Origin of the sequence: Streptomyces sp. SID1328, from assembly GCF_009865595.1 — a bacterium.
Classification (GTDB): Bacteria; Actinomycetota; Actinomycetes; order Streptomycetales; family Streptomycetaceae; genus Streptomyces; species Streptomyces griseoluteus.
Window position 1 is genome coordinate 1 of sequence record NZ_WWKH01000850.1, and the last position, 51,669, is coordinate 51,669.

Annotated in this window: 36 protein-coding genes and 3 pseudogenes; 19 read left to right on the top strand and 20 right to left on the bottom strand. The window is 70.0% G+C overall.

Annotation, left to right across the window (positions count from 1 at the left end):
- Positions 1-157 precede the first annotated feature (157 nt).
- Positions 158-1,240, top strand: coding sequence for an LCP family protein (locus GT030_RS26830; RefSeq protein ID WP_161203315.1), 1,083 nt, complete (start codon positions 158-160; stop codon positions 1,238-1,240).
- Positions 1,241-1,268: 28 nt separating this feature from the next.
- Here the strand turns inward: GT030_RS26830 and GT030_RS26835 are convergent, their stop codons facing one another.
- On the bottom strand, positions 1,269-2,288 hold the full coding sequence (locus tag GT030_RS26835; RefSeq protein WP_161203316.1) for a hypothetical protein: 1,020 nt from the start codon (positions 2,286-2,288) through the stop codon (positions 1,269-1,271).
- Between the two features lie 72 nt (positions 2,289-2,360).
- On the opposite strand from GT030_RS26835, the gene GT030_RS26840 reads away from it, so the two are divergent.
- Positions 2,361-2,753 (top strand): NTP pyrophosphohydrolase, encoded by a 393-nt coding sequence (locus tag GT030_RS26840; protein WP_161203317.1) that lies wholly within the window; start codon positions 2,361-2,363, stop codon positions 2,751-2,753.
- Positions 2,754-2,782: 29 nt separating this feature from the next.
- Here GT030_RS26840 and GT030_RS26845 read toward each other — a convergent pair whose 3' ends face one another.
- The 9 genes from GT030_RS26845 to ngcE form a co-directional block, all read right to left on the bottom strand.
- Positions 2,783-4,282, bottom strand: coding sequence for an amino acid permease (locus GT030_RS26845; RefSeq protein WP_346009755.1), 1,500 nt, complete (start codon positions 4,280-4,282; stop codon positions 2,783-2,785).
- A 147-nt stretch (positions 4,283-4,429) separates the two neighbouring features.
- Positions 4,430-6,358 (bottom strand): 1-deoxy-D-xylulose-5-phosphate synthase, encoded by a 1,929-nt coding sequence (gene dxs, locus GT030_RS26850; RefSeq protein ID WP_161203319.1) that lies wholly within the window; start codon positions 6,356-6,358, stop codon positions 4,430-4,432.
- Positions 6,359-6,567: 209 nt separating this feature from the next.
- Positions 6,568-7,860, bottom strand: a complete 1,293-nt coding sequence (locus tag GT030_RS26855; RefSeq protein WP_161203320.1) for a sugar ABC transporter permease — start codon at positions 7,858-7,860, stop codon at positions 6,568-6,570.
- A complete protein-coding gene (locus tag GT030_RS26860) occupies positions 7,857-8,648 on the bottom strand; it encodes an ATP-binding cassette domain-containing protein (protein WP_161203321.1) in 792 nt (263 codons plus the stop codon). The genes GT030_RS26855 and GT030_RS26860 overlap by 4 nt, the downstream gene beginning before the upstream one ends.
- Before the next feature lie 178 nt (positions 8,649-8,826).
- Positions 8,827-9,930 (bottom strand): substrate-binding domain-containing protein, encoded by a 1,104-nt coding sequence (locus tag GT030_RS26865; RefSeq protein ID WP_161203345.1) that lies wholly within the window; start codon positions 9,928-9,930, stop codon positions 8,827-8,829.
- Between the two features lie 133 nt (positions 9,931-10,063).
- Entirely contained in the window at positions 10,064-11,275 is a 1,212-nt protein-coding gene (locus tag GT030_RS26870; protein ID WP_030802751.1) for an ROK family transcriptional regulator, read from the bottom strand.
- A 348-nt stretch (positions 11,276-11,623) separates the two neighbouring features.
- Complete coding sequence (locus GT030_RS26875) at positions 11,624-12,538, bottom strand: carbohydrate ABC transporter permease (protein ID WP_161203322.1); 915 nt, start codon at positions 12,536-12,538, stop codon at positions 11,624-11,626.
- Between the two features lie 5 nt (positions 12,539-12,543).
- Positions 12,544-13,470, bottom strand: coding sequence for a sugar ABC transporter permease (locus tag GT030_RS26880; protein WP_161203323.1), 927 nt, complete (start codon positions 13,468-13,470; stop codon positions 12,544-12,546).
- Between the two features lie 61 nt (positions 13,471-13,531).
- Entirely contained in the window at positions 13,532-14,977 is a 1,446-nt protein-coding gene (ngcE, locus tag GT030_RS26885) for an N-acetylglucosamine/diacetylchitobiose ABC transporter substrate-binding protein (protein ID WP_161203324.1), read from the bottom strand.
- Positions 14,978-15,318: 341 nt separating this feature from the next.
- On the opposite strand from ngcE, the gene GT030_RS26890 reads away from it, so the two are divergent.
- From GT030_RS26890 to GT030_RS26905, 4 genes are all read left to right on the top strand, one after another.
- On the top strand, positions 15,319-19,122 hold the full coding sequence (locus GT030_RS26890; protein ID WP_202460605.1) for a GH92 family glycosyl hydrolase: 3,804 nt from the start codon (positions 15,319-15,321) through the stop codon (positions 19,120-19,122).
- Between the two features lie 260 nt (positions 19,123-19,382).
- Entirely contained in the window at positions 19,383-20,996 is a 1,614-nt protein-coding gene (locus GT030_RS26895) for a diacylglycerol kinase family protein (RefSeq protein ID WP_237522846.1), read from the top strand.
- Position 20,997: 1 nt separating this feature from the next.
- Complete coding sequence (locus GT030_RS26900) at positions 20,998-21,951, top strand: YihY/virulence factor BrkB family protein (RefSeq protein WP_161203327.1); 954 nt, start codon at positions 20,998-21,000, stop codon at positions 21,949-21,951.
- On the top strand, positions 21,951-22,715 hold the full coding sequence (locus tag GT030_RS26905; RefSeq protein WP_161203328.1) for a phosphatase PAP2 family protein: 765 nt from the start codon (positions 21,951-21,953) through the stop codon (positions 22,713-22,715). Before GT030_RS26900 ends, GT030_RS26905 begins: the two co-directional genes overlap by 1 nt.
- 6 nt (positions 22,716-22,721) lie before the next feature.
- Here GT030_RS26905 and GT030_RS26910 read toward each other — a convergent pair whose 3' ends face one another.
- The 3 genes from GT030_RS26910 to GT030_RS26920 all read right to left on the bottom strand — a co-directional run bounded on the left by GT030_RS26910 (position 22,722) and on the right by GT030_RS26920 (position 29,649).
- A complete protein-coding gene (locus tag GT030_RS26910; protein ID WP_161203329.1) occupies positions 22,722-23,147 on the bottom strand; it encodes a DUF6003 family protein in 426 nt (141 codons plus the stop codon).
- Between the two features lie 90 nt (positions 23,148-23,237).
- Entirely contained in the window at positions 23,238-26,504 is a 3,267-nt protein-coding gene (locus GT030_RS26915) for a GH92 family glycosyl hydrolase (RefSeq protein WP_161203330.1), read from the bottom strand.
- Between the two features lie 349 nt (positions 26,505-26,853).
- On the bottom strand, positions 26,854-29,649 hold the full coding sequence (locus GT030_RS26920; protein WP_161203331.1) for an aconitate hydratase: 2,796 nt from the start codon (positions 29,647-29,649) through the stop codon (positions 26,854-26,856).
- Between the two features lie 390 nt (positions 29,650-30,039).
- Between GT030_RS26920 and GT030_RS26925 the strand changes: the two genes are divergently transcribed.
- The 4 genes and pseudogenes from GT030_RS26925 to GT030_RS37435 all read left to right on the top strand — a co-directional run.
- Positions 30,040-30,381, top strand: coding sequence for a hypothetical protein (locus GT030_RS26925; RefSeq protein WP_161203332.1), 342 nt, complete (start codon positions 30,040-30,042; stop codon positions 30,379-30,381).
- A 79-nt stretch (positions 30,382-30,460) separates the two neighbouring features.
- Entirely contained in the window at positions 30,461-30,658 is a 198-nt protein-coding gene (locus GT030_RS26930) for a DUF4236 domain-containing protein (protein ID WP_031181605.1), read from the top strand.
- 86 nt (positions 30,659-30,744) lie between these two features.
- Complete coding sequence (locus tag GT030_RS26935) at positions 30,745-32,274, top strand: UDP-N-acetylglucosamine 1-carboxyvinyltransferase (protein WP_161203333.1); 1,530 nt, start codon at positions 30,745-30,747, stop codon at positions 32,272-32,274.
- Positions 32,275-32,570: 296 nt separating this feature from the next.
- Positions 32,571-32,712 (top strand): annotated as a pseudogene (locus tag GT030_RS37435) (restriction endonuclease); the annotation flags it as partial.
- Positions 32,713-32,761: 49 nt separating this feature from the next.
- On the opposite strand, the gene GT030_RS26945 reads toward GT030_RS37435, so the two are convergent.
- Positions 32,762-34,345 (bottom strand): MFS transporter, encoded by a 1,584-nt coding sequence (locus GT030_RS26945; protein ID WP_346009756.1) that lies wholly within the window; start codon positions 34,343-34,345, stop codon positions 32,762-32,764.
- 12 nt (positions 34,346-34,357) lie between these two features.
- The gene (locus GT030_RS26950; RefSeq protein WP_161203334.1) at positions 34,358-35,056 is read right to left on the bottom strand and encodes an SDR family oxidoreductase; all 699 of its coding nucleotides are present in this window, start codon (positions 35,054-35,056) and stop codon (positions 34,358-34,360) included.
- Positions 35,057-35,163: 107 nt separating this feature from the next.
- On the opposite strand from GT030_RS26950, the gene GT030_RS26955 reads away from it, so the two are divergent.
- The 4 genes from GT030_RS26955 to GT030_RS37440 all read left to right on the top strand — a co-directional run bounded on the left by GT030_RS26955 (position 35,164) and on the right by GT030_RS37440 (position 39,962).
- A complete protein-coding gene (locus GT030_RS26955) occupies positions 35,164-35,670 on the top strand; it encodes a helix-turn-helix domain-containing protein (RefSeq protein WP_161203335.1) in 507 nt (168 codons plus the stop codon).
- 157 nt (positions 35,671-35,827) lie between these two features.
- Positions 35,828-36,322 (top strand): PaaI family thioesterase, encoded by a 495-nt coding sequence (locus tag GT030_RS26960; RefSeq protein ID WP_161203347.1) that lies wholly within the window; start codon positions 35,828-35,830, stop codon positions 36,320-36,322.
- A gap of 733 nt (positions 36,323-37,055) precedes the next feature.
- Positions 37,056-37,220: a hypothetical protein gene (locus tag GT030_RS26965; RefSeq protein ID WP_202460608.1), complete on the top strand. Its 165-nt coding sequence runs from the start codon at positions 37,056-37,058 to the stop codon at positions 37,218-37,220.
- 297 nt (positions 37,221-37,517) lie between these two features.
- On the top strand, positions 37,518-39,962 hold the full coding sequence (locus GT030_RS37440; RefSeq protein ID WP_161203336.1) for an FUSC family protein: 2,445 nt from the start codon (positions 37,518-37,520) through the stop codon (positions 39,960-39,962).
- Here GT030_RS37440 and GT030_RS26975 read toward each other — a convergent pair.
- The 3 genes and pseudogenes from GT030_RS26975 to GT030_RS26985 all read right to left on the bottom strand — a co-directional run bounded on the left by GT030_RS26975 (position 39,898) and on the right by GT030_RS26985 (position 42,657).
- The gene (locus GT030_RS26975) at positions 39,898-40,812 is read right to left on the bottom strand and encodes a DMT family transporter (protein WP_161203337.1); all 915 of its coding nucleotides are present in this window, start codon (positions 40,810-40,812) and stop codon (positions 39,898-39,900) included. The two genes, GT030_RS37440 and GT030_RS26975, sit on opposite strands and share 65 nt — an antisense overlap.
- A 31-nt stretch (positions 40,813-40,843) precedes the next feature.
- The gene (locus GT030_RS26980; protein ID WP_161203338.1) at positions 40,844-41,854 is read right to left on the bottom strand and encodes an aldo/keto reductase; all 1,011 of its coding nucleotides are present in this window, start codon (positions 41,852-41,854) and stop codon (positions 40,844-40,846) included.
- A 108-nt stretch (positions 41,855-41,962) separates the two neighbouring features.
- Positions 41,963-42,657 (bottom strand): annotated as a pseudogene (locus GT030_RS26985) (type 1 glutamine amidotransferase domain-containing protein).
- A 335-nt stretch (positions 42,658-42,992) separates the two neighbouring features.
- Here GT030_RS26985 and GT030_RS26990 point away from each other — a divergent pair.
- From GT030_RS26990 to GT030_RS27000, 3 genes are all read left to right on the top strand, one after another.
- Positions 42,993-43,364 (top strand): hypothetical protein, encoded by a 372-nt coding sequence (locus GT030_RS26990; protein WP_161203339.1) that lies wholly within the window; start codon positions 42,993-42,995, stop codon positions 43,362-43,364.
- Between the two features lie 238 nt (positions 43,365-43,602).
- Positions 43,603-44,370 carry an SDR family oxidoreductase gene (locus GT030_RS26995; RefSeq protein WP_237522845.1) on the top strand — a complete coding sequence of 256 codons (768 nt, stop codon included), beginning with the start codon at positions 43,603-43,605 and terminating at the stop codon, positions 44,368-44,370.
- 137 nt (positions 44,371-44,507) lie between these two features.
- Positions 44,508-44,933 carry an SRPBCC family protein gene (locus tag GT030_RS27000; protein ID WP_161203341.1) on the top strand — a complete coding sequence of 142 codons (426 nt, stop codon included), beginning with the start codon at positions 44,508-44,510 and terminating at the stop codon, positions 44,931-44,933.
- Between the two features lie 122 nt (positions 44,934-45,055).
- On the opposite strand, the gene GT030_RS27005 is transcribed toward GT030_RS27000, so the two are convergent.
- A complete protein-coding gene (locus GT030_RS27005; protein ID WP_161203342.1) occupies positions 45,056-45,946 on the bottom strand; it encodes a LysR substrate-binding domain-containing protein in 891 nt (296 codons plus the stop codon).
- A 168-nt stretch (positions 45,947-46,114) separates the two neighbouring features.
- Entirely contained in the window at positions 46,115-46,975 is an 861-nt protein-coding gene (locus tag GT030_RS27010; RefSeq protein ID WP_161203343.1) for an NAD-dependent epimerase/dehydratase family protein, read from the bottom strand.
- 452 nt (positions 46,976-47,427) lie between these two features.
- Here GT030_RS27010 and GT030_RS27015 point away from each other — a divergent pair.
- Positions 47,428-49,483, top strand: a pseudogene (locus tag GT030_RS27015) (phospholipase C, phosphocholine-specific).
- A gap of 235 nt (positions 49,484-49,718) precedes the next feature.
- Positions 49,719-51,669, top strand: a 1,951-nt coding sequence (locus GT030_RS27020; RefSeq protein ID WP_161203344.1) for a catalase, incomplete at its 3' end; no start/stop codon positions are given.

Genomic DNA, 51,669 nt, shown 5'->3' on the forward strand with positions numbered 1-51,669 from the left:
GCTGGACAGGGGACGCACACCGTATGTGATCTGACATTCGGTCTATAGTTCGGCGGACCACGGCGCGCAGCGCCGTACGGGCCCGAACCTCTCCCCCCACTCGCGCCCGAGCCACTCATGGAACAAGGCTCCGAGCCGACGAGCGAGAGGACCGAGCATGTCGCACACCCCGGTGGGTCCGGGCCACCACGGAACGGACGCGCGGCCGGCCAAGCGGCGCCCCCGTCGGCGGCTGCGCTGGATCGGCGGCGGCGTCCTGGTGCTCGCGGTCGCCGCGGCCGGTGTCTCCTACGCGCTGTACAGCCAACTCGACGGCAACATAACGGGCGTCGACCTCGACAAGTCCCTCGGTGACGACCGCCCCGCCAAGCTGCCCACCTCCGGGCAGAACGTACTGGTGCTCGGCTCCGACTCGCGCGCCGGGGCCAACGCCGGGCTGGGCACCGGGCATGTCGCCGGAGCCCGCTCCGACACGGCGCTGGTGATCCACATACCCGAGGGCCGCAAGCAGGCCGTCGCCGTCAGCATCCCGCGCGACACCCTCGTCACCCGCCCCGAGTGCGTCAAGGACGACGGGACGAAGCTGCCGCCGGCGAACCGCGTCATGTTCAACTCGGTCTACTCCTCCGCCGGTCCGGCCTGTGTGGTCAAGACGGTCGAGAAGATGTCGGGCGTACGGCTCGACCACTTCGTGGAGATCGACTTCGCCGGGTTCAAGGGCCTGGTCGACGCGATAGGCGGCGTGCCCGTCACCGTCGACCGCGACATCCACGACTCCTCCAGCGGGCTGGACCTCGCCGCCGGCACCCACCGCCTCAACGGCACCCAGGCACTCCAGTTCGTCCGCACCCGGCACGGCATCGGCGACGGCAGCGACCTGGGCCGGATCGGGATGCAGCAGAAGTTCCTGATGGCCCTGCTCGCCGAGATCAAGAAGCAGGACCTGATGGGCAGCCCCACCAAGGCGTACGCCGTGGCCGACGACCTCACCACCGCGCTCACCACCGACTCCGGGCTCGCCTCCCTCACCAAGCTGGCCGAGTTCAGCCGCAGCATGAACGGCGTCGACACCTCCACCATGGAGACGATCATGCTGCCGGTCCAGTACGACACCCAGGACCCCAACCGGGTCGTGGCCGCTGAGCCTCAGGCCAAGCAGCTCTGGACGGCCCTGCGCTCCGACGGGACCATCCCCGAGTCGGCCAAGAAGTCGCCCGCGCGCGGCGGCGCCACCCCGTAAGGGCGGCGCCGTCACGAGAAGGCGGGGGTCATACCTCCCGCCAGGGCTCCAGCGCGAGACCCGGCTCGTCCTTGCGCCGAGTGAGGACGAGCCGTCCGGTCGACGGGGACAGCGCGGCCGCGGTCAGCATGCCGAGGTCCGCGTCGCCCGCGAGGAAGACCCGCGCGTCCGCCGGCAGCACCGGGCCCGACTCGGCCCACCAGGCGCCCGCCGACTCCGCCTCCGTGGGATACCCGGCGATGGCCACCCGGCCGGTCGCCGCGCGCTGCGCCAGCACGGTGCAGTCGTGGCCGTCGAGCCGGCAGCGCACCGCACTCACCGGGCCGGGACCGGCCGCGGGCAGCAGCGCCACGGGGGCCCAGCCGGGGCGCCAGGCGCAGATCATGCCCTCGATGTCCGTGTAGAACACGGTCGTGTGGTGCTCGGAGGTGGCGAGCGCGGCCAGGGTGCCGGGCCTGACCCGCGCCTCCAGCGACTCGGTGATGGTGATCTGCTTGCCCGGCTTCTCCTGGGTCCAGTGCACGATGCCGCCGGGCACCGCCCCGTAGACCGCGACCAGGCCGGTCTCCCCCGTCACCGCGGCCAGGCCGTTCTGGACCCGTGAGCCGTTCAGGTCGCGCCAGGGGGCCCAGCCGCCCTTCTCCCGCTGGGCGACCATGCTCAGGCCCTGGCCGCCGTTGACCACGAAGACATGGGCCCGGCCCTGGTGGTCCACCGCGACCGCCGGGTCCGATGTGACGGGTCCCTTGCGGTTGGGGTGGCCGAGCGGGGTCCAGTCCATGGCGGTGAGGTCGGGCCGGTAGTGCGTGGAGTGCGTCAGGACCGCCTCGCCGCCGGCCGCCGGCTGCCATGAGACGAGGTGGGCATAACCGTCGGCGCCCTGGCCCACTCCGAGGCCGGGGCGCAGTTTCTGTTCGCCGCCCACCCTGCGCGGGGCGGTCCAGCCGCCGCCCGGCCGGTGTTCCGCCCGCGACAGGACGCCGTCGTCCGTGGGGTGGTAGACACCGAGCCGGCCGTCACGGCCGCGTATGAGCCAGTCGCCGTTCACCGCATCACCATAAGCTGCCTGATCCGGGCTCCGGGCCGCGCCCCTGGGCGGCTCCCGTGGGACCCTGGCCCCATGGACGACGTACAGGGTGTTCCTGGCCAGGACGATCCCCTGCTGGCGATCGTGGACGGTGCCAATGTGATGGGCTCGCGGCCGGACGGCTGGTGGAAGGACCGCAAGGGGGCCGCCGAACGCCTGCGGGACCGGCTGGCCAGTGACGGGCTGCCGGGGCGGACCGACCCGGCGGAGATCGTGCTGGTGGTGGAGGGCGCGGCGCGCGGGGTCGAGTCGGTGCCGGGGGTGCGGGTGGAGTCCGCGCCGGGCAGCGGGGACGACTGGATCGTGGAGCTGGTCGCCGGGTCCGCCGGCCGGGACCGCCTGGTGGTGACCGCCGACCGCGAGCTGCGGCGCCGGGTGGGCGCGCTGGGCGCCGACGTCGCCGGTCCGCGTACGGCCCTCGGCTGAGGGTCTCCGGAGCGCGGACCGGCTCCGGCTCAGGTCGCCTTCGGGGTCTTTGTGGGCCGCTCCTCGCGGGCCAGGCGGCTGTGCGTGCGGCCGTAGAGGAAGTAGACGACGAAGCCGATCGCCATCCAGATGGCGAACCGCAGCCAGGTCTCGGCGGGCAGGTTCAGCATCAGCCACAGCGAGGCGCACACCGAGACGATCGGCAGCACCGGGACCAGCGGGGTGCGGAAGGCGCGGGGCAGGTCGGGGCGGGTCTTGCGCAGGATGATCACGCTGATCGCCACCACGATGAACGCGAACAGGGTGCCGATGTTGACCAGTTCGGCCAGTTCGCTCAGGCTGGTGAAGCCCGCGATGATCGCGATGAGCACGCCCAGCAGGATGGTCGGCCGGTGCGGGGTGCGGAAGCGCGGGTGGACGCGGGAGAAGAAGCGGGGCAGCAGGCCGTCGCGGCTCATGGCGAAGAAGACCCGCGTCTGACCGAGCAGCAGGATCATGCACACCGTGGTCAGGCCGACGGCGGCGCCGAAGCTGATGATGCCCGCGAACCAGGGATGCCCGAGCGCCTTGAAGGCGTCCGCGAGCGGCGCCTCCACCGACAGCTCGGTGTACTTCTGCATGCCGGTGACGACCAGGGACACCGCCACGTACAGCACCGTGCAGATCAACAGCGAGCCGAGGATGCCGCGCGGCATGTCCCGCTGCGGGTTGCGGGTCTCCTCGGCGGCGGTGGCGACGATGTCGAAGCCGATGAACGCGAAGAACACCACCGAGGCGGCGGTGAAGATGCCCAACACGCCGTAGTTGGCCGGGGCCCAGCCGAACATGAGCTGGATCAGCGGTGCCTTGAGGCTGGCGCCCGCCTCCTGCGGCTGGGCCGGCGGGATGAACGGCTTGTAGTTGTCGCCGCTCACGAAGAAGGCGCCCGCCACGATCACGATGAGGACGACGACCACCTTGATGGCGACGACGGCCGAGGTGATCCGCGCGGACAGCTTCATGCCGACCACGAGCACGCAGGTGAGCAGCAGCACCAGGGCCGCCGCCAGGATGTCGAAGCCGAACCCGCTCGCGCCGTCCCGCCCGGAGAGGTACGCCGGCAGGTGCCAGCCCCAGCTGTCGAACAGCGACCGGATGTACCCGGACCAGCCGACCGCCACCACCGCCGTGCCGAGCGCGAACTCCAGCACCAGGTCCCATCCGATGGTCCAGGCGGGCAGTTCACCGAGCGAGGCGTACGAGAAGGTGTACGCCGACCCGGCCACCGGGACCGTCGAGGCGAACTCGGCGTAGCAGAGGGCGGCCAGGCCGCAGACCACACCGGCGACGGCGAAGGAGATGGCCACCGCCGGACCCGCGTTGTTCTTCGCCACCTGGCCGGTCAGCACGAAGATGCCGGTGCCGATGATGACACCGACACCGAACACGGTCAGGTCGAGGGCGGAGAGGGACTTCTTGAGCGAGTGCTCCGGTTCCTCGGTGTCCCGGATGGACTGCTCGACGTTCTTCGTACGGAAGAGCGTGCTCACGTACCTACCTCCCACGCTTGTCGTCCTCGACATGATCGAGAGGGACGGGGTGCGGGTGCCCCGGCAATGGCAGGTTCACGCAACCGGGCCGGTTCCGCCACCTGAGGAGGCAGCAGAACCGGCCCGGTTACCGTGGCGTTCGGGTGGCTAGTCGCGCGCGGACTCGACGGAATCCATGGCGTCCGTGTCCTGGCCGAAGCGGCCGTCGATCTTGGCGACCAGACCGGTGACCTGGCGGGCGATGTCCGGGGCGGTCAGTCCGATCTCGGCCATGACCTCGGCGCGCGAGGCGTGGTCGAGGAAGCGGGGCGGGATGCCGAAGTCGCGCAGCGGCACGTCCACGCCCGCGTCGCGCAGCGCCTGGGCGATCGCGGAGCCGACACCGCCGACGCGGCTGTTGTCCTCGACGGTGACGACGACCCGGTGCCGCTCGGCGAGCGGGGCCATCGCCTCGTCGACCGGCTTGACCCAGCGGGGGTCGACGACGGTGGTGGAGATGCCCTGCTTGTCGAGCAGCGTGGCGATCTCCAGGCACATCGGGGCGAGCGCGCCCACCGACACCAGCAGCACGTCCGGGCGCTCGGTGCCCGGCTCGCGCAGCACGTCCATGCCGCCCGTCCGGCGCACGGCCGGTACGGCGGGGCCGACGGCGCCCTTGGAGAAGCGGACCACGGTCGGCGCGTCCTCGACGGCGACGGCCTCGCGCAGCTGGGCGCGGACCTGGTCGGCGTCACGCGGGGCGGCGAGCCTGAGGCCGGGCACGACCTGAAGGATCGACATGTCCCACATGCCGTTGTGGGAGGCGCCGTCGGTGCCGGTGACACCGGCCCGGTCCAGGACGAAGGTCACGCCGCACTTGTGCAGGGCGACGTCCATCAGAACCTGGTCGAAGGCGCGGTTGAGGAAGGTGGCGTACACCGCGAAGACCGGGTGCACCCCGCCGTGCGCGAGGCCGGCCGCGGAGACGGCGCCGTGCTGCTCGGCGATGCCGACGTCGTAGACCCGCTCCGGGAAGCGCTTGGCGAACTTGTCCAGGCCGACCGGCTGGAGCATGGCCGCGGTGATCGCGACGATGTCCTCGCGCTCCTCGCCGAGCTTCACCATCTCCTCGCCGAAGACGGAGGTCCAGTCGGCGCCGGAGGAGGCGATGGGCAGGCCGGTGTCGGGGTGGATCTTGCCCACCGCGTGGAAGCGGTCGGCCTCGTCCTGGAGGGCGGGCTGGTAGCCGCGGCCCTTCTCGGTGAGGCAGTGCACGATGACCGGGCCGCCGAACCGCTTGGCGCGCGCCAGCGCCGACTCCAGCGCCTCGATGTCGTGGCCGTCGATCGGGCCGACGTACTTCAGGCCGAGGTCCTCGAACATGCCCTGCGGGGCGATGAAGTCCTTCAGGCCCTTCTTCGCGCCGTGCAGGGTGTCGTAGAGCGGGCGGCCGACGACCGGGGTACGGTCCAGCAGGTCCTTGGTGCGGGCGAGGAAGCGCTCGTAGCCGTCGCTGGTGCGCAGGGTGGCCAGGTGGTTGGCCATGCCGCCGATGGTGGGCGCGTAGGAGCGCTCGTTGTCGTTGACGACGATGACGAGCGGGCGGTCCTTGGCCTCGGCGATGTTGTTCAGCGCCTCCCAGGCCATGCCGCCGGTCAGCGCGCCGTCACCGATGACCGCGACCACGCGGTTGTCGGACTTCTTCAGCTCGTTGGCCTTGGCGATGCCGTCGGCCCAGCCCAGAACCGTGGAGGCGTGGCTGTTCTCGATGACGTCGTGCTCGGACTCGCTCTGCGCCGGGTAGCCGGAGAGGCCGCCCTTCATCTTCAGGCGGGAGAAGTCCTGACGCCCGGTGAGGAGCTTGTGGACGTAGGACTGGTGGCCGGTGTCCCACAGCACCTTGTCGGCGGGCGAGTGGAAGACCCGGTGCAGGGCGATGGTCAGCTCCACCACACCGAGGTTGGGGCCGAGGTGACCGCCGGTCTTGGACACGGCCTCCACGAGGAAGGTCCGGATCTCCTCAGCAAGCTGGTTCAGCTCCTCCAGGCTGAGCCGGTCCAGATCGCGCGGTCCCGTGATGCGGGTCAGCAGCGGCACCCGTGCCTCCTTGCAAGTATGAGCTGATCGAGCTGTTGCCGGGCTTGATGAGTCTAATGTTCCGCCCCGGCGGCCGATGGCCGGGCGGTGCCCCCTGGGTCCCCCCACGGGTCATACGAACGGTCGCACCCCGTGAGCGGGGATGCGACCAGGAAAAACGCGGGAGCCCGGCGCTCCATCGCGCCGGGCTCCTGCCAAGCCTGCCGAGCTTACGCGCGGCCGGCCGACTTCTGGGTCTTGCGGGTCACCGCGTCGATGACGACGGTCGCCAGCAGGACACCACCGGTGATCATGTACTGCACCGGGGAGGGGATGCCCTGGAGGGCCAGGCCGTACTGGATCGAGACGATGACCAGCACACCGAGGAGCGCGTTCCAGGTGCGGCCGCGGCCGCCGAAGAGGGAGGTGCCGCCGATGACGGCCGCCGCGATGGCGTTCATCAGCAGGTCACCGCCGCCCGCGCCCTGGTTGGCGGAGGCGATCTTGGAGGCGATGAACAGACCGCCCAGCGCCGCGAAGGTGCCGGAGATGGCGAACACCGAGATGCGGACCAGGTCCACGTTGATACCGGCGCGGCGGGACGCCTCGACGCTGCCGCCGAGCGCGAACACCTTGCGGCCGTAGGCCGTGCGGCGCAGCACGAAGTCGGTGACGAAGAGGACCGCGACGAAGATCACGACCGCCAGCGGCAGACCCTTGTACTGGTTGAAGACGATCGCCACGGCGAAGGAGACCAGGCCCAGCAGCACGGTGCGCAGGATGATCTCGCTCAGCGGCTTCGACGGCACCCCGGCGGCGTCACGGCGCTTGTTGCCGAGGAAGGAGCTGACGAAGAACAGCACCGTCACCACGGCGGCCAGACCGTAGGCGGCGGCCACGTCGGAGAAGTAGTAGCTGGTCAGGTTGGCGACCAGGCCGTCGCTGTTCAGGTTGATCGTGCCGTTGTCGCCCAGGATCTTGAGCATCAGGCCGTTCCAGAACAGCAGACCCGCCAGGGTGACGGCGAAGGCCGGCACACCGATCTTGGCGAAGAAGAAGCCCTGGATGGCGCCGGCGACGGTGCCCGTGAGGATCGCCAGCACGAAGGCCAGCACCTCGTTCATGCCGTTGGTGATGTTCAGGACCGCGAAGGTCGCGCCCGCGACACCGGAGAGGGAGCCGACCGAGAGGTCGATCTCACCGAGCAGCAGGACGAACACGATACCGACGGCGATCATGCCCGTGCCGACCATGGCGACGGAGATGTCGGAGAGGTTGCCCGCGGTGAGGAAGTTGGAGTTCAGGCTCTGGAAGATGATCCAGATGACGATGAGTCCGACCACGACGGGCATCGAGCCCAGGTCGCCGGCCTTCATCTTGCGCTTGAACTCGCCCACGTAGCCCGCGAGTCCCTGCTCGCGCACCAGCAGCCGGGGGTCGACGGCGACACCGGCGCCGGGGGCGGCCTCCGGGTTCACCGCGGCGGCGTCACCCGCAGGGGTGGAGGTCTTCTCGATGCTCACTTCTTGATCTCCCCATTGGTGCGCGCCGCACGACGGGTGACGGCATTGTCCGAGGCGCCGGTGATGGCGGAGATGATCTCTTCCTGCGAGGTCGACTTGACCTCGAAGACGCCGTTGTTGCGGCCCAGGCGCAGCACGGCCACCTTGTCGGCGACCGCCTTGACGTCGGCCATGTTGTGGCTGATGAGGATCACGGCGTGGCCGCGCTCCCGCAGCCGCTCGACCAGGTCGAGGACCTGGGCGGTCTGCTCGACACCGAGCGCGGCGGTCGGCTCGTCGAGGATCACCAGCTTGGGCTCGCCGAGCATGGACCGGGCGATGGCCACGACCTGGCGCTGACCGCCGGAGAGCGAGGCGATCGGGATACGGACGCTGGGGATGCGGATCGAGAGCTGGTCCAGCAGCTCACGCGAGCGCCGCTCCATCTCGACCTCGTCCAGGATGCCCGCGCGGCGGATCTCCCGGCCCAGGTAGAGGTTGCCGACGACGTCGATGTTGTCGCACAGCGCGAGGTCCTGGTACACCGTCGCGATGCCCAGGTTCTGGGCGTCGTGCGGCTTGTTGACCTGGACGGTCTTGCCGTCCCATTCGATGACACCCTCATCGATGGGGTGCACGCCGGCGATCGTCTTGACCAGCGTGGACTTTCCGGCACCGTTGTCGCCCACCAGGGCGACCACCTCACCGGCGTGGACCTCCAGCGTGACATCGGTGAGCGCCTGGACGGCACCGAATCGCTTGGAGACTCCGCGCAACGCCAGCACGGGCGTAGCGGACACGTGAACCATCTCCTTCGCCGCCTGACCCGGCGGGAGGTTGTGCAGAAGTTTGGGGGAATTCCGTCCGGCGCCCCGCGCCGAGCTTGCGGGGCTGTGTGTATGCGCGGGGCGCCGGAGGAGCCTTGAGCGGGCCTCACCGTCCCGCCGGCGGGAATCCGGCCGGCGGGGGGAAGAAGGGGCCCGTCGGTTACTTCAGGCCGGCCTTGGCGCAGGCGGCCTTGTACTGGGCGGTGCAGATGTCGGCCACCGTGTAGACGCCGTCCTTGATGACGGTGTCCTTGATGTTGTCCTTGGTCAGCGAGGTGACGGCGACCAGGATCGACGGGACGGCCTTGGTGGTGGGGCTGTCGACCTTGTCCTTGGCGACGGAGTCCAGCGACTTGCCCTGCGCCAGGTTGACGGCCATCTCCGCGGCGGCGTCGGCCTCCGGGGCGTACGGCTTGTAGACGCTCATGTACTGGGCACCAGAGACGATGCGCTGCACACCGGCGAGCTCGGCGTCCTGGCCGGTGACCGGGACGTTGGAGATGCCCGCGGACTTGAGGGCGGTGATGATACCGCCGGCCATGCCGTCGTTGGCGGAGTAGACGCCGACGATGTTCTTCTTGCCCAGGGCCGAGATGGCGCCCTCCATGTTGGAGTTGGCGTTCTCCGGCTTCCACTCCTTGGTGTCGTACTCCTTGCCGACGTTCACCTTGCCGTCGAGGACGTCGTGCGCGCCCTTCTTGAACTGGGCGGCGTTCGGGTCCGTGGAGGAGCCGTTCATCATGACGATCTTGCCGGACTTGGCCTTGGAGCCCAGGGCCTTCAGGAGGGCCTCGCCCTGCGTCTTGCCGACGGTCTCGTTGTCGAACGAGGTGTAGGCGTCGATCGGGCCCTGCGCCAGGCGGTCGTAGGCGACGACGGGGATACCGGCGTCCTTGGCCTTCTGCACCGAGTTCTTGATCGCAGCGGCGTCCACCGCGTCGATGATCAGGACGTCCACCTTGTTGGTGATCATGGTGTCGACCTGCTGGTTCTGCTGGGTCGCGTCCTGCTTGGCGTTGGCGTAGACGACCTTGCCCTTGCCGTTCGTCAGCTCCGAGACCTTCTTCTCGATGAGCGGACGGTCGAACTTCTCGTAACGCGCGGTCTGGTTCTCCGGAAGGAGCAGGCCGACCGTGATCGCGTCGCCCTTCTTCTTGCTGTCCGTGGACTTGCTGGCACCGCCACTGGACTCCTTGGCACTGCCGCAGGCGGCCAGCGAGACGGCCATGGCACCAGCAGCAACGGCGAAGGCCGCACGACGCATACGCGTGTTCACTTCAGAAACCTCCCTGACGAGGCCGCGTCGTTGCGGCCGAGGTGGCTGGAAGTCAACTCGGCCACGCGTTCGGCGTCAAGAAGTAAATCCTTAACGAGATGGCAACGGTGCCATCCGTTATCTAAGTGAAGGCAGGAGCGACCACGGGCAGCGAGGCCGTGGCGGAGCCGTCGAGCAGGGTCGAATCACCCATTTCGCTCAGCGCCAGGGCGAGTGCCCCGAGCACCTCGGCGCGACCCCCAAGTGCCCCTGGAAGCACGGACAGTTGACGTCCCGCGCTGGGGATCGCATAGCGTCCCACGGACTCCCGGATGGGGGCCAGCACCAGCTCCCCGGCCTCGGCGAGATCGCCGCCCAGGACCACCCGGCTGGGGTTCAGCAGGTTGCACAGGTTGGCCACGCCGCTGCCGATGTGCCGGCCCACGTCGGCGATGACACGACGGCAGCCGGGGTCCCCGTCCCGGGCCAGCCGGACCACGCCCTCCATGGTCAGGGCGCTGCCGTGGCTCGGCTGGAGCAGCGGCAGGACGTAGCGCGCGGCGGTGAAGGTCTCCAGGCAGCCGCGGTTGCCGCAGCGGCACACCGGGCCCCCCTCGTCGAGGGTGATGTGCCCGATCTCCCCGGCCGTCCCGCCGGGCCCCCGGTAGATCTGCCCGTTGATCACCAGGCCGGCCCCGACCCCGCTGGCCACCTTGATGTAGGCGAGGTCGCGCACGCCCTTGCCGCTGCCCCAGACCAGCTCGCCGAGGGCGCCCAGGTTGGCGTCGTTGTCCACGTGCACGGGCACGCCGAGCCGTTCGCGCAGCTCCTCGGCGGGCCGGGTGCCGCCCCAGCCGGGGAGGATCGAGGTGGAGCCCAGGGTGCCCGACTCCACGTCGATGGGCCCCGGCACGCCGAGGCCGACCCCGGCCACCTTGCCCCGGTCCACGCCGGTGGCGGCGATCAGCCGGTCGATCAGCTCCTCGGCGCGGTCGAAGCCCTGCGTGGAGGAGGCGTCCACGTCCAGCGGCTCGGACTCCTCGGCGAGCACCTGGTGGGCCAGGTTGCCGATGGCCACCCGCAGGTGGGTGTGGCCGAAGTCGACGCCGACCACTATCCCGGCGTCCCCGCTGAGCGAGACGCTGCGGGCCCGGCGGCCGCCCGCCGAGGTGGGCGTGACCTCGACGGTCCCGCCGTCCTTCAGCTCGCGCACGATGTTGGAGACCGTCGCGGCGGACAGGCCGGTCGTACGGGCGATCTCCGCCTGCGTGAGCGACCCGGCCAGCCGCACCGCCCGTACGACTCGTTCCAGGTTGGCTCGGTGCAGCGACGACTGCGACCCCGGAGTCTCCATCGACCCATCCACTCCCGACATCGGCGGGCGGCCCCATCGCCGCCCGTGGCCCAGGTCACATCTGCGGAACCGGGCCACTTACAAGTTATGAACTCCAAGCTCTGCTGTAGGGGCAACCGCAGTCAAGTCCTTGACGGAAATCGCTGACTCCCGCCGTGATCCGCCGTCCCTCCTCCGAGTGAGTTTCAGCGCGTGACAAGGCCGTGACCAGGAGTGGCTTCATGCGCTGACGGCGGGGTTCGCCCGGGGTGACCGGTAACGATCGCAAAGTGACCGCCGATGTCCGGACGTGCGCCGGCCCCGGTGGGGCGCACCGGGGCCGGTCGGAGCCGTGCGGGAGGGGTGCGGTTACTTCAGCGCTCCCGACGTCAGCCCCGCGACCACCTGCCGCTGGAAAATGATGTACGCCGCCAGCACCGGCAGCATCGCCATCACCAGCCCCGCGAAGAGGCCGGACCAGTCGCCCTTGTAGCCCTGGCTGACGGCGAGTTCGACGAGCCCCTGGGTGAGCACCTTCGTGTCCGGGTCGGTGTTCAGCACCGTCGGCAGCATGTACTGGTTCCACTGGCCGAGGAAGTTGAAGATGCCCACGCTGATCAGGCCGGGCCTGGCCATGGGCAGCATGATCTGGAAGAAGGTCCGGGTGTGCGAGGCACCGTCCACGAAGGCCGCTTCGGCCACCGAAGTGGGCAAGGTGCGGAAGAAAGCGGTCAGGAAGAAGACCGTGAACGGCAGTGAGTAGGCGATGTAGACCAGGATCAGTCCATGGATCGTGTTCAGCAGCCCCATGTTGTTCACGACGTAGAACAACGGGACCAGCGCGAGCATGATCGGGAAGCTCATGCCGCCGACGAACAGGTAGTAGATGAACCGGTTGCCCGGGAAGTCGAAGCGGGCCAGCACATAGGCCGCCATCGAACCGAGCACCAGGGTGCCGATCAGCGAACCCCCCACCACCAGAACGGTGTTGAGGAAGTAGTCGCTCATGTTGGCCTCGGTCCAGGCGCGGGACCAGTTGTCGAAGTGCAGCTTGTCCGGCAGCGCCCAGGGCGAGCCGAAGATGGAGCTGTCGTCCTTGAACGAGGTCATCACCGCCCACAGCAGCGGCAGGACGACCATGACCGCCCAGATGACCAGCACGCCGTGCGAGAAGACGTTCAGGGCGGAGCCCTCGGAGCGCCGGCGGGCGCCGGGGCGGGGCGGGACCGCGTCGGTCTTCACGACGGGAGCCGGGGGCGGGACGGGAGCGTCGGTGGTTGTCATGGGGCTCAGTACTCCAGCCGCTCGCGGCGGCCCAGCCGCATCACGATCGCGGCGAACGCGAGGGTGACGACCAGCAGGGCGACGCCGATGGTGGTGGCGTAGGCGGCCTGACCGTCCCGGAACGCCTTCTGGTACACGTACAGGACCAGCACCGTGGTCGAGTAGTCGGGGCCGCCCGGACCGGTCGTCATGATCTGCACGACCGCGAACGACTCGGCGCCGAGCGCGAGGATGCCCATGTAGACCCAGCCGGACTGCACGGTGTCCCACAGCAGCGGCAGGGTGACCCGGAAGAACGTGGTCGCGCGGCCGGCCCCGTCCAGCAGCGCCGCCTCGTACAGCTCGGCCGGGATGGAGGCCATGCCGGCGCTGAACAGCACCACGAAGAAGCCGGTGGTGGACCAGACGAGCACCGCCATCACGCACCACAGCGCGAGGTCCGGATCACCGAGCCAGAGCGGCTGGAGGAAGTCCAGCCCGATGCCGCGCAGGAACGAGTTGATCGCGCCGCTGTCCGGGTTGTAGGCAAAGGCGAACAGCAGGGCCACGATGGCGATCGAGAGCACCTGCGGAAAGAAATAGACGATCTTGTAGAAGCCGGAACCGCGCACTCCGGTGACCACCGGACCGCCCGTTCGGTGCCGGCCGCCCACATTGATCATGAAAGCGAAGAACAGGGCCATGCCGAGCGTCACCAGCGGCAGCAGCAGGGCGAAGAGCAGGCTGTGCGTCAACGACTTCCAGAAGATGTCGTCGTGCAGCATCCGGGTGTAGTTGTCGACACCGACGATGCTGAATTCGGGGCTCAGGCCGGTCCAGTCCGTGAACGAGTAGTAGATGGACTGGATGAACGGCCAGATCACAAAGAGTGCGTAGAGCCCGAGCGGGGCCGCGAGGAACCCCGTGATGAACCCGTACTTGCCGTGCTGCATTGCCGGACGACCCCGTTCCTGGGACACGTGCTGCCGCTGGTGACGAACCCGTGAGGGGGTGTTACTTGTGCTTGTAGTGCTTGATGGAGGTGTCCTTGGCGGCCTCGTCGGCGAAGCCCTGGATCTTCTTGACCGTCTCGGCCGGGGTGAGCCGGCCGGCCATCATCTCGCCCAGGCCGCCGACCCCGATCTTCTCCTTCTCCAACTGGACGTACCAGTCGGGAATGCGCGGGTTCACCACGTTGTCCCCGGCCTTGTCCAGCGCCGCCACGCCCGCCTTCAGACCGGGGGTCAGCTCGATGCCGTCGATGCCGCCGTTGAGCGCGGAGAGCGACTTCACCTTGGAGGTGAAGTTCCGCGAGGACGCCTCGGAGAGCATGACGCGCAGTTGCTCCATGCCCCCCTCGGGGTTGGCCGCCTTGGCCGGGACGACGAAGGGCTCGCCGCCGGAGGCCCAGATGGTGCCGAAGGGCAGCTTGTCGGAGCCGTCCAGCCCGGACGGCGCCGAGACGGCCAGGTCGAAGTCGGCCGGGATGACGTTGGCCGACTCGTTCTCCACCCAGGAGCCGTTCGGTATGAACAGCGCCTTGCCCTTGGCCCAGGCGGTCTGCGACTGGATGTGGTCCAGCCCCGGCGTGCCGCGCAGGATGTAGCCCTTCTGGAACAGCTCGTAGTACGCCTCGAAACACGCCTTGACGGCCGGGTGCTTCCAGGCGTTGGGCTCCAGGTTGTCGATCGCGTCCAGCACCTCGCGGCCGCCGACCTTGGCGATCATCGGGTAGAGCGAGAAGGGCAGGTAGTACGGGTACTTGCCCGCGTAGGTCCAGCCCGCGATGCCCTTCTTCTTGGCCTTGGCGCAGACCTTGAGCATGTCGTCCCAGGTCTCGGGGTACTTCTCGTCCAGCCCGTCCAGCGCCTTCTGCGAGTACCAGACGCCGTACACGGTGTAGGCGTAGTTCAGGATCCACACCGGGTCGCCGTCGAACTGGCCCATCTCCACGATGCCCGGGCGCAGGGTGTCGCGGACCTTCTTGGACGGGTCGTCGTAGGACGGCGCGTCCAGCAGCGGGGTGAGGTCGGCGAGCTGCTTCTTGCCGACCAGGACGCCCATGTCCATCTGCTCGGCGCCGGAGTTGTCGATGAGGTCCGGCGGGTTGCCCTGGTTGAAGCGGGGCTGGAGGGTGGACTGGATCTTCTGGGTGGCGGAGAACTTCACCTGGGCCTTGGGGAAGGCCTTCTCGTACAGCTTCACCGCGTCCTCGGCGTACTCCTTGCCGAAGCCGCCGTCGAAGAGGACGAAGTCCAGCTTGGCGGTGTCGTTGACGCCCAGCGGGTTCTTCTCGGTCTTCTTGCCCGCCTTCGCCTTGTCCTGCCCGTCGCCGCCACTGCTCGCGCAGGCCGACAGCAGCCCCATTCCGGGGGCGGCCACCAGGCCGAGCGCCGCGGTGCGCTTGATCAGATCACGACGGCCGACGCCCTCGCTGCCATGCTGTCCGGTGGAACCCATGCTCAAGTCCTCGCCTTCTCCAGGACTCAGGCGGTGAACCGGATCTCCCCCCGGCACCGCGGTCGGGTTGTGCTGGCTCGTGCAGGAAACGCCGACAGGTATAGTCCACTTCCCGCCAAGGGGGCAAGATCGAATGCAAGGTCGGCCGCCGGTCTTTTCCGAGTTGAGACCTGGTGGAAATATCGCCGGGCTCCGCACACCCTGCCGGATGAATTACCGATATAGCCCCCTGAATGCCGCAGCCAACACCCTTGACATCACCGGCCACTTGACCACCTACTGGTTCCTGCGCAGCAAGCTGACAACGTTGTCCGAAGTAAGCGCGGGAGGGGAATCCGTAGATGCAGCGGAGATCTAGGCACAGATGGACTCCGGCGGTCGTCCTCACGACCGCCTTTGTCATGGGCGTCGGCGTGCAGGGGGCGGCGGTCGCCGTGCCGGCCAGGGCCCCGGCCGCCGCCACGGAGTTCGCGTCCTCGTTCGAGTCCGGGGACCCGGCGCCGGACTGGCTGAACACCGTCGAGACCGGACCGGGTGGCGCCAAGCGCTCCTCGGGCGTGGACGGCGGTTACACCACCGGCATTCCGGGCAATGTCACCGACCACGTCACCGATCTGCGGGCGAGCGGGGAGAACACCGGCGCGGGCGAGGTGAAGGAGAACCTCACCGATGTCGATCCCGGTAGCAAATGGCTGACGTTCGCACCCACCGGCTGGGTGGAGTTCGACCTGGACCAGCCGGTTGAGCTCGCCGCCTACGCGCTCACCTCGGCCAACGACCACGACGAGCGCGACCCGAAGGACTGGCGGCTGCAGGGCTCGGCGGACGGCAAGGACTGGAAGACCCTCGACACCCGTACCGGCGAGACCTTCCCGGACCGGTTCGGGACCAAGTCGTACCAGCTCACCACACCGGCCGAGTACCAGCACTTCCGGCTGGAGGTGACGAAGAACAACGGCGCCTCGGACGCACTCCAGTTGGCGGACGTGCAGTTCTCCACCGGCGGCGGTGACGGTCCCGCGCCGCAGGACATGCTGAGCCTCGTAGACAAGGGCCCGAGCGGCTCCCCCACCGCCAAGTCGCGGGCGGGCTTCACCGGCACCCACGCCCTGCGCTACGCGGGACGGCACACCGCCGACGGCCGGGGCTACTCGTACAACAAGGTCTTCGACGTCGATGTGAAGGTGGCCCGCGACACCCGGCTGTCGTACCGCCTCTTCCCGTCGATGGCCGACGGCGACCGGGACTACGACGCCACCAACGTCAGCGTGGACCTGGCCTTCACCGACGGCACCTACCTCAGCCAGCTCGGCGCGCGGGACCAGCACGGGTTCCCGCTGACTCCGCGCGGCCAGGGCGATGCCAAGGTGCTGTACGTCAACCAGTGGAACGACGTGGCGTCCCGGATCGGCGCGGTGGCCGCGGGCAAGACCGTCGACCGCGTCCTGGTGGCGTACGACTCCCCCAAGGGCCCGGCGAAGTTCCGGGGCTGGGTCGACGACGTGGCGCTGAGGCGGGTGGCCCCCGAGCGGCCCAAGGCGCACCTGTCGGACTACGCGCTGACCACGCGCGGCACCAACTCCAGCGGCAGCTTCTCGCGGGGCAACAACTTCCCGGCCGCCGCGATGCCGCACGGGTTCAACTTCTGGACCCCGGTGACCAACGCGTCCTCGCTGAGCTGGCTGTACGAGTACGCGCGGGCCAACAACGAGGACAACCTGCCGACCGTGCAGGCGTTCAGCGCCAGCCATGAGCCGAGTCCGTGGATGGGCGACCGGCAGACCTTCCAGTTGATGCCGTCCGCCGCGAAGGGCACCCCGGACACCGGCCGCGAGGCCCGTGAGCTGGCCTTCCGGCACGAGAACGAGACGGCCCGGCCGTACTACTACGGGGTCAGGTTCGAGAACGGCCTCAAGGCCGAGATGACCCCGACCGACCACGCGGCCGTGCTGCGCTTCAGCTACCCCGGCGACGACGCGAGCGTGCTGTTCGACAACGTCACCGAGCAGGCGGGGCTGACGCTGGACAAGGAGCACGGGATCGTCACCGGCTACTCCGACGTGAAGTCGGGGCTGTCCACGGGCGCGACCCGGCTGTTCGTCTACGGCACCTTCGACAAGCCGGTCACCGAGGGCTCGTCCAGTGGGGTGAAGGGCTATCTGCGGTTCGCCGCGGGCGCCGACCGTACGGTGACCCTGCGCCTGGCGACCTCGCTGATCAGCCTGGACCAGGCGAAGGACAACCTGCGCCAGGAGATCCCGGACGGCACCTCCTTCGACACCGTCAAGGCGCGCGCCCAGCGGGCCTGGGACAAGATCCTCGGCAAGGTCGAGGTGGAGGGCGCCACCCCGGAGCAGCTCACCACGCTGTACTCCAGCATGTACCGGCTCTACCTCTACCCGAACTCGGGCTTCGAGAAGGTCGGGGAGAAGGACCAGTACGCCTCGCCGTTCTCCGCCATGCCCGGCCCGGACACCCCGACGCACACCGGCGCCAAGATCGTCGACGGCAAGGTGTACGTCAACAACGGCTTCTGGGACACGTACCGCACCACCTGGCCCGCCTACTCGTTCCTGACGCCCTCCCAGGCGGGCGAGATGGTCGACGGGTTCGTGCAGCAGTACAAGGACGGCGGCTGGACCTCCCGCTGGTCCTCCCCCGGCTACGCCGACCTGATGACCGGCACCTCCTCGGACGTGGCGTTCGCGGACGCCTACGTCAAGGGCGTGAAGTTCGACGCGAAGGCGGCGTACGACGCGGCGGTGAAGAACGCGACCGTGGTGCCGCCGAGTTCGGGCGTCGGCCGCAAGGGCATGGCCACCTCGCCCTTCCTCGGGTACACCAGCACCGACACCAACGAGGGCTTCTCCTGGGCCATGGAGGGCTATGTCAACGACTACGGCATCGCCAAGATGGGCGAGGCCCTCTACGAGAAGACCGGCGAGAAGCGGTACAAGGAGGAGTCGGCGTACTTCCTCAACCGGGCCCGCGACTATGTGAACCTCTTCGACGCGAAGGCCGGTTTCTTCCAGGGCCGGACCGCCAAGGGCGACTGGCGCGTGGACTCCGCCAAGTACGACCCGCGCGTGTGGGGTTACGACTACACGGAGACCGACGGCTGGGGTTACGCCTTCACCGCTCCGCAGGACAGCCGCGGCCTGGCGAACCTCTACGGCGGCCGCAAGGCCCTCGGCGACAAGCTGGACGAATACTTCGCCACCCCGGAGACCGCCTCCCCGGAGTTCACCGGCTCCTACGGCGGTGTCATCCACGAGATGACCGAGGCGCGGGACGTCCGGATGGGCCAGTACGGCCACTCCAACCAGGTCGCCCACCACGTCAACTACATGTACGACGCGGCCGGCGAGCCCTGGAAGGCGCAGAAGAACGTCCGCGAGGTGCTGTCCCGCCTGTACACGGGCAGCGAGATCGGGCAGGGCTACCACGGCGACGAGGACAACGGCGAGCAGTCGGCCTGGTACCTCTTCTCCTCGCTCGGCTTCTACCCGCTGGTCATGGGCAGCGGGGAGTACGCCATCGGCTCACCGCAGTTCAAGAAGGCCACCGTCCATCTGGAGAACGGCCGGGACCTGGTGATCAAGGCCCCGGACAACAGCGACCGCAATGTGTACATCCAGGGTGTCCGCTTCAACGGCCGCTCCTGGAACTCCACTTCGCTCCCCCACTCGCTGCTGTCCAAGGGCGGGGTGCTGGACTTCTCGATGGGGCCGCGGCCCTCGTCGTGGGGTTCGGGCAAGGACGCCGCCCCGGTGTCGGTCACCGAGGACGACAAGGTGCCGACCCCGCGCGCGGACGTGCTGAAGGGCGACGGCGCGCTGTTCGACAACACCTCGGCGACGAGCGCGGCGGTCACCTCGGTGGACCTGCCGACGGGTGACGCGACCAAGGCGGTGCAATACACGCTGACCTCGTCGGCGGACCGTACGAAGGCGCCCACCGGCTGGACCCTGCAGGGCTCCACGGACGGCACCACCTGGCGGACGCTGGACAAGCGCTCCGGTGAATCCTTCGCCTGGGACCGCCAGACACGGGCGTTCAGCGTGAGTGCGCCGGGCTCGTACACCAAGTACCGGCTGGTGCTGGACGGGGAGTCGACGCTGGCGGAGGTGGAACTGCTGGCCTGACGGCTCCGGATCGAGGGGGGGGGAGGGGCGGTCCCGCGCGGGGGCCGCCCCTTCCTCGTGGCTCGTGCCGTCTGCTCGGCCGTTGAGGGGGCATTAGCCCGTTGGTCGGGCCCGCGCCGTCCGGCCCGACCATCCGACCGAGCCGAGGAGTTGTACCGATGCCGACCGCCGTACCGGAGAGATCAGCAGGCCTGCCCGAGGACGGCACCCGCCCCGTCAGGACGACTTCCACCGGCCGCCCTCGCGAACTGCCGCGCGGTATGGCGCGGGCGGCGGCCTCCATCGGGGCGCTGGCGGTGTGCCAGGCCGTCCTGATGATCGGCATCGGCTTCCTGATCACCGGCCCCGCCCGGCACGTGTGGCCGGTGACGGCCGAGGACGGCGTCAACCGGGGCCTGGAGCGGCTGCGTACCTCCACCCTGACCACGCTCTCCTCGATCGGGTCCGAGCTGGGCAACACGGGCACCGTGATCGGGGTGACGCTGGCGGCCTGCCTGGCGATGATCTTCATACCCAGGCTGCCGATGTGGCGTCAGGTGTCGTTCCTGGCGCTCGGGGTCGCGCTCCAGTCGCTGGTGTTCCTGGTCATCACCATCGCGGTGGACCGCCAGCGCCCCCATGTGCACCGGCTCGACGGCTCCCTGCCGACCTCCAGCTACACCTCCGGCCACACCGGTGCGGCCACCGCGATCTACGGCGGTCTCGCGGTCCTCGTACTGTCCCGCGTGCGGAGCCCCTGGCGCCGGGTGCTGGCCGCGCTGCTGTTCCTGCTCCCGGTCGTCGTGGGCCTCTCCCGGCTGTACCGGGGCATGCACCACCCGACCGACGTGGCGGGCGGCATGATCAACGGCGCGCTGTCCCTGCTGATCGTCGGGCACGCCCTGCTCCGCGACGGCCGTGTGTCGGCCCCCGCCGCGCTGCCCGAGGCCCCTCCGGCCCCTCGCGCCGAGCTGCTGCCGGGCCGGGTCGCGGTGGTCGTCAACCCGACCACGGTCGACGAGAGCGCGCGCGACGAGCTGCGCCGGGTCCTCGCCCAGCACGGCCACCGGGAACCGGTGTTCATCGAGACGACGGCCGCCGACCCCGGCGGCGGCCAGACCGCCCGGGCGCTGGACGAGGGTGCCGCGCTGGTCGTGGTCTGCGGCGGCGACGGCACGGTCCGCGCGGCCGCCGACCGGCTGGCCGGCAGCGGGGTCCCGCTCGCCGTGGTGCCCTTCGGGACCGGCAACCTGCTCGCCCGCAACCTCGGCCTCCCGCTCACCCCGGCCGAGGCGCTCGACGCGGCCCTCGGCGGTGCTCCCCGCGTCATCGACCTCGCCCGGATCGAGGGCGACGGCCTCCCCGCCACCCACTTCGCCGTGATGTCCGGTGTCGGCCTGGACGCCGCGATGATGAAGTACGCGGAGGAGCACGACCGGGCCAAGGCGCTGCTGGGCTGGCCCGCCTACGTCCTGGCCGCCCCGAAGGCGATGCGCGGCCCCCGGATGGGCCTGAGCGTCCGCCTGGACGGCGGCCAGCCGCTGCGCCGTACCGCCCGTATGGTGCTCGTCGGCAACACCGGCGCCCTCCAGGGCGGTCTGCGGCTGCTCCCGGACGCCCGTCCCGACGACGGGATGCTGGACCTGCTGATCCTCGACCCGCAGGGCCCCGGCGGCTGGCTGCGCACGGTGAGCGCCCTGCTCCTGCACGGCAAGCGAGAGGGTGAGGACGGCGAGGGGCAGCCGGAGTTCCGTACCTTCCGGCGCGCCGATTTCACCTTCGACGCCCCGGAGCCCCGCGAGATCGACGGCGACCCGGTCGGCACCGGGCTCCGGCTCTCCGTGGAGGTCGTGCCGGGCGCGCTGACCGTGCTGGTCCCCAACCGGGAGGGCTGACATGGGCAGCGCCACCAAGGTCCCGGAGACGCGGGACATGAGCGGGGACGAACTCTCCGCCGACGAGGCGTGGGTGGCCCTGCGCCGCTACGGCGGCTGGTCCCTGCTACGCGACGCGTTCCTCCGCTTCCGGTACGCCGACGGCTTCAGCCACTCCCGCGCGCTCGCCCTGCAGACCGTGCTCTCGGTGATCCCGCTGGCCCTGGCCTTCGTCGGCCTCTCCACCAGCCTGCACACCGAGGACATCGGCCGGATGGCCGAGCTGACCATCCACCGCATCGCCGAGGGACCCAGCGCGGAGGTGGTCGACGACGCGCTCGACCGCAGCCGCCGCAAGGCGGGCGACGGCGCCGAGGTCGCCCTCTGGTTCGGCGCGATCTTCTCGATCGTGAACGTCACCACGGCGATGTGCCAGATAGAGCGGGGCGCCAACCGCATCTACGGCAACGAACGCGACCGGCCCTTCCACCTCAAGTACTCGCGCGGGCTGGTCATGGCGCTGTGCGCGGGGTTCCCGCTCGGCCTGGGCTTCGTCGTGATGGTCGCCGGCGACGACCTGGCCTCGGCCGCGGGGGCGGTCTACGGGCTGGGCTCGCACGCGCAGATGGTGTGGAACATCGTGCGCTGGCCCTTCGGACTGCTGCTCGCCCTGATCTCCGCCAGCGCGATCTTCCGGCGCTCACCGCGCCGCAAGCAACCGGGCTACACCTGGCTGGCCTTCGGCGCGGCGGTGTATCTGGTGCTGTGGATGACGCTGACCTGGGTACTCACCCTGTACCTGGACCTGAGCGGCTCCTTCGACACCGTCTACGGTCCGCTGAGCGCCTTCATGTCCCTGCTGCTGTGGGCCTACCTGACCTCGCTCGCCCTGTTCCTCGGGCTGTCCTTCGCGGCCCAGCTGGAGGCGGCGCGCGGGCGGCGGCCCGAACCGATCCAACCCGATCCGGGGGTCTGATGCCGACGAAAACCACGACCCTGCGGGCCACCGACCGGCGGTTCGGCATCCGGCTGCTGGCGGCGGCCGGGGTCGCCGCGGCCGCCGCCGTGCCGTTCGCTCTGCTGCTGATCCTGGTGGAGGGCCGCTGGCGGCCGCTGCGCGACCTCGACCGCGACGCCGCGAACGGTCTGCACGAGGTCGCCGTGGACCATCCGGCGTGGACGAGCACCCTGCGCGTGCTGTCCAACTATGTGTGGGACCCGCTCACCCTGCGGGTGGGCGTGGCGCTGCTGACCGGCTGGCTGCTGTGGCGCGGTGCCCGGCGGCTGGCCGCGTGGGCGGCGGCGACGGCGGTGGCCGGGGGCCTGATCGGGCTCGGCGTGAAGACGCTGGTCGAACGGGCGCGGCCGGTCCTGGTGGACCCGGTGGCGCACGCGCCGGGCTACTCGTTCCCGTCCGGGCACGCGATGACCGCCACCACCTCGTTCGCGGTGTTCCTGCTGGTCCTGCTCCCCATGGTGCCGCGCCGGGCCCGGATCGCGTGCTGGGTGGTGGCGGTGGTGTCCGTGGTGGGGGTCGGCTTCACCCGCGTCGCGCTCGGCGTGCACTGGTTCAGCGACGTGCTGGGCGGGTGGCTGCTCGGGCTGGCCGTGGTCGTCCTGACCAGCCGGGCCTTCGAGGCGTGGCGGTCGGACACCGGCCAACGGCCCACGCACGTCGCGGAGGGGCTGGAGCCCGAGCTGACCGGCCCGAGTCCCGAGCCGGACAGCACCCCCCGCTGAGCCGCGTCACACGCCGGTCAGCCGGCCGATCTCCTGCGGGTCGAGCCCCGTCAGCCGGGCGATGCGCGGGGCCGGGACCCCGGCGGTCAGCGCCCGGTGCACCAGGGTTTCCCAGCCCTCGGTGGCGTCCCGGAAGTCCAGCAGCTCACGCTCCATGTCGGTGACGGACTGGGGCGCGCACTCCTGCTGGACCCGGACCTCCTCCTCCGCGGTCAGCGGGATCGGCAGCCGCTCGGCCTCCTCGGGGATGAGGATCTCCGACCCGGCGGGCAGAATCCTCAACTGCTCGGAGGACGGGGCGACGTCGTGGGCGGAGATCCAGCCCCGCACGGCCGGGGTCTGGTCGCATTCCAGCGGGGCGACGGCGGCCATGGCCGCGCCGAGGCTCGGGTGACGGTCGGGGAGCAGGAAGAGGTAAGCCTCGTCGGCCATCGGGCGGTTCCGCCTTGTCGGTGTCGGTTTGGGTGGGAAGACAGATGCTACTGCCGCCGCACCCCGCCGAGGAGACGGAACCGCCCCGGTTCACTTGCCGGCGAGCGCGAAGACGTGCAGGTCTCCGTCGTCCGGCAGCTTCACGCTCCTGATCTCCTTCCCCTCCGGCGCGGCGAACGGCTTGGTGGCGAACACGTAGGTGGCCACCGGGTCCTTGTCGGCGCCCGCGACATTGCGGTACGCGGCCTTGGCGACGACCTCGTTGCCGTACTGCACGGTGCCGCCCCCGCCGCCGACGGTCCAGTCGGTGAAGGAGAGGTCGGCGGTTCCGGTGCTGCCGTCGGTGTAGGTGACGGTCGCCTTGGCGGACTGGTTGCCGTTGACGGCGCTGCCGACGAAGGCCAACGCGGTCGCCGGGTCCTTCAGTTCGACGGTCTGGCCGTGGGCGGAGGCGTTGTCCGGACGGCCGGCGGGAGAGTCTGGCCAGGTGAAGGCGAGGCCGCCGGTGGTGGCCCGCTTGCCCGGAGTGAGGCCGGCCGCGGCGAGGGCCTGCTTGGAGTAGCTCCAGCCGCCGCCGTCGTAGTCCGCCTCGTCGTGGTCGCCGGTGTCGTCGGAGACGCCGGTGTTGTCGTAGGCGGCCAGCAGGGTGCCGGGGGCGGCGACGGTCAGGGAGACGGGCTGCTCGTAGGAGGTGTCGCCGGAGGTCACCGTGACCTTGGCGGTGTAGAAGCCCTGGGTGGCGTCGTCGGCCGCGGTCAGGGTGATCCGCTGGGCGCCGCCGGTCACCGTTCCCTCGGCGGGGGTGGCCGTGACTCCGGTGGGCGTCTCGACCTTGAAGCGGACCTCGGGGCCGGTGCCGCCGTTCAGGGGCAGGGCCCGTACGCCGACCGCGGTGCTGTCACCGGGGGCGAGGGTGGCGGTGGTCGGGCCGACCCCGATCTGGTACGGCTGCTCGCCCTGCCGGAAGGAGGGCGGCGGGGTCGTGGCGCCCCACGTGCGGTTCGGGGTGGTGCCCAGCCGGTAGTCGAGCCGGCCGCCGTCCCGCACGAAGGACGCGGGCAGCCAGGCGCGGTCACTGGAGCGGCCGTTGACCTTCAGGGACTGGACGTACGGCGCGTCGGCGGACGCGCCCTCGGCCCGGATCGAGATGTCGTTGCCCTGCGGGCGGGTGATCTCCACCCGCTCGAACAGCGGTGAGGCCAGCACGAGTTCCGCCCGTGAGGGCACCTGCGGGTACATGCCCAGGGCGGAGAAGACGTACCAGGCCGACATCGCGCCCAGGTCGTCGTTGCCGGGGATGCCGCCCGGCCCGGTGGACCAGAGCTGCCCCATCGCCGCGCGCACCGTCTCCTGCGTCTTGTACGGGGCGCCCGCGTAGGCGTACAGGTACGGCACGTTGATCGAGGGCTCGTTGTCCATCTCGGACTTGGCCCCGCCCTGGCCGGTGAACGCCCACTTGCCGTCGGCGGTGTGGAAGAAGGAGTCCAGCCGGGCCAGCGCCTGGCCGGTGCCGCCCAGCGCGGCGAACAGCCCGGCCGGGTTGTGCTGGACCATCCAGGTGTACTGGGCGGCGCTGCCCTCCACGAACCCGTTGCCGGTGTCCGGGGTGAAGCCGGTGACCCAACTGCCGTCCGCCTTGCGGTTGGCGATGTAGCCGCCGGTGGAGTCGGCCGCGATGTTGAAGTTGTTCTGCCACCACTGGGCGCGTTCGGCGAACTGCTTCTCGGTCCGCTTCTCCCCTGCCGCCGCCGCGAGCTGGGAGAGGGAGAAGTCGGCGGTGGACATCTCCAGTGTCTCGGCGGCGCCGCCCCAGGCGTTGGAGACGCTGGGCATGTAGTGCAGCTTCAGGTACTTGTCGAGCGAGGGGCGCTGGCCGACGGACAGCACCGGCTTTCCGGCTGCGGAGAGGTCCTGCTCGGTCGGCACGGTCGCCGCCTCGACCAGGGATTTCAGGGCGCCCTTGAGGTCGAAGCCGGTGCCGCCGAAGGCGTGGATTCCGGCGAGCGCGCTGGGCGAGGGGTCGCCGTTCATCACGTGGGTGCCGCCCGCGTTGTGCAGCCAGCGGTCCCAGGTCCCGCCGTTCTGGCCGGCCAGCTCGTAGAGCGACTGGGCGATGTCCGAGCCGGTGCGCGGGTCGAGCAGGGTGAGCAACTGGACCTGGTCGCGGTAGACGTCCCAGCCGGAGAAGGTGCCGTACTGGGCGCGGTGGCCGTGACCCACGCGGTGCACCTTGCCGTCGCTGCCCCGGTAGCGGCCGTCGGCGTCGCTGATCACGTTGGGGTGGAACAGGGCGTGGTAGAGCGCGGTGTAGAAGGTGGTGCGCTCGGCGTCGGTGCCGCCGCCGACCCGGACGGCGCCGAGGCGCTCCCGCCAGGCGGCGCGGGCCGCGTCCCGTACCGCGTCGAAGGAGCGGTGCCGTCCGTTCTCCGCGCGGAGGTTGGCCTCGGCGGCGTCCTGACTGACGTAGGAGATGCCGACCTTGACGTTCACCGGGCCCTCACCGGGCGCGAACTCGACATAGCCGCCGGCGCCCTTGCCCGCGACGGGCCGGCCGCCGTGGGAGAAGCCGCCGGTACCGCCGGAGGCGCTGGTGGAGCCGGGGTTCAGCTTGTCGTCCTGCCAGGTGCCGGTGGCCTTGAAGGCACGGTCGAAGTGGGCGGTGAAGTACATGGTGTAGTACGAGCGCTGTCCCTCGGGGTCGAGGTAGCCGCAGAAGTTGCCGGAGGTGACGGACCCCGAGACGGTGTGGCTCTCGGGGTCGATACTGACCGTCGAATCCTCCGACCCGACCTCGGAGTTGGCGGTGCGCACCAGCAGCGAGGCGGGCTTGCCGGCCGGGTATGTGAAGCGGCCGGAGCCGGTACGGGCGGTCGCGGTCAGGTCGGCGGTGACACCGGAGGCGAGGCCCACCTTGTAGTGGCCGGGCTCGGCGGTCTCGTCGGTGTGCTTGAAGTCGGAGGCGTAGACGGCGTCCTTGGTGTCGCTCGCCGGGGAGGAGGTGACGTCACCGGCGTACGGGAAGAAGGGGATGTCCCCGCTGCCGCCCGCGCAGCCGGTGCCGGACATGTGGGTGAGGCTGAAACCCCGCACGCGGGTGGCGTCGTAGTGGTAGCCGCCGGGCGCGGTGGTCCGGGTGGCGTCGCCTCTGGTCGTCTCCGGGCTCCAGGAGAGCATGCCGAAGGGCACCACGGCGCCGGGGTAGGTGTCGCCGCCGTTGCTGCTGCCGATCAGCGGATCGACGTACGGCGTCGGGTCGTCGACCAGGCCGGGGGGTGCGGTGCCCGCCGCGAGGGCGGGGGTGGCGCCGCCCACCGCGAGCGCGGCGGCCAGCAGCAGGGACATGGGACGGAAACGCATCACGCGGCCCTTCCTCCTTGCGGACGGGTCGCGCACCACGGGTCGCACAAGCCGCAGGGACAGTAACGCGTGCCCACGGCCTCACGGAAGGGGGCCGCCGTGTTGTCCCAAGTACCTTGACATCGTTGTCCGTTGGACCGGTAGAGTCAGGAGCGGACCCACTAGACAACGTTGTCGCGCCCCACCGCAGGCCAAGCCACCCGCACCGCGCACGACCCCAGTCCGCTCCGGGCGGGCACCCCGTCCCCCGGCCCCGCCCGGAGCACCCCCGCGCTCACCTCCCCGAGCACGGCGAAGGGCCGCACCCCCGTCACCGGGAGTGCGGCCCTCTACTGCGTGGCGCCAGACCCTACTTGCGGATCAGGCTGCGCAGCACGTACTGCATGATGCCGCCGTTGCGGTAGTAGTCCGCCTCGCCGGGGGTGTCGATGCGGACGACCGCGTCGAACTCCACGCCGGTGTCGGTGGTGACCTTGACCGTGCGCGGGGTGGTGCCGTTGTTCAGCTCCTCGACGCCGGTGAAGGAGAAGGTCTCCTCGCCGGTCAGGCCGAGGGAGGCCGCGGTGGCACCCTCCGGGAACTGGAGCGGGAGCACGCCCATGCCGATGAGGTTCGAGCGGTGGATGCGCTCGTAGGACTCGGCGATGACGGCCTTGACGCCGAGGAGCGCGGTGCCCTTGGCGGCCCAGTCGCGGGACGAGCCGGAGCCGTACTCCTTGCCCGCCAGCACGACCAGCGGAATGCCCTGGTCGATGTAGTTGCGCGAGGCGTCGTAGATGAAGGAGACCGGCGCGCCCTCCTGCGTGAAGTCGCGGGTGTAGCCGCCCTCGGTGCCCGGCGCGATCTGGTTGCGCAGGCGGATGTTGGCGAAGGTGCCGCGGATCATGACCTCGTGGTTGCCACGGCGCGAGCCGTAGGAGTTGAAGTCACGACGCTCCACACCGTGCTCGGTGAGGTACTGGCCCGCCGGGGTGTCGGCCTTGATGGCGCCGGCCGGGGAGATGTGGTCGGTGGTGACCGAGTCGCCCAGCTTGGCGAGCACACGGGCACCGGTGATGTCGGTGACCGGGGACGGCTCCGTCTGCATGCCCTCGAAGTACGGGGGCTTGCGGACGTAGGTCGACTCCGCGTCCCACTCGAAGGTGTTGCCGGTCGGGATCGACAGGGCCTGCCACTGGGCGTCGCCCGCGAAGACGTCCTCGTAGGACTTGGCGAACATGTCCTCGCCGATGGCGTTCGCCACGACCTCGTTGACCTCGGCCTCGGAGGGCCAGATGTCCTCGAGGTGGACCGGGTTGCCGTCCTGGTCGATGCCCAGGGCGTCCTTGGTGATGTCCACCTTCATGGAGCCCGCGAGGGCGTAGGCGACCACCAGCGGCGGGGATGCCAGGTAGTTCATCTTGACGTCGGGGTTGATCCGGCCCTCGAAGTTGCGGTTGCCCGAGAGGACCGACGTGACCGCGAGGTCGTGGTCGTTGATGGCCTTGGAGACCTCCTCCGGCAGCGGGCCGGAGTTGCCGATGCAGGTGGTGCAGCCGTAACCGACCAGGTTGAAGCCGACCTTGTCGAGGTAGGGGGTCAGACCCGCCTTCTCGAAGTAGTCGGTGACGACCTTGGAGCCCGGGGCGAGGGTGGTCTTGACCCACGGCTTGCGGGTCAGGCCCTTCTCGACGGCCTTCTTGGCGACGAGCGCCGCGGCGACCATGACGTACGGGTTGGAGGTGTTGGTGCAGGAGGTGATGGCCGCGACCGTCACCGCACCGTGGTCCAGCTCGTAGGTGGTGCCGTCGGGGGCGGTCACGGTGACCGGGTTGGACGGGACGGACCCGGTGCCCTGGCCGTGCTGCGGGGCGCCGGCGCCGTTCTCCTCGCGGCCGTAGGCCGGGGCGTCGGAGGCCGGGAAGGACTCGGCGCTGGCCTCGTCGACCACGGAGGCGGCGGCGTCCGGCGTCTGGGCGACGGGGGCCTCGACGTAGTTCAGGACGTCCTTGGCGAACTGCTGGGCGGCCTCGGCGAGGACGATGCGGTCCTGCGGGCGCTTCGGGCCGGCGATGGAGGGGACGACCGTGGAGAGGTCCAGCTCCAGCTTCTCGGAGAAGTCGGGCTCGGCCTTCGGGTCCAGCCAGAGGCCCTGCTCCTTGGCGTACGCCTCGACGAGCGCGACCTGCTGGTCCGAACGGCCGGTCAGACGCAGGTAGTTCAGGGTCTCGTCGTCGATCGGGAAGATCGCGGCGGTGGAGCCGAACTCCGGCGACATGTTGCCGATGGTGGCGCGGTTGGCCAGGGAGGTGGCGGCCACGCCCTCGCCGTAGAACTCGACGAACTTGCCGACCACACCGTGCTGGCGCAGCATCTCGGTGATGGTGAGCACCAGGTCGGTGGCGGTGGTGCCGGGCTGGAGCTCACCGGTGAGCTTGAAGCCGACGACGCGCGGGATCAGCATGGAGACCGGCTGACCGAGCATGGCGGCCTCGGCCTCGATGCCGCCGACGCCCCAGCCGAGCACACCGAGGCCGTTGACCATGGTGGTGTGCGAGTCGGTGCCGACCAGGGTGTCGGGGTAGGCCTTGCCGTCACGGACCATGACGACGCGGGCCAGGTGCTCGATGTTCACCTGGTGGACGATGCCGGTGCCCGGCGGGACGACCTTGAAGTCGTCGAAGGCGGTCTGGCCCCAGCGCAGGAACTGGTAGCGCTCCTTGTTGCGGCCGTACTCCAGGTCGACGTTCTGCTTGAACGCGTCCTTGGTGCCGAACTTGTCGGCGATGACGGAGTGGTCGATGACCATCTCGGCCGGGGAGAGCGGGTTGATCTTCGCCGGGTCGCCGCCGAGCGCCGCGACGGCCTCACGCATGGTCGCGAGGTCCACGACACAGGGAACGCCGGTGAAGTCCTGCATGATCACGCGGGCCGGCGTGAACTGGATCTCCTGGCTGGGCTGGGCCTGCGAGTCCCAGCCACCGAGGGCGCGGATGTGGTCGGCGGTGATGTTCGCGCCGTCCTCCGTGCGGAGCAGGTTCTCCAGCAGGACCTTCAGGCTGTACGGCAGGCGGGCTGAGCCCTCGACCTTGTCCAGCCGGAAGATCTCGTACGACTCGTCGCCCACCTGCAGCGTGCTGCGGGCGTCGAAGCTGTTCGCCGACACGACAGTCTCCTTCATTGATGTGCGCGTTCCACCGCATCCTGCCGCCACGCCGGTCCAGCATTCCGCTAAGGTAAGGCTAAGTTAGGTAACCCTTACCAGGGTGACTGCCGCGGTGCGCCTCGGCAGATATCTCGATGTCGAGATAACTCTAGTACATGGGGGCTGAATGGTCATGCCCGGATGGCGGGTGTGACGGGTCCATCACGCCCGGAATGGGGAGGCGCACCGGGTTGCGCGACTGGGACGATCACCGGATGAGCCCCTTCTCGTACCGCCGCGACTTCGTACGGGAGCCGCACCCTGTCGACCTCACCGCCCGCCCGGACCTGGCGGCCGCGCTCGACGCCGTCAACCGGGACCTGGCGGCGACACTGGCCGGAGGCCGGACCGATGCGGCTGATGTGCACGCCGTCGGACGACGAGGACATCCCGGACCAGTTCCACGCGGCCCTGCCCGACGGCCGCTGGCACGGCGGCGTGACGCACCCCGCCGCACCCGGCATCGCCGAGGCGGCCCAGGAGACGGTCCAGGCGGTGCTGTGGCAGGTGTGGCCGGTGTGCCCGGAGCACCGCACCGGGGTGCACGCGGACGCCGGGACGGACGAGCGGCCGGAGTGGTGGTGCCGGGCCGGCGAGGGCCACGAGCTGTGCGAGGTGGGCGAACTGGCGCAAACCCTCCCCGGTAGGCAGCGCCGGGCGCTGCGCCGGAAAGAACGCAGGCGGGAGGGGTGAGCGGCGGCCATCAGTAAGCCATATGGGGGTATCCGAGTTGAGCGCCCCTCAGAGGCGCCGACAATCGGAGGAGACAGCCATGGGCCTGACGTTCCGCAAGAGCTTCCGCATCCTTCCCGGCGTGCGGCTGAACATCAACCGTCACTCCTGGTCCATCACGACCGGCGGTGGCAAGCACGGTCCCCGTCACACCCACAGCAGCACCGGACGCCGTACGACCTCGATGGACCTGCCGGGTCCGTTCGGCTGGCGCAAGACCACGACCAAGAAGCGCTGACCGCGCCTCCGGCGGCCGCTGACCCGGCGTCACCCGAACGGACCCCCCAGGAGGCGTGATCTCATATCTGAGATAACCTCAACCTCATGTCAGACGACTACCTCGTACGCATCGGCAAGCTCATCCGTGACGCCCGGCAGCACCGTGGCTGGACTCAGGCGCAGCTCGCGGACGCGCTCGGCACCAGCCAGAGCGCGGTCAACCGCATCGAGCGCGGCAACCAGAACATCAGCCTTGAGATGATCGCCCGGATCGGTGAAGCCCTGGACAGCGAGATCGTGTCGCTGGGCTACGCGGGTCCGATGCACCTGCGGGTCGTCGGCGGCCGCCGGCTGTCCGGCGCCATCGACGTCAAGACGAGCAAGAACGCGTGTGTGGCGCTGCTGTGCGCGTCCCTGCTGAACAAGGGCCGTACGGTGCTGCGCCGGGTGGCACGGATCGAGGAGGTGTACCGCCTGCTGGAGGTCCTGAACTCCATCGGCGTGCGCACCCGCTGGATCAACGACGGCGTCGACCTGGAGCTGGTCCCGCCGGCCCAGCTGGAGATGGACGCGATCGACGCGGAGGCGGCCGTCCGCACCCGTTCGATCATCATGTTCCTCGGCCCGCTGCTGCACCGCATGGACCGCTTCATGCTGCCGTACGCGGGCGGCTGCGACCTCGGCACCCGCACGATCGAGCCGCACATGATCGCGCTGCGCCGGTTCGGCCTGGACGTCGCGGCGACCGAGGGCCAGTACCACGCCGTGGTGGACCGCACGGTCCGCCCGGACCGCCCGATCGTGCTGACCGAGCGCGGCGACACCGTGACGGAGAACGCGCTGCTGGCGGCGGCCCGCCATGACGGCGTGACCGTCATCCGCAACGCGTCCTCGAACTACATGGTGCAGGACCTCTGCTTCTTCCTGGAGGCCCTCGGCGTACGGGTCGAGGGCATCGGCACCACCACGCTCACCGTGCACGGCGTGCCCAACATCGACATCGATGTCGACTACTCCCCCTCCGAGGACCCGGTCGAAGCGATGAGCCTGGTCGCGGCGGCCGTGGTGACGGAGTCGGAGCTGACGGTGCGCCGGGTGCCGATCGAGTTCCTGGAGATCGAGCTGGCGGTCCTGGAGGAGATGGGGCTCGACCACGACCGCAGCCGTGAGTACTTCGCGGACAACGGCCGCACCCGCCTGGTCGACCTCACGGTCCGCCCCTCCAAGCTGGAGGCGCCGATCGACAAGATCCACCCCATGCCGTTCCCCGGCCTCAACATCGACAACGTCCCCTTCTTCGCGGCCATCGCCGCCGTCGCCCAGGGCCAGACCCTCATCCACGACTGGGTCTACGACAACCGGGCCATCTACCTCACCGACCTCAATCGCCTCGGCGGCCGCCTGCAGTTGCTGGACCCCCACCGCGTCCTGGTCGAGGGCCCGACCCGCTGGCGCGCCGCCGAGATGATGTGCCCGCCCGCGCTCCGCCCCGCGGTCGTCGTGCTGCTGGCCATGATGGCCGCCGAAGGCACGTCGGTGCTGCGCAACGTGTACGTCATCAACCGGGGGTACGAGGATCTGGCGGAGCGGCTGAATTCGATCGGGGCGCAGATCGAGATCTTCCGGGACATCTGAAAGCCTGCAGAGAAAGCGCCGCCGCACCCCAGCTGACCTGTATGAACGCGGGGCGGGAGGGGAGGTGGCGGCGTCTCTGGGACTTCTCTGGGACTTTCGGTCGGAGGCAACTTCATATCTGCGCCCGCCGCGCGCTCAGCATGCTCCTCAGCAGGGCCCCAGTCCAAGGTCCATGAGCAAGTCGTCCAGCACCGTTTCCTCCTCGACCCGGACACCGCACTCGGCGAGGGCGACGGCCGGAGCAGGGTCCCAGGGAGTTGCGGTTACTGCTGCTCGGTAATCGGCGGCCGTGTAGCGCCGCCCGCGAGCACGCTGTAGCCCTCGCGGACCGGCCACTCTTCGGCCCACAGCCCGCCGCGCCGCCTGCCACGGCCGCTCACCGCGACTGGCACGCCCGCCAGGTCCCGCGGTGGCGAGCCACGCCCCGCCACCGCGGCCCGACCGCCCCGGCACCCTCGGCATCGCTGCGACGGCGAGGAGCCGCGCGTCAGTTCGGCGTCGCGGTGGTGTGGTGCGGTCGGTTGTGTACCAGCAGGGCTGAGGCGAGGGCCGCGCACAGGAACACGGCGGCGATGACGACCAGGCCGGCGTGGACGCCGGAGGTGAAGGCGTCGCCGATCGCGGCGGTCACGTTCGGCGGGGCTGCCCGGTGGCCCACGCTGCCGCTGGATACGGCGTGTTCGACGGTGGGCCAGGCCGCTCGGGGCACGTGGTGGGCATCCAGCTGGGGCGGCAGTTGGGACTGGAGCCGGCTGGCGAGCAGTGCGCCGAGGAGGGAGGTGCCAGTGACGGATCCGACCTGGCGGAAGGTGTTGACGGCTCCGGAGGCCATGCCGGCCTGTTCATGGGAGACGCTGACCAGGGCGGCGGCGGTGCTCGGCGCAGCCACCATCCCGCTTGCGGCTCCGAAGAGCGCGTAGAGCCACCACACCCGGGCATAGGGGGTGGTCGGCTCCAGTGTGGTGAGTCCGGCCGTGGCGGCGGCCCCGATGAGGAAGCCCAGGGTCAGTGGGAGCTTGAAGCCGGTGCGGCGGATCACGCGTCCGGTCGCGTAACTGACGATGACGTAGACGCCGAAGAAGGCCAGCAGCCGCCAGCCCACGTCCAGGGCGGACAGGTGCTGGACACGCTCGTAGAAGAGCACCGACAGGATGGCCAGGCCGGTGAAGCCGAACAGGGAGACGGCCGCGACGAACATGACGGCGCTGAAGGATGCCGACCGGAACAGGGTGATGTCCAGCATGGGTGTGCGGCCGGCGCGCTCGACGAGGACGAAACCGGTCATGGCCGCTGCCGCGGTGATCCATGCGATGAGGATGCGGGGGCTGGTGTAGCCGTCGTGTCCGCCTTCGATGAGGGCGTAGACGAGGGCGGTGATGCCCAGGACGGCCAGGACCTGGCCGGGGATGTCGAGCTTGCCGGCGGGGCCGCGCGATTCCGCTACGAAGGCTGCTGCGGCGAGGGTGACCACGGCGAGAACGGCGGTCGACAGGAAGACCGTGTCCCAGTGGAAGTGGTCCAGCAGTGTGCCGGCGATCAGGGGGCCTGCGGCGAGTCCGATACCCGAGGAGGCCGCCCAGATGGTGACGACTTCGGTGCGCCGGTGGGGGTCGGGGAACGTGGCTCCCAGGGTGGCCAGGCTGTTGGGCAGGATGAGTGCGCCGCCGAGGCCGGAGACGAGCTGGCCGGCGATGACACCTTCCGCCGAACCGGCCGCGTAGACGATGAGCGAGCCGATGATCATGATCGCGGCGCCGGTGACGAAGGCGCGCTTGCGGCCGTAGAGGTTGCCGATGGTGCCCGCGGACATCACCAGACTGGCCACGACCAGGGTGTACGCGGAGGGGATCCAGACGAGGCCGGTCGGGGAGACGTGCAGGTCGTCCTGGATGGCCGACATTGCCGACACCGATGCGGTGATCAGCAGAAAGGTCGTCATGGCGCCCAGGCACATCGCGATGAGCGTGAGGCCGGCGGCGAGCCGGGAGGGGTGGTCCGGGGAGGGCCGGACACCGGGGTGCCGGTCGGTCGGCTCGAGCCGGCCCGGGGCGGGAGGAGGAATGGAGGTCACGGTTTCCTCGTCTCAGCCGAGCTGCGGGTAAAGGGCGGCGACGCCGCCGGAGAGGTCGGCCTGTACCTGGCGGCTGCGGTCGTCGACGACGATCTCGGCGGCCCCGGCGGCAATGCCGTCGACGGCCGCGCGGGCGACGCCCGCCGGGTCGGCCTTGGGCCCGTTGACATGGCGGGCCATGTCGGTGTCCATGTAACCGACGTGGAGTCCGGACACGGTGATGCCCCGGGGCGCGAGCTGCTGGCGAACCGCGTTGGTCAGGCTCCACTCCGCGGACTTCGCGGCGGCGTAGGCACCGACGCCGGGAAAGCTGATCCACGACAGCGCGGACAGGATGTTGAGGACGGCGCCTCCGCCCTGGGACTCGATCACGGGAGTCAAAGCCCGGATCATGCCGAGGGTGCCCAGATAGTGGGTCTCCATCTCCAGGCGGACGGCGTCCCAGTCGCCGGTCAGCAGATCGGCACCCGTGGAACTGCCCGCGTTGTTGATCAGGACGGAGATGTCACGGGCCTCCTCGGCCGCCGCGGCTACGGAGGCGGGGTCGGTGATGTCGAGCCGTATCGCTTTCACGCCGGGCAGATCGATCTGGTCCGGCCGACGGGCCGCCCCGTACACCCTGGCGCCACGCGCGAGCAGCTCCTGGGCGAGCGCCCTGCCGAGCCCGCGGTTGGCCCCGGTGACCAGGACGGTCGCTGTGCTGATGTCCATGATTCCTCCCTCGTGCTGCGCACGACCCAGCTGACTTATGATTGCGTAAGTCAGCTCGACCATATAGGCTGACTTGGCTGGAGGCAAGCCAGGTGAAGGGTGGAGAGATGAAGGATCTGCTGCAGGAACGGGACGCCTGGTCCATGGCCAACTGCTCCATCGCCAGGACTCTGGAGATCGTCGGCAACAGGACAGCGCTGCTGATCATGCGCGAGGCGTTCTTCGGCACACGCCGGTTCGACGACTTCGCCAAGCGTGTGGGCATCGGCGAACCCGCCGCCGCGGCGCGTCTGAAGGAACTGACCGCCGCTGGACTCCTGGAACGCGTCCCCTACCAGGAGCCCGGCCAGCGGACCCGGTACGCCTATCAACTGACCCAGAAGGGGCGGGACTTCCGGACCGTCATCGTGGCGCTGCGGCAGTGGGGCGACACCTGGGCCGCCGACGAACAAGGACCCCCCGTGGTCGTACGCCACGAGAATTGCGGGGCCCCGGTGCACGCGGTGCTCCGCTGCGAAGACGGCCACGACGTGCCGATCGGGGACTCGTTCGTCGACGCCGGCCCGGGTCTCCTCCGCGTCAGCCCCGACAGCCCTGAACCCAGCGGCGGCTGAAACACCCGGCAGGACGATTCCACCGCAGCAGCGGCCCGCCCCCGCCATCACCGACCGGCATACCAGACCGACAACTCACCCCCCGAGGAACTCCCGCATGTCCGAAACGTCGAAGAAGTCCCTGAGTGCCGACGCGGCCGGCCAGGCAGGAGCGGCAATACACAGATCACGCGTGTTCGGCTGGGAAGACCCTGCCATTTCCGCCGACGCCGTCCCTCACCACAGCGGCCTGGACTTCCTCCGCGAGATCCTGGCCGGGCGCCTGCCCGCCCCGCCGATCGCCGCCGCCTTGGGCTTCACCCTGGAGGAGGCCGAGCACGGCCGGGCGGTCTTCGTCCTGGTGCCGGGCGAGGAGCACTACAACCCGATCGGCAGCGTCCACGGCGGCGTCTACGCCACGCTGCTCGACTCGGCGGCCGGCTGCGCGGTGCAGTCCGTGCTGCCTCAGGGCATGGGGTACACCTCGATCGACCTGACCTTGAAGTTCCTGCGCCCGATCACCGTCGACACCGGCAAGGTTCGCGCCATAGGCACCGTCCTCAACAGCGGCCGCCGCACCGCCCTCGCCCAGGCAGAGCTCCGCGACTCCGACGACCGGCTCCTGGCCCACGCCACCAGCAGCTGCATGCTCTTCCCGGTCGTGGCCCGCTGACCACCATGCGCGGCGCGACGGAGGGCCCACGGAACTGGTGACCCGTCCGGCCTCGTTCTCCATGCGCTCGCCCGAGGCGTGCTTTGAAAGCCGGCTCTGCTCCTCGCCCGCGCGGACCACATCCTTCCCGCGCGCCGCAGCGACACCGGCCCGGCCGTGCGCGGCGGCCCCGCACCTGACGGTGCGGGGCCGCCGGGGAAAGGGGTCCTACGAAGGCTTGCCGTGGTTCTCGACGTGGCGTCACTGGAGTGTGCGCAGCTCCGTGGGCGCGGGGGCGCGTGGGGTGCGGCGGCCGGACGCCGCACTTCTCCGTGCGCCCCGCAGGCCGGTGGCGGGCTCGGACCCGTCGCGGTCGTCCGTGATGCACAGGGCGTCTTCCCTCGCCGCGTGCACGCACGGTAGGCCCGCAGGCGAACGAGCGCCTCTCCGGACAGCGGCAGTACGGTCGCCCAGTGTCCCGCCCCGGCCGCAACAGCCGTTACTGGACGGCAGAAACGGACGCGGCTCCTTCACCGACGCCGACGGCCCCTCGACCACGAGGCTCCTGCTGAATGCCGGACAAGCCCGCCGCAGCAACGCCGTGGACCTCTAGTCGTCGAAGACGATGACCAGGCGGCCGACGACATCCCCCCTCCGAGAGCTTCGAGGTTCTCGTTGACGTCCTCAAGCTTGACCTTGGTGACATCGTGTTCGACGAGGCCCTTCTCGGCGAGCGAGAGCACCTCGACCAGATTTGCGTGATTGCCCCAACGGCCCTGACCGCTACTTCCTGGTGGTGCACGCCGTCGACGTGGAGAAGCTGGAGGTGTCCGGGACGACGACCCCCGCGCTCATGGACTTCCTTTTGTTCACCCACGCGATCGCACGGGCCTCCGTGTTCGCCACGTACGAGCGGTGAGTGACGGGCGGGCGAGTGGAACGGAATGCGGACCGAGGGCGGCGCGATCGGGAATGCGGAGTAGAACAGGAATGCCCTTTTTCTGGAATCCAAATGCCGCGTGCAGCACGTCTGGTCAAGAAAAGGGACTGTTTCCGGCGCCGCAAACGGGAGGTAATTGCAAAACTTGCCGACGCCAGATGCCACTCGTACCCTTGCCGATATGGCTGTCGCATCAACGAATCCGGCCGCAGGCGAGGTTGTCGAAATATTCGGCATGCGCGAGTTCATGAACGCCAAGACCGTCTGGGTGGGCGGGTGACGAGAGGGGAACGTGACGGTGGGCGCATCCACTCCGGCCGGGCTGCGGGCGGCGCGCTCACGTGGCTGCGCGGCCGCGATCCGGGACTGGCGGCGCTGCGGCGGGCACTGCGGGCGGCGATCCTGACACCCTCCGTCCTCGCCGTGACGTACTTCGGTCTGGGCCGGCCGGACATCGCGGTCTTCGCGGCCTTCGGCTCACTGGTGCTGACGCTGTTCGTGGACTTCGGCGGCCCGATGCGCGAGCGGATCGCCGGCCAGGCGGCGCTGATCGTGGCCACCACGGTCAGGACCTGCCTGGGCACCCTGGCCGGCCGGACGCTCTGGCTGACGGGAGCGGTGACCTTCGTCATCGCGTTCTGCGTCCTGTTCTCCGGGATCGTCAGCTCCGCCCTGGCCGGCGCGACCACATCACTCCTGTTCACCTACATCCTGCCGGTGACGCTGGGCGGGCCCCTCGACGCGATCCCGGCGCACGCGATCGGATGGGCGCTGGGCGGTGCGGCCTCGATGATCGGCGTCACCCTCATGTGGCCGGTCCCCGTCAGCGAGCCGCTGCGCGCGTCCGGCGCGCGGGCCTGTGCCCTGCTCGCCGGCAGACTGCGCGCCGAGGTCGACTGTGCCCCCGACCCGACCGCGCACGATCAGGCCCTCGAAACGGCGGTCCGACAGGCGGAAGAGGGCGTGGCCGACTTGCGGAAGACCTTCTACGGCACGCCGTACCGGCCCACCGGGCTGTCGCTGTCGTCCCGGGCCGTGGTCCGGCTGGTGGACCAGGTGATCTGGCTCGGCTCCGTACTGCACCAGGACCCGCCACGGAGCAGGGACCCGCTGAGCAAGCTCCTGGTGTGCGAGACCAAGATGGCGACGGTGGAGCTCCTGGAGCACAGTGCGGCGCTGCTGCAGGCCGATGTCTCCGTGCCGCACGGCCTCGATCCCCATGTCGCTCGGCTGGAACAGGCTCGGGCGAGCCTCGAGGAGTCCATGATCGGGCTCCTGCCCCGGCGGTCCGCCGTCCCGGTGGCGCCCGCCGACCGCGGGAGCGGGCCGGCCGCCGCCCCCGGGCCGACCGACGCCTTGATCGGTTCGCTCGGGCCAAGTTTCCGGGCTCAGAGCATGAGCTTCGTCGTGCGCGCGATCGCCGGCAACATCCAGCTCGCCGTGACCGCGCGGCAGCGAAGCCGGCGGGACCGGCTGCTCGGCCGTCGTCCCCCGGGAAGCGACTCCGCCCTGTCCTCGGCGCGGGAACGCTTCACGGCACACCTGAGCCGCAACTCCGTCTGGCTCCACAACAGCCTGCGCGGGGCGGCGGCGCTGAGTCTGGCAGTGGTGGTCGCCCACCTGACCGGACTGGGCCACGCCTTCTGGGTGGCCTCCGGCACCCTCGCCGTCCTGCGGTCCAACGCCGTGGGCACGGGCCAGACGGTCCAGCGGGCCCTGCTCGGCACGGTACTGGGATTCGTCGTGGGCGCACCCCTCATTCTGGCGCTGGGCGCACATCCCGTCGTTCTGTGGTTGCTGCTGCCCCTGGCGATCATCCTCGTGGGGATGGAGGCCGCCGTCACGGCGTTCACCGCCGGACAGGCCGGATTCACCATCGTGCTGCTGGTTCTGTTCAGCATCATCCACCCCGAGGGCTGGCAGCTCGGCCTGGTGAGGATCGAGGACGTGGCCCTCGGATGCGCCGTCAGCCTGGTGGTCGGCCTGCTGCTCTGGCCGCTGGGCGCCGCGGCCGCACTGGGCCGGGTGTTGTGCGACGCCCTCGGCGACGGCGCGCGGTATCTGCGCGGTGCCGTCGTGACAGGGGTGGCACTCTGCGACAGGGCCCGAGCCGCGGGCTCGGCCTCCGGCGACGACGACCGGCGGCGGGCGCTGGCCTCCGCCCGCCGGCTCGACGACGCGTTCCGCGAGTACCTGGCAGAACGCGGCACCAAGCACCTCGCGCTGGCCGACGTGACCGCCCTGGTGGACGCGGTCGCCATCCTCCGGCTGACCGCCGACGCCGTCACCGATCTGTGGTCACGCGCGGCGCACGCCCCCGAAAACGGCCGGGCCGCGGCCGGTCACGAGATCCTCGACTCGTGCCAGTCCGTCACCTCGTGGTTCGAGTCGGCCGGCCGGGCATTGGCCGGGGGCGGGGCCGCGCCGGGCCACCCGCCGAGCCGCCCGGTCGTGGACGCGGCCCTGCATGAAAGCGTGAGCCGCGATCTGCGGGCGGGCACGGAACAGGGCACGGCGACGGCCGTGAGGATGGTCTGGATGGCAGACCACCTCGACACGCTGCGCCGCCTCCAGGCGGAGATCGACGGCCCCGTCCGTGCCGCCGCGGCGTCCACGCGGCGACAGCGCGGACGAGGGCGCGGGCTCCGGGCGGCCGTCACATGGCCTCGGCCGCCGGCCGCCCGTGCCGGGGCTCGTCCCGGTTCTCCTCCGCGGGGTTGACACACTTGGTGAGGCAGCGGGTGCGGGAGAGCGCGAACACCCCGTAGACCACCAGGGCCGCTCCCGCGAGCGCCGGGACGAGCCACCAACCGCCGCGGGGCGACTCCGCGTAGAGCGTCACCCCGAGGAAGAAGCTGACCGAGGCGTCACCGAGCGTCAGCGCCGGCTGGGAGCCGATGAGGGGGCCTCCCTGCATCGCATAACCGAGCAGAATGACCGACAACGACCCGGCGATCGCGAACGCGTAGGTCTGCCAGGCCAGGAAGAAGCCCGTCGCTCCCTCCTGGGACAGGACATACATCGAGGACTTCACCAAGGCTGCCGTGAGCGCGTTGCCGATCGCCGCCGCGAGCGCCAAGTAGGCGGCCCGGGCGGCCCCTTGCGGGCGCCGCAGTCCGACGCCGACGAACGCCGCGCCGAGTCCGCCGAGGACGAGGAGCGTCGGTACCCACGCCATGCCCGGCACCTGGGGCCGGCCCCCCGAGGGAGCGGCCGAGAACAGAGCGACGGCCAGGCCGGTGAAGATGCAGATCACGCATCCCCATGCCTTCCGCGAGATCCCGACCCGGAACACCACGCTGCCGAAGAGGAGAGCCAGTGGCAGCTCGAGGATGAAGATCGGCTGGACGGTGGCAAGCGACCCCCAGAGGAGGGCGAGGGCCTGGAACAGCGCGGCGAGAACGGTGCCCAGAATCCCCACGAACCAGGCCGGGTTGTGCAGCAGGTCGCCGACGAGACCCAGTCCCCGCCCCCGGGAATCGGGCACGTGCACCACTGCTCGCCGTTGCAGCACGGTGCCCAGGGCATTGCTGGCAGCAGCCAGGACGGCGAAGATGACCCCGAGGATCATTCCGGTCGCACCGCCTCCGCGTCGGGGACTTTCAGACGCCGCCGGGCAGGGGTGCCAGGGGGCTGACGAGGCCGGCTTCGCGGAGTTCCCGCCAGAACTCGACGGGGATGTCCTCCCGGAGGGCGGAGAGGTCCTCGCTGATGCGGCTGGGTTTGGTCGCGCCGGGGATGACCGCGTCGCTCACGGGGTGGGCGAGGGAGAACTGGAGCGCGGCGGCCTTGATCGGGACGCCGTGCCGGTCAGCGATCTCCTTGATGCGCCTGACCCGCTCGACGATCTCCGGGGGCGCGTCCTGGTACTCGAAGTTGGTACCGCCGGCGAGGATGCCTGAACTGTAGGGGCCGCCGACGACCATGCCGACGTCCTGCTGTTCCGCCATCGGCAGGAGCCTTTCCGGCGCGTGCGCGTGGTCCAGCAGGGTGTACCGGCCGGCCAGCAGGAAGCCGTCGGGCTTGGGCTCGTCCAGTTCGAGGGTGATCTCGATGGGTTCGGTGCGGTTGACCCCGAGCCCCCACGCCCTGATGACGCCCTCGTCCCGAAGACGGGACAGGACCCGGAAGGCGCCCGTCCGCGCCTCCTCGAACTTGCCGAGCCATTGGTCGCCGTGGAAGTCCTGGGCGATGTCGTGCACCCAGATGATGTCCAGCCGGTCCACTCCGAGACGTTCCAGGCTGCCTTCGATGGAGCGCTCGGTCGCGTCGGCCGTCCAGTCGTGCAGGATCTTGTTGGGCCTCCCGTGCGCGAAGAGATCGCCCTTGTCGCCCAGATCCCTGCCGCCGGACTCGACCTCGTCGAGGATCACCCGGCCCACTTTCGAGGACAGCACGAACTCGTCCCGTGGCTTCCGCGACAGCAGTTCGCCCAGGCGGATCTCGGCGAGTCCGGCTCCGTACAGCGGCGCCGAGTCGTAGTAGCGGATGCCCTGGTCCCAGGCCGCGTCGAGCGTCGCCGACACCTCTTCGTCCGAGACGGCGCGGAACATGTTCCCGAGGGGGGCCGTGCCGAAGCCTATGCGCCCGGGGAGTACGTGATCGAGGGCCATGCTTGGTTCCTTCGCGGGTGCTGGAGGTCAACGTCCTGCCCGTGTCCGCCCCGGGACCGGCGACCGGTGAAATACATAGGAGGGCATGTTCTGTGCCCGGCGGAACCCTCAGGTGAGAACCTTGAGCATTTCCTCGGCCAGCGGTCCGGACGAGGCGGGATTCTGACCCGTGTAGAGCGTGCGGTCCACCACCGTGTACGGCTCCCACACCGGCCCCGCGAGTACTCCGTGGGCAGCTTCTTCAGCTCGTCCTCGAGCAGCCACTTGGCCCTGTCGGCGAAACCGACACCGGCTTCCTCCTCGTTGCTGAACCCGGCCACACGGTAACCGGCGAAGGGCGTGGTCCCGTTCTCGTCACGTGTGGCGAGGAGCGCGGCCGGAGCGTGGCAGACGATGCCCAGAGGTTTGCCGGACGCCAGGGTCTCGCGCAGCAGCCGGGCGGAGTCCGCGTCGGAGGAGAGATCCTCCATCGGCCCGTGTCCACCCGGGTAGTACACCGCGTCGAAGTCGTCGATGCCGACCTGGTCGAGGCGCAGCGGATGACGCAGTTCCTCGGCCGCCTCGATGGCGGATTCCAGCTCCAGGGAGTTCTCCTCGCCACCGGTCATGCTCGGTCGCAGGCTCATCGTGTCCACGACGGGGACGACTCCTCCCGGCGTCGCGACAGTGACCTTGTGTCCGGCCGTCGTGAACGCGGTGTAAGGGGCCACGAACTCCTCTGCCCAGTAACCGGTGGGGTGGCGGTGACCGTCCCGGAGTGTCCAGTAGCTCGCACCAGTCAGCACGAAAAGAATATCAGCCACGAATCTTCCCCTTCTTTAATTGAAGGTGTGAGTGACGAGTCGTCAGATGGCGGCTCAAGACAGTCCCACTCAAGCTAACGCGGCAGGAGAACGGCAGCAACTCGCACAATGAGGCCGCCATCCAGGTGCGGCACACGAGACGCTGCCGTCCAATAATCTGGCGTGCTCGTCCAAGTGAAAATGTGTCGGCGCTTCCATATTCACTGACCCGGCTCACCTGGTCCTCGGAAAGCATCGGAAAGGCGTCGTCGTCCCTGCCGACCCGAACAGAACCGTCATCGCTCGTCATGTCATCCATCTCCCGAGCAGGTCGGTGCACCGGGGACATGCTGAGGATGCGCACTTTCCTGGATCGCAGCAGAAAGGGACACCTGCGGAAAGTGCGCTGGCGGGACAACTCCACGGGCGAGTTGCAGGTCACGCCCAGTTCCAACGCCTTCCTGATGCTCGGGGCCGTACCGAAAACGGAATGGCTGACGGACTGCCTGGAGACCGACGAAAAGGGCTTCATCCGCGTCGGCCATCAAGTCTCCGACGTCTCGGCCTTCCCCGCGAACGGCCGCCCCATGGAATTGGCATCGAGCGTGCCGGGCGTATTCGCTGTCGGTGATGTCTGCTCAGGGCAGGTCAAACGTGTGGTTTTTTCGGTGGGTGAGGGTTCGATCGTGGTGGCGGCCGTCCACCGTGCGCTGGAACTGCGGAGGTAGGCGAGATACACGATTCGGAAAGCACAGGACAGGGCGTCACCGGCCGTGACCCCATGAATAGGCGTACTCGGCTCCTGCCAACTCGCCGGTGAGGAAACGGACTTGGCCCGTCGCCTGTCCGCAGGTGCGGAATCCGCTTCTGAAGTATCTTTGAGGCGGCGCCGGAAATACGCGCCCAGGTGCCAGAGCCGCCGAATCTCTCCTGCATGCCGGAAGGGGTCCTATGAATACTCCCGCCATGCCCGACCAGTCCCTGAGCGGCCGGGTCGCCGTCGTCACCGGAGCTTCCAGCGGAATCGGCGAGGCGACTGCCGAACGTCTGGCGGCAATGGGCGCTCACGTAGCGGTCCTCGCACGCCGTGCCGAGCGGCTCGACAGTCTCGTCGACCGCATCGAGAAGAGGGGCGGGCGCGCTCTGGCGATCGCGGCGGACGTGACCGACGCCGCCGCCGTCCAGTCGGCCGCCGACCGCGTGGCCGGCGATCTCGGCGACGCCGACCTGCTCGTCAACAACGCGGGCGTCATGCTTCCCGCCCCCATCGAGGAGCGTGCGGCCGATCAGTGGCAGCAGCAGGTCGACCTCAATATCTCCGGGCTGATGAACGTCATCGGCGCCTTCACGCCTCAGCTCGTCAGCGCTGCCCAGGAGCGCGGCGTCGCCGATCTCGTCAACATGTCCTCGATCGCCGCCCAGAACATCTTCCCGAACTTCGCCGTGTACTCGGGCACCAAGGCGTTCGTCACCCACCTGTCCCGGCATCTGCGTGTCGAGCTCGGTCCCAAGAACGTACGCGTGTCCGCTCTGGAACCCGGGATCGTCGGCACCGAACTGCAGGACCACGTGACCGACGAAGGCACGCTGCAGTGGCTCGCCGACTCCAAGGAGAGCGGCGTGGCGTGGCTCACCCCGGAGGACATCGCCGATGTCGTCGGCTACCTGGCCGCTCTTCCGCCGCGCGTGAACCTGCAGCAGGTCACCATCATGCCCACCGCGCAGCCGAGCTGAACCGCCCGTACGCGGCCCGCAGGGCTCATGCGTCGCAACCGGCGGCCCGTCCGCGACCGCCCGTCGCTCCAGTGCGTCCGAGTCCCTTCCCGACGGTCCGCACGGCACGGACGACCGGAACGATCTGGAGGAACGCCATGGCATCGACGTCCGTCAGCCGGCTCATGCCGGCCTCCCCCGACCGCGTGTGGCGGCTGATCGGCGGATTCGGGTCCCTTCCCGACTGGCTGCCCTCCATCCCCGAGAGCACCTTCGCCGAGGGCGGCCGGGTGCGGCGGCTGAAGAACCCGGACGGTGACGTCATCGTCGAGCGCCTGCTGGAGTTCGACGACACCGAGCGGTTCTACAGCTACACCATCCTGCAGGCCCCCTTCCCCGTCGTCGACTACCTCTCGACGCTGCGGGTGCACGCGGTGACCGGTGACGACGATGTCGCCGAGGTGCAGTGGTCCGGACGCTTCGTCCCCCAGGGAGCCGGCGACGACGAAGTCGTGGCGCTCTTCACGGACATCTACCGCGAGGGCCTCGACGCCCTGCACGAGGTCCTCGCACAGCAGTCTTGAACGGCCAGGAGCGTGCTGGAGCGCTCCGGGACGCGGCAGCCCTGACGGTCCCGACGACGTGCGGAGAACGGCACCGGGCACGGGGGCTGCTGCGCGCACCTGCTCTTCGTCTACGGCCCCGCTCACGCACCCAGCTCTGCGGTGCCGGGCCGGCCCAGCGTCTCCGCCGCGGCCTCGGCGAAGGCGCGGATGAGAGGGGAGCGGCGGGACGCCACCCATGCCAGAGCCACCTCAGTCGGGCCGAGACCGTCCACGCGAAGCACGGTGACGTCCGGGCGGGTGTAGAAGTTGGCGGTGGACAGCGGGAGCACGCAGATGCCGGCTCCGGAGGCCACGAGTTCCAACTTCTCTTCCACCTGGTGGATCACCGGAATGCCGGGGCGTCGTCCGGCACGCAACTCCACGGCGACATCGCGCCATTCGGGGACGGCGTCGGGGTCCTGGAGCAGATGCTCGGACGCGAGGTCGGCCACGGTCACCACCGGCCTGTCCGCCAGACGGTGCCCCACCGGCAGCACGACGACCCGGGGCTCCCGGAAGAGCGGCCGCACCTGGAGGCCCCGCTGGTCGATGGGCAGCCGTACGATGCCGACGTCTGCTCGGCCGTCCAGCAGTACCGCCACCTGGTCGTCCCAGCTCGTCCGCAGCAGGCGCACACGCACGGCGGGGTGGCGACCGGTGAAGAGCACCGTCGCCGGGGTGAGCGTGATGCCCGGCATGAAGCCGATGGTCAGCGTGAGGGTGTCCTGCGCGGCCCTCGTCACCCGCCGGACCAGTGCCTCTGCCGAGGCGAGCAGCGGCACAGCGTCCTCCAGCAGCTGCTCCCCGGCCGGCGTCAGCAGGGTGCCACGCCGGTCGCGGTCGAACACCTCGACACCCAGGTCCTCCTCCAGGCTGCGGATCTGCCGGGACAGCACCGGCTGCGCGATGTGCAGTCGTTCGGCCGCGCGTCCGAAGTGGAGTTCTTCGGCCACGGCCACGAAATACCGGAGCTTCCTCAGGTCAGGGTCCACCTGGACGCACCGCTCGCTTTCTGAGGTGGTCGGCCGCTCTCCCAGCCGGGCCGCTCCTGGATCGACTCGCCTGGTCGTGTTCGCCGCGACGGCCGCGAGGGGAGATTTCCGAATCTATCGTCCCGACACGGTGGGCGGCCGACGACCACCGCTGTGTCCAGGGTCCCGTCACTCGCCCCTGGAGAGGACGCCGAGCGGGTCGGTGAACCTCGGTTTCCAGCCGAGCTCCGCCTCGGCGCGCGCCGGGGTGAACTGCTGGTCCAGGGCGAACGCGTCCGCGATCGGACCCATCTGCTTGTGCGCCTGCTCCAGCGGGATGGAGGCGACCTTGCCCTCCAGACCGACGGATGCGGCGACAGCGAGGGAGACGTCCCTGGCCGTCGGGTTCACGCCGCCCACGCCGACGTACACGGACCCGGCCCGCGCCTTCAGGGCGGCGACATACAGCGCGGCGACGTCCTCCACGTGCACCAGTGGCCAGCGGTTCGAGCCGTCGCCGATGAACGGGACGAAGCCCGCCTCCTTGCCGGGAACGGTGTAGAAGATGTCGATCAGGCGATTCTCGCCGCCGTACAGCAGACCCGGCTGCACCACCACGGGGCGGCCGCCCTGCTGGGCGCGCTCCAGCACCGTGTCCTCGACCGGCTTGCGCCAGGCGACCAGCCCGGGCGGGTTCCAGGGCGCCGTTTCGTCCGCGATGCCGTCGGTGTCGCCGTAGACCCAGGTTCCCCCGGTGTGCACGTAGGTGCCGGTGCCGATGCCGTCCTGCATGGCGGTGGCCGCGGCGAGGTCCTCGGCACCGGTCTGCGCCTGGGCCAGGTGGACGACCGCCTCGGCACGGGCGGCGGCGGCGTTCAGCACACCGAGGTCCCCGAGCCCACCGCGCACCGGTGTCGCCCCGAAGGAGCTGACAGCCTCGGCGGCGCGGTCACCGCGGGCCAGCGCCTCTACGGTGTGTCCGTGCGCGACCAGGGCGCCGATCGTGGCCTTTCCGATGTATCCGGATCCTCCGGTGAGAAAAACCTTCATGGGTATGGCTCCGATTTCCGCAGCTCGATTGCTTCGGTCACCAGCCTGCGCCCCGGCTCACCCGCTCGTCCAAGACCCTTTCCGGCGTCTGTGATACCTGATCGGCATCAGGAGCCGAGACCCGGGGCCGCCTCCCTCAGGGGCGATCCGCAACTGAACGGCACTCGATCGAGCCGGCGTGGTCCGTGCGGACGACGACGGCCACGCGCCGTCTCCTGGGACGCCTCGAGCGCGGCCCGGTCCACACCCCGCCCTCCAGGCACATGCCATCGCGTCATCGCCGGAAGCGCGTACTCCCATTCTCGAAGCTTCATCATCGCGCCCCCCAGTCCGTGAATTCCGGCGCGCCTATTGACAATGCAAGACGGGCTGCGCTGCACTGTTCAGCTCTCGCGGCAATTCGTCAAAATACTCCGCCCGAGAACGGTGCATGAATTCGAGGAGAATATTCCGTGCCCGATGTCAGTCGTCGTAGGTTTTTGCAGATTGCCGCGGGCAGCGCGGCTGCCACGCAGTTGTCCGACGGGATCGCGCGGGCCGCGGCCATCGCGCCCGTGGCGGGGACGGGGACGCTCGCCGATGTGGAGCATGTCGTCGTGCTGATGCAGGAGAACCGGTCGTTCGACCACTACTTCGGCACGTTGAGGGGGGTGCGGGGGTTCGGGGATGCGCGGCCGGTCGCGCTGCCGTCGGGGAAGAGTGTGTTTCACCAGGTCGACGGGTCGGGGCGGGAGACGTTGCCGTTCCGGCCGGATGCCGATCGGCTCGGGATGCAGTTCATCCAGGATCTGGACCACAGCTGGGCGGGGACGCACGCGGCGTTCAACGGGGGGCTCTACGACAAGTGGATTCCCGCCAAGTCCACGACGACGATGGCTTATCTGACGCGCGCGGACATTCCGTACCATTACGCGCTCGCGGACGCGTTCACCGTCTGCGACGCGTACCACTGCTCGATGCTGAGTTCCACCGATCCGAACCGTTACTACATGTACACCGGTTATTCCGGGAACGACGGCAAGGGCGGCGGGCCGGTGCTCGGGAATGAGGAGACCGGGTATTCCTGGACCACGTTCCCGGAGATCCTCCAGCAGGCGGGCGTCTCCTGGAAGGTGTACCAGGACACCGGCACCGGGCTGGACGCGGCCGGCGGATGGGGGTGGACCGGTGACGCGTTCATCGGTAACTACGGGGGACAACTCCCTGCTGTTCTTCAACCAGTACCGCGACGCCAAGCCCGGTGACCCCCTCTACGACCGGGCCCGCACCGGCACCAGGGCGGCCGGCGGCGACGGTTACTTCGACCGTCTGCGCGCCGACGTGACCGCGGGGACCCTCCCCCAGGTCTCCTGGATCGCCGCCCCCGAAGCCTTCAGCGAGCACCCCAACTGGCCCGCCAACTACGGGGCCTGGTACATCTCGCAGGTCCTGGACGCGCTCACCTCCAACCCGGACGTCTGGAGCCGCACCGTCCTGTTGCTGACCTACGACGAGAACGACGGCTTCTTCGACCACGTCGTACCGCCCTTCCCGCCCGCCTCCTCCGCGCGCGGGCTGTCCACCGCCGATGTGACGAAGGAGCTGTACGGCGGCTCGGCCGGGTACGCGGCCGGGCCGTACGGGCTCGGTCCGCGCGTGCCCATGCTTGTCATCTCGCCCTGGAGCACCGGGGGCTGGGTCTGTTCGCAGACCTTCGACCACACCTCGATCGTGCAGTTCATCGAGAAGCGGTTCGGGGTGCGCAACCCCAATGTCTCGCCGTGGCGGCGCGCGGTGTGCGGGGACCTCACCTCGGCCTTCGACTTCTCCCGCGGCAACACCGCCGCGCCCGGCCTGCCCGACACCAGCGGGTACCGGCCGCCGGACCACTCCAACCCCGGCAACTACGTACCCAAGCCCCCGGTGGCCGGCACGCTGCCCAGGCAGGAGCGCGGTACGCGGAGCGCGCGGGCGCTGCCGTACGACCTGGCCGTGGACACCAAGGCGGTCGGCGGGCGGATGCAGTTCACCTTCGCCGCGCTCGGTGCCGCCGGGGCCGCCTTCCACGTCACCTCGGCCACCCGCACCGACGGTCCCTGGCCGTACACCGTGGAGCCGGGCAAGAGCCTGACCGACAGTTGGGCGCTGCCGGGCAGCCGTTACGACTTCTCCGTGCACGGCCCCAACGGGTTCCTGCGCCGCCAGGCCGGCACCAACTCCGCCGTCGGCCCCGAGGTCACCGCCCGGCACGACAACTCCGCCGGGCAGGTCACCCTGACCTTCACCAACGCGGGCGGCAGCGCCGTGACCTTCACGGCCACCGACGCCTACGCTCCGGCCCAGCACTGCACGTACACCGTGCAGCCCGGCGCCTCCCGCGTCGTCAAGGGGTGGGGGGTGGCCGCCGGGAACCGCTGGTACGACGTCACGGTCACCGTGACCGGCGACTCCTCCTTCGTACGGCGCTTCGCCGGGCACGTCGAGACGGGCGCGCCCAGCACGAGCGATCCGGCGACCGCCACGGTGTGATCGCGGTAAGGGCTGTCGACCCGCGTCCCCGGCCAGGGTGGTGACCGGAAGGTACCGCAGGAATGGATCACTCCGGGAGTGCCCCAGCAGCCCCGCTGTCATGGAGACGCAGGCCCGTCGACTGGCTCAGAGTCGCCCCCGTCCCCCCGCTCCGGAGCCTCGCGGGGTGTGGCTGCCGGGTGCCTGGATACCCGGCCGTACGGAACACCGCACGCCCATTCCCAGGGAGGTCTCCATGCAGGACAGGAACGACATGCCGGACGAGGGGAAGCCCACGGCTCCCCAAGGCCAGGAGGCCCGGTCCGCCGGTGACGTCCTGAGCGGCCCCGGCGTCGAGAACCCGTCCGTCGCCGAACCGACCGAGCCCAGGGAGCCGCCGCCCGCCAAGCCCGACCAGGAGGCCCCGGCCACCGTGAGCCCCACCGGGCGGCCGAGCGGCGCCGGCCCGGAGCTGTGGGAGCAGGACGGCGAGTGGCTGACCACGGCACAGGGCAACCGGCTGTACGACACCGACCACTCGTTGAAGGCGGGCGCGCGCGGCCCCGTACTCCTCCAGGACCACCATCTGCGGGAGAAGATCACCCACTTCGACCACGAGCGGATTCCGGAGCGCGTGGTGCACGCCCGTGGCGCGGCCGCGCACGGCGTGTTCGAGGGGTACGGCAACGCGTCGGAGGTGACCCGGGCCGGGTTCCTGCGGGCCGGAGTCGAGACGCCGGTGTTCGTGCGCTTCTCCACGGTGCTCGGCTCGCGCGGCTCGGCGGACACGGTCCGGGACACCCGCGGGTTCGCCACGAAGTTCTACACCGACGAGGGCACCTTCGACCTGGTGGGGAACAACATCCCGGTCTTCTTCATCCAGGACGCCATCAAGTTCCCCGACGTCATCCACGCGGGCAAGCCGCAGCCGGACCGGGAGATCCCGCAGGCGCAGAGCGCGCACGACACGTTCTGGGACTTCGTGACCCTGCACACCGAGGCCACCCACCACACTCTGTGGAACATGTCCGACCGGGGTCTGCCGCGCTCGTTCCGGATGATGGAGGGCTTCGGCGTCCACACCTTCCGGCTGGTGAACGCCGAGGGCGGGACGACGCTGGCCAAGTTCCACTGGAAGCCCAAGCTGGGCGTGCACTCCCTGCTGTGGGAGGAGGCGCAACTGCTGGGCGGTGTGGACCCGGACTTCCACCGGCGCGATCTGGCCGATGCCATCGAGGCGGGCGCGTTCCCGCAGTGGGAGCTGGGTATCCAGACCTTCCCCGACACCCCCGACCAGTCCTTCGAGGGCATCGACCTGCTGGACCCGACCAACCTGGTCCCGGAGGAGCTGGCCCCGGTGCAGCCGATCGGGCTGCTCACGCTCAACGCCAACCCGACCAACTTCTTCGCCGAGACCGAGCAGGTCGCCTTCCACCCCGGCCATCTGGTGCCCGGCATCGACGTCACCGACGACCCGTTGCTGGCCGGGCGGCTGTTCTCCTACCTGGACACCCAGATCAGCCGGCTGGGCGGCCCCAACTTCGCGCAGCTCCCGATCAACCGCCCCCACGCGCCGGTCAACGACATGCTGCGGGACGGCATGCACCAGACCGCCGTGCACGCGGGTGTCGCGCCCTACCACCCCAACTCCCTCGACGGCGGGTGCCCGTTCCTCGCGGGCGCCGACGAAAACCCGTACGTGGAGACGCCGGTGACGGTGCCCGAGGCGTCGAAGGTGCGCGAGGCGCCGGAGACGTTCGCGGACCACTTCACCCAGCCGCGCCGCTTCTGGCGCAGCATGAGCCCGGTGGAGCGCGAACACATCGTGGCGGCCTACACGTTCGAGCTGGGCAAGTGCTATGAGCAGGCCATCAAGGAGCGCGGCCTGCAGGTGCTGGCCAACATCGACCCAGACCTGTGCGCGCCGGTGGCGGCCGGGCTCGGGCTGCCCGCGCCCGAGCCGACGGTGCCGATCGAGGACGTCGACCCCTCCCCCGCGCTGTCCCAGCTGGGCGACTCCTGGCCGGCCGAGGGCCGGGTGGTGGGCATCGTCACGGACGCCGACGCCGATCTGGACGCGGTGCGCGGGGCGCAGAAGGACCTGCTGTCGGCCGGTCTGGTCCCGCTGATCGTGGCGCCGACCGGCGGCACGCTCGGCGACGGTGACGGCACGGTCGACGTACAGCGCAGCTATGCCACCGCCCGCT

Bases quoted from the DNA above. Each gene is read 5' to 3' on its own strand.
- GT030_RS27000 (WP_161203341.1), top strand. From the start codon at position 44,508: ATGGCATCGACGTCCGTCAGCCGGCTCATGCCGGCCTCCCCCGACCGC.
- GT030_RS26910 (WP_161203329.1), bottom strand. From the start codon at position 23,147: ATGGCCGACGAGGCTTACCTCTTCCTGCTCCCCGACCGTCACCCGAGC.
- GT030_RS26890 (WP_202460605.1), top strand. From the start codon at position 15,319: ATGCAGCGGAGATCTAGGCACAGATGGACTCCGGCGGTCGTCCTCACG.
- GT030_RS26860 (WP_161203321.1), bottom strand. From the start codon at position 8,648: ATGGTTCACGTGTCCGCTACGCCCGTGCTGGCGTTGCGCGGAGTCTCC.
- GT030_RS26880 (WP_161203323.1), bottom strand. From the start codon at position 13,470: ATGCAGCACGGCAAGTACGGGTTCATCACGGGGTTCCTCGCGGCCCCG.
- GT030_RS27010 (WP_161203343.1), bottom strand. From the start codon at position 46,975: ATGAAGGTTTTTCTCACCGGAGGATCCGGATACATCGGAAAGGCCACG.
- GT030_RS26895 (WP_237522846.1), top strand. From the start codon at position 19,383: ATGGCGCGGGCGGCGGCCTCCATCGGGGCGCTGGCGGTGTGCCAGGCC.
- GT030_RS26925 (WP_161203332.1), top strand. From the start codon at position 30,040: ATGCGGCTGATGTGCACGCCGTCGGACGACGAGGACATCCCGGACCAG.
- GT030_RS26995 (WP_237522845.1), top strand. From the start codon at position 43,603: ATGCCCGACCAGTCCCTGAGCGGCCGGGTCGCCGTCGTCACCGGAGCT.
- GT030_RS26870 (WP_030802751.1), bottom strand. From the start codon at position 11,275: ATGGAGACTCCGGGGTCGCAGTCGTCGCTGCACCGAGCCAACCTGGAA.
- GT030_RS26840 (WP_161203317.1), top strand. From the start codon at position 2,361: ATGGACGACGTACAGGGTGTTCCTGGCCAGGACGATCCCCTGCTGGCG.
- GT030_RS26935 (WP_161203333.1), top strand. From the start codon at position 30,745: ATGTCAGACGACTACCTCGTACGCATCGGCAAGCTCATCCGTGACGCC.
- ngcE (WP_161203324.1), bottom strand. From the start codon at position 14,977: ATGGGTTCCACCGGACAGCATGGCAGCGAGGGCGTCGGCCGTCGTGAT.
- GT030_RS26980 (WP_161203338.1), bottom strand. From the start codon at position 41,854: ATGGCCCTCGATCACGTACTCCCCGGGCGCATAGGCTTCGGCACGGCC.
- GT030_RS26875 (WP_161203322.1), bottom strand. From the start codon at position 12,538: ATGACAACCACCGACGCTCCCGTCCCGCCCCCGGCTCCCGTCGTGAAG.
- GT030_RS26915 (WP_161203330.1), bottom strand. From the start codon at position 26,504: ATGCGTTTCCGTCCCATGTCCCTGCTGCTGGCCGCCGCGCTCGCGGTG.
- GT030_RS26975 (WP_161203337.1), bottom strand. From the start codon at position 40,812: ATGATCCTCGGGGTCATCTTCGCCGTCCTGGCTGCTGCCAGCAATGCC.
- GT030_RS26865 (WP_161203345.1), bottom strand. From the start codon at position 9,930: ATGCGTCGTGCGGCCTTCGCCGTTGCTGCTGGTGCCATGGCCGTCTCG.
- GT030_RS26930 (WP_031181605.1), top strand. From the start codon at position 30,461: ATGGGCCTGACGTTCCGCAAGAGCTTCCGCATCCTTCCCGGCGTGCGG.
- GT030_RS26905 (WP_161203328.1), top strand. From the start codon at position 21,951: ATGCCGACGAAAACCACGACCCTGCGGGCCACCGACCGGCGGTTCGGC.
- GT030_RS26900 (WP_161203327.1), top strand. From the start codon at position 20,998: ATGGGCAGCGCCACCAAGGTCCCGGAGACGCGGGACATGAGCGGGGAC.
- GT030_RS26955 (WP_161203335.1), top strand. From the start codon at position 35,164: ATGAAGGATCTGCTGCAGGAACGGGACGCCTGGTCCATGGCCAACTGC.
- GT030_RS26990 (WP_161203339.1), top strand. From the start codon at position 42,993: ATGCGCACTTTCCTGGATCGCAGCAGAAAGGGACACCTGCGGAAAGTG.
- GT030_RS26950 (WP_161203334.1), bottom strand. From the start codon at position 35,056: ATGGACATCAGCACAGCGACCGTCCTGGTCACCGGGGCCAACCGCGGG.
- GT030_RS26830 (WP_161203315.1), top strand. From the start codon at position 158: ATGTCGCACACCCCGGTGGGTCCGGGCCACCACGGAACGGACGCGCGG.